The following is a 57671-nucleotide window of genomic DNA, read 5'->3' as shown; positions in this document are numbered from 1 at the left end:
AACATGGCCGGCGTCAGCCACTTCGCCGAAGTCTTCTATGACGACGTGCGCATCCCGCTTACGCAGGTCGTGGGCGGCCTCCACGATGGCTGGACCACCGCGATGACGACGCTGGGCTTCGAACGGCGCACCGCGGCGATGGCGCTGCAACTGGAACTGTCGGTAAGGATCGAAGACCTGATCGCCCGCGCCGCCCCTGCCCCGGGATCGGCCATGGCCGACCGGCTGGCGGATCTGCGGGCCGAAGCCGCGGCGATCCGCGCCATGTCCTACCGCACCGCGCTCCGCGAGCCTGCCACGCCCTTCGACGGCTCGGTCGTGCGGCTGGCCTTCGCGGAACTGGCGCAGCGTATCCACCGCGCTGCGATGGATGTCCTTGGCCCGGACGCGTTGACCGACGGCCAATGGGTGCACGAGTATCTGGAAAGCTATTCCGAAACCATCGCCGGCGGCACCGCCGAGATCCAGCGCAACATCATCGCCGAGCGGATGCTGGGCCTGCCAAGGGAGCCGCGCGCATGAGCTTCGACCTGACGCCAACGGACGACCTGCGCCAGATCCTGGACGCCGCGCAAACCATGCTGGACACGCACTACCCCGTCGCGCGCCTGCGCACGGACGGCCAGACCGATCCGATGGAACCCCTGGCCGAATTCGGTACCTTCCTTCTTGCCCTCCCCGAAGATGCGGGCGGCGCGGGTTTTTCCGTGGTCGAGGAAGCGCTCCTCCATGTCTCCTTCGGGCGGCACCTCGTCTCGCCCTCGGCGCTTGCCATGGCCATCGCCGCGCGGATCGCGCTGGACGCCGGGCGCGATGACCTCGCCGCCGGGATCGGCGGGGGACAGATCACCGTCTGCACCGCCATCGCCGCCCCGGACGGCCCGCTGCTATGTGAACCGGCCGGCACCACCTATGCGCTGGTCGTGGCGGATGACGGCCTGACCCTGCGCCCGCTGGACGGCGCAACACAGGCGCCCGTCACCTCCATGGGCCACGGGCGATCCATGACACGGCTGACCGCCCTGCCCGATCCGTCGACCGATCTTAGGGCCAAGGTGGAAACCGCGCGCCTCCACACCCTGCTCTGCGCCGCCCAGCTTCTGGGCATCGCCACCGGCGCCCGCGATCTGGCGGTCGATTACGCCATGACGCGCGAACAGTTCGGGCGGCCCATCGGCAGTTTCCAGGCGATCAAGCACCATTGCGCCGACATGGCCATCGGGGTGGAGATGCTGTCGGCCCAGCTCGACATGGCCGCCATCGCCGCCCGCGACGGCGCGGATGACGCCGCCTTCCAGATCGCAGCCCTCGCCTGCCTTGCCCCGCGCATCGCGCTGGAAAACGCCCGGACCGGCATCCAGATCCACGGCGGTATCGGCTTTTCCGCCGAAGCGGACGCGCAGCTGTACCTGAAACAGGCGCATGTCCTGCGCCATTGCCTGTTGGCCGGCGATCTGCTCTCCCTCCCCGCGCCCATGGCGCCTTTCGAAAGGCAACCGGCATGACCGACCAGCGCGTGGCCCTGATCACCGGCGCCTCCAGCGGCATCGGCCTCGTCACCGCCCGGACCTTCCTACAGAACGGCGTGGCCGTCGTGGGCATCGGGCGTGACCCGGCAAAGCTCGACAAGGCCGCGGAGGAACTGGCCGGGCTCCCCGCCCCCTTCGCCCCGCTGGCGGTAGACATCACGGCCGACGACGCGCCCGCGAAAGCCGTGGCCCACGCGATGGACAGGTTCGGTAGGCTCGATCACCTCGTCAACAACGCGGGCATCGGCAGCCCCTCCCCCGTCCACGAAACCGACGACGCGACGCTGGACATGTTCCTCGACATCATGCTCCGCGCCCCGTTCCGGCTGGCGCGCGAGGCGCTGACGGCCTTTGGCGACGAGGCGACGATCGTCAACATCTCGTCGACTTATGCCATCCTCGGCGGCCTGCGCGGCGGCGCCTATTCCGCGGCAAAGGCGGGGCTGAACGGCCTGACCCTGCACATGGCGGCGCAATACGGCGCGGCGGGCATCCGGTCCAACGCCGTGGCGCCGGGCGTAATCCCCACGCCCATGACCGAACACCGGCTGGAGGTCGAAGCCTTCCGCCGCATGAACCACGACATGACCCCCGCCGCCCGCTGGGGCCGGCCCGAGGACGTGGCCCAGGCAATCTGGTTCCTGTCCTCGCCCGCGTCGGGCTGGATCAACGGCCAGATCCTCGCGGTAGACGGCGGCTGGACCGCGACCAAGTACCTGTCGGAAGAGGCCCTGACCGCCCCGCGCGAGCCTGTGACACCGGACTGGACCCATTCCGGCCGACCGCCCCGCAAAGGGCCGACGCCGTGACCCTGACAGGCGGGCAAGGTCCGGTCTGGTGGCGGCGCTTATCATTACCGTCAGTCTGCCAACCGCCGCTTGTGTCGGCATCATTTTATGTCCGATAATGTACCGCTCAACGGGTTCGGGGCTTGGGAGCGCTTCAATACTCTTGGCAAACCTACCTCCAGAACAACTGCGGAACCCGAAGCCTCACCTTGAACCATGGTGCGTATGGCCCGCGGTGCGCGGAGGTCGAGCGATGCGGTCACCTGGCCGCCCCCCCTAAAAAGGTTCTTGGACGTGGGGTGCCAGAACATCGGTGTGCGCCGTCATTGATGGTCACGATGAACGAACCTGTTGCAATGCCCTTGGCCGCCATTCGCTCGGGAGAGGTTTTTCGGCTGCACGTGGGCTACCGTCGCCTTGTTTTGCTTCCCGTTCAGGACGATGCGCGCGAATTGGCCGAAATTCGTTTCAGAGTACGGTCACTTCTGTTCTTGGCGCGAGCCGGTCAGGCCTCCTGTCTTGTTGGCGCGAACGACCCGGTCACGATCAGTTCTTGCCGTGGGCTCGTTCGCGAGACGTTCCGGGGCAGTTCACAGTTGTGAACTCAGCTATCTGTTCACAACTGTGAACCTCATGCCGCCCGGGCCTCCAAGGCGGCGATCATCTTCCGGCAGCTGAACTGCTGCGCTGCCGCCTTCCGGCTGAGGGACCGCAAATAGCCGCCGGGTGACTGGATCCGGTCGAACCGTTCCAGCATCGCGGCGACGACCGCGGCCGCCTGCCCTGCCCCCATGTCGCGGACCGCTTCGTTCCATACGCCGACCGTGATACCCATCATCGGCGCGACGGTTCCGGCTGCGCGAACAAGGTCCGGCCAGGATCTGATCGGCCCGTCATGGAAGGTCTGTACTTCCTTGCACTGGCTTAGCACCGCCCGCAGATCGGGACTGCCGTCGGACGTCGGGCACTCTGGCCCGGGCACGTTAACATCTTCTTTGCACTGCGTACGGTCGCGTCCTGGAACCACGCGCAAGGACGTGGATCCACAGGGTTCAGATTCCTTAAAGTCCTTATTTGAACTCTGTATGTGCTGCTCATTTTCAGCGGGTCCGGTGCTCAATTCTTCTGTTTCGGCGCCTGGGTTTTCCACAAGATCCAGCGCCTGTTTCACCTCGGTCAGGGCTTCGGACAGGCGGTCGCGCAGGGCTGCTGTTTCGTCGGCCGAGAGCTTCCGGCGCTGGGCGCGGGCCGTGAGGGCGGCCATGTCGGAATAGGCGTCCCACGGGGCCGCAGAGGGCGCGAGGGACCGGCCTTCGACGGCGAGCGCTTCAAGGTCGCGGCGCATCAGGCTGGCCTCTTCCCGCAGGCGCTTCAGGCGGGCGGCGTCGGCGCGGGCCTGTTCGGCGGCGTCCCGGAACTCCACCGCACGGCGGGCGAGCGGCGAGAGATCGAAACCGTAGGCGATCTTTTCGTCGCCGTAGCGGCGGGCATAGCGTTTGCCGTTGGGGCTGTCGCGGCGAACCACGATGCCGGCATCGACCAGCCGGGCCACGTGGCGCCGCATGGTGGAATTGGGCATGCCGTTCAGGCGATCGCAGATCGACCGGTTCGACGGGTGGACGACAAGCGACGCGCCGCCCAGATCCGCACCGGGATGGAACGAGATCAGGGCCTGCAGCACGCCAAGATCACGGTCGGACAGGCCATAGGCCTGGCGTGCGGTCGCGAGGTCGCGCAGGACCTGCCATTTGTCGACGGCCGGCACGTCACCCGCGGGAACGGGTTTCGTCCGGACAGCCGCCATCGGTCGCCGAAACGGCGTTACGGGGGTGTATCCTGTCATAACTGTCACGAAGACAAAATTTAGCTGTCCCGCGAATCACTTTGGACTTGCGGAGCGGGTTTCATTTCCCTAGCTTGAGAGTGCGAAAAACAAGTCAGGGTCTCGTGAAGCACCGTCTTTGCGGGACCTTTTCTTTTGTCTGCTCGTGCCTCCTTTTCTTGCCTGTTTACGTTTACGTTGCCTCAGTCTTCGCCGCGCGTCTTCCAGCGCGCGTGAAGATCCGCGATCAGATCCTGCGCTTCGGCCTCGATCCAATCGGCGAATTCGCCATTTTCAATGTTTATCGTCAGCGCCTTGGCCGTCCTCTTGACGGTTCCGGCACGCTTGCCCTCGACGGCCAGAACCGTGGGTGCGGGCCGGGCGGGGGCCGGCCTGGCCTGCGGTTTCGGGGCAGGGGTGGCGGCGTCCATCACCGCCTCGAACGCCTGCAGGGAGGGATCATAGCCTTCCTCCGGCGCTTCGATCAGGACCGCCACATCGGCCTTGGAATGCACGTCGTGGGCGATTTCGATCAGTTTCTCACGGTCTGCGCCGCGTTCCTCGACGGCCTTTGCCAGCGCTTCCCACCGCGGACGACCGATGCCCGGCGCGGGGCCGATGGCGCGGGCCAGATCCGCCCCCACGGCGCCCGCGATGGCGATGGCCATGGAGACGGAGGATTTGGTGACGGTCAGCACCTCGGCCACCTGCGTCTGGTTGCCGAAGCCCGTTTCCACCAGTTCCTGCGCAAACAGCGCCTTTTCGATGAAGGTCAGATCGCGCCGGGCCATGTTTTCGGAAATCTGGGTGCGCACCGCGGCGCTGTCGTCCAGCGTGGCGACCAATGCGCGGACCTTCGTCACCTTGTCGGAGCCGCGGATCGCCTCCAGCCGCCGGCGCCCGTAGACGAGCAGGTAGCGGTCGGCATGGTCAGGATTGCGGCGGACAAGGATTGGCACGGCCTGGCCGTTCGCCTCGATCGCGTCGCGCAGGTCGAGCACGTCGGCGGGATCAAGACGGTCGGCAATCCGGGTGTCGTCGATCACGTCGGGGTCAAGCTCCCACACGTGGTGGCTGTCGACGGCGTCACGGGCGGACCGCAGGGCGCGGTTCGTGGACATCATCGACCCGGCCGTGGGCGGACCGCCCGAGGCGGCCAGCGTGTCGAGCATGGACATGCGGCGTTTCTTGCTGTCGCTCATGTGCGCCCCCAGGTTTTCTGGATCAAGGCCGCGATCTCGTCATTGACCGCGTTCAGGCTTTCGATGGCACGATCATAGGTCGTGCGGGTGAAGGCAGATCGTTCGACTTCGTACAATGTCTGCTTCGTCAGCCCGGCGTCGGAAATCGCGGTGGATTTCAGCATCGGCGCGTTCAGAACCTTGTCGCCGTACATCGTGCGCAGGAAGGCGACGATGCGGTTCTGCGGCGCGTCCGTGGGCTCGTACCGGGTGAGCAGGTAGCGCATCCAGTCATGGCTCATGTCGGCGCCGCTTTCGGCGATCACGTCCATCAGGTCGGCCGTCATCCGCAGGAACTGCGACATTGACATGAGGTCGAGCATTTCGGGGTGGATCGTTACCAGCACGCCGGTTGCGGCGGAGAGCGCCGACATCGTCAGGAAGCCCAGCTGCGGCGGGCAGTCGATGACCACCACGTCGTACTGATCGTCGACCTGGTTCAGCGCGTCCTTGACCCGGTAGAAGAACAGCCCGGCATTGCCCTGCGCCAGCACGCGGGGGGTTTCGTGTTCGAATTCCATCAGTTCGAGGTTGCCGGGAATCAGGTCGAGCCCGGGAATATAGGTCTTCTGGATCACGTCGGCGATGGGGCAGGGATCTTCGTACCGAATCGCATCGTAGAGCGTGCCGCCATCGGGCAGGTCGACTTCGGGCTGCACACCGTAGAGCGCGGTGAGCGAGGCCTGCGGGTCGAGGTCGATGGCCAGAACGCGGTAGCCATGCAGCGCCAGGTGCTGGGCGAGATGGGCGGAGGTGGTCGTCTTGCCGGAGCCGCCCTTGAAGTTCATCACACCGATGATCTGGAGCCTGTCGCCGTCGCGCCGGCCGGGCAGGTAATCGCCGGATTTGCGGGCCGTCTGTTCAAGAAGGTGCCGCAAGTCGTTGATATCCTGCACGGAATAGAGGCGACGGTTCCCCGGCGACAATTCGGGCGACGGGCCCTTGCCATCGAGGTGCAGCTTGCGCAGGTAGCTGTCGTTCACGCCCAGAAGGCGCGCGGCCTCGCCCGAGGAAAACCGGCGCATGGCCTTGGACGCGTCGGGGGGAAAGAGGGATTCCCGCTGCGCGTGCAACTGGTTCGCCAGCCATTCGGAATGTTGACGGATGACCGTATTCAGGTCTTCCTGCTCGGAGGAGTTCATCGCTTCTGCCCTTGCGCCGTGTTCACGGTTCTTCGCGTTTATCCGCTATTTTCCGTGACTATTGCCGCGACACTGATCTTGCGCAAGTATTTTCTATGTTTCGCAACGGTATAAGCTTCGGGGGCAGAGAGCGTGTCACACGGCACAGGGTCATTTTTTGCGGCGTGTCCGGTCCGCAGGGCAGGGGGCATGGTGGCACAGGCCAGCGCCTGACATCGGTTGAGCGCATCCTGTCGCGTCCGGTTGACCGGTCGCGGCTACCTGGTTGCCGTGATGGGCTGATCGCGGAGATACAAATTTTATCGGACAGGTCCGGGGTCTGCAAGGCCCGGCGGTTCGGGGGCCATCAACGCCCGAAACCGCCGGCACCCCGTCAGGGTGTTGGGGCGCCAGCCGCAACGACACGGGTGTGCCGCCAAAGGGCCAGCATGCTCAGCGCGGAATAGGCGGCGGTTCCGGTGGCCATGCCGATCCATATGCCCACCGCCCCCATGTCGAAGACCAGCGTCGCGATCGCGACCAACGGCGCCGCGATCAGCCAGTTTCCGATCAGCGAGTAGACCATCACCGGGCGCGTGACCTTGATGCCGCGCAGGAGACCCGCGGCGCAGGCGCCCGCGGGGCCGGAGAGTTCGGCCATCGCAAGGGCGCAGATCACCAGCGTGGCGACCTGAACGGCAGCGGGGGCCGAGGCTTGCAGCATGGCCTGCGCCAGGGGTGCCGCTACGGCGAGAAGCGTCAGGCAAAGGCACATTCCGGCAGCCCAGCCGAGGACCATCGCGCTGCCGATCACCTCGCGACTGTAACCGGGCGCCAGGCCCACGCGCGCAAGCCGGGTCATGGAGGCCTGTTGCAGCCCGAAATAGAAGGCGTAGCCGATCCCTGCCAGGCGGATCGCAAGGGAATGCGCCGCGGCATCCGTCACCGAAAGCGAGGCGGCATAAAGCGTGGCGCCAAGATAGATCCCGACTTCGGCCAGCGTCGCGATGCCGATGGGCACGCCGATGCGGAAGATCTCTGCCACATCGGCCGGGCTTGCGCGGCCCAGCCCGCTGTCGCCCGCGCGTCTTGCCTCGACCCCGAGCGCGGCAAGCGTCAGGGTCCCGACGAGAAGGGAGGACACGCCCGCCCCCGTCACGCCAAGCCCGGGCAGCCCCATGGCGCCATGCATCAGGGCGTGGTTGAACAGCGCGTTCAGCGGTACGGCGCACAGGGTAATCCGCAGCATCACGCCCGGACGCTCGATGGCCGTCAGCCGGGTGCGCAGGACGCCGACCGCCAGCATCGGGATCGCCGTCAGGGCCATCGCCCGTGTGTAGCCGGCCCCGGCGTCCACGAGGCGCGGATCGATGCCCAAGAGGTGCAGGACCGAAGGGGCATGCCACAGCAGGGCGCAGATCGGCAGGGCCAGCAGGGTACAGGTGACCGCCCCCGCCGTGCGAAGCCGGGCCAGGCGCGCGGTATCGCCGGCTGCGTGGGCCGCCGAATAGAGCGGCGCAAGCCCGCCGATGCAACCGATGGCAAGGTAGAAGAAGATCGAATAGAAATCGCTCCCCACCGCCACGGCCGCCAGGGCTTCGACCCCGAAGGCGGCCGACATCAGGGTATCGGTCACGCTCATCGCCATGTTCACCAGCGCCAGGCAGGTCAGCGGCGCGGCAAGGCGCACGAGCGCCCGGGTTTCGGCGCGGCTGGCGTGGTGCCCCACGCGTTTGAAACGGCCCCGTCGGGGCCGTGGGATGTCGATCGATGTCATGGGTCTTGTCCTTGGAGGCCCCGCCTGACCGTGTCAGGGGGGCGCATGGGCGGTGCCGTCAGCCTTTCACCGGCTGGGGCATCCTGTTGGGCGGGGCGGATGGGCCGGCGGGATGCCGGCTATGGTGCAGGTCGGCGGCGATGGCCCTGCCGATGCGGTTGGCCGCCGTGCGGGCGGCGTCGAAGTAGCCGGTGAACTGGGGCTTGTAGCCCGCGAACCAGAGCCCGGGATGGGCCGGGTCCGGCTCTCCCGCCGGGAAGTGCGGATTGCCCCGGTTGTCCAGAACGCCAAGCGGACCGACCAGTGGTTCAAGCCCCGTCCGGTATCCCGTCGCGCAGATCACCACGTCGGCGGCAAAGTCTGGTGGTCCTTCGAAATTGACACGATCACGGCCGAACCGGCTGATCACCGGAACGATTCTGAAACGACCGCTTTTTAAGGCCGCGACGAAGCCGTCGTCGATGGCGAAGGCGGTGCCGTCCTGCGCAAGGCGGGTGCCGCCGCCCATAGGGTGCGAGGGCAGGCCGTGGCGCGCCAGATCGCCGAAGAACAGCCGCTGGGTCAGCGCGAAGGCGCGGTCGACCACGGGCAGGGGCATGGCCTGAAACAGGCGCGCGGCGCGATGAAGCGGGAAGCCGAACACGCGGTTGGGGACAATCGCGGGGCCGTGGCGGACCGAGATCATGACCTCTGCCGGGTGATGCCGCGCAAGGTGGTTCAGCACGTCGGAGCCCGAATTTCCCGCGCCCACCACCAGCACCCGCTTGCCATCGAAACGGGATACGTCCCCCAGATCGGCGGCGTGCAGCAGCTGGCCTTCAAACGCGTCCTTGCCCGGCCAGTCAGGTATATGCGGAACGCTGTCGCGCCCGGTGGCAATGACGACATGCGCGGCGTTGAACGTGCCGGCCGTGGTATCGACCTGCCAGCCACCGGCATCGCGGGCCATGGCCATGACCTTCGTACCGAAGCGGATGTCGGCCCCGATATGGTCGGCGTAGCGCGACAGGTAGTCGACGACGCTGTCACGCCGCAGGTAGCTGCCATCTTCGCGCGGCGGGGTCAGACCCGGCAGCCTGGCGAAATGGCGGTGGATGTTCAGCCGCAGCGCAGGATGCCGCGCGCGCCAGGGCCCGGCCACGCGGTCCTGCGCCTCCAGTATGGTGACGGGGATGCCGTGACGCTGAAGGGCTTCGGCGGCGGCAAGGCCCGACAGGCCCGCGCCGATGATGAGAACGTTTTCAGGGGTGGGTTGCATGGTTCTGTCTTTCTTCGGGTTGGAAGGGGGGGATCAGTCTGCCCGCTGACCGCCGGACGCGGTCCGAAGGCGGCGGAACGGGCGCGGGAACAGCATCGGCACGTCGCGCTGGTAGGCCGCGTAGGCCGCGCCGAACTCGCGCAGCAGCGCGCGTTCCTCGAACCGCAGGCCGATGGCGATATAAAGCGCCATGGACGCGACGAAGATCAGGTGGCCCAGCGTCATCACCGGGGTGGCGATCATCATGATCAGCAGGCCCAGTTGCAGCGGGTGGCGCACGATCTGGTACAGCATCGGCGTGCGGAACGCGGCGGACGGCACAGGGGCGCCGCGCAGGTTGTTCCAGGCCTGGGACAGGCCCACGAATTCGAAATGCCCCAGCAGGAATGTGGCGGTCAGGACGGTCAGGGCGCCAAGAATGAACGCGCCGTGGATCGGCCAGACGGCCGGGCCGTCGACCTGCCAGATGACCGTCGGGATCGGCTGCCATTGCCAGATGATCAGGCCCAGCAGCAGCGAGGATTGCAGCACGTAGGTTGCGCGTTCCGACGCGGGCGGGATGATCTTCGTCCAGACACGCTTGAAGCCCGGGCGCGCCATGACGCTGTGCACGACGCCGAACAGCGCGATGAGGGACAGGTTGATGGCCACCGCCTCGGGCAGCGGACGCGTTGCCAGTCCGCGCATGTCGCCGAGGTTCAGAAGGAAGGCGGCGAGCCACACGAAGACCGCGCCGAACAGGGCGTAGCTGGCCAGGGCATAGACAAGGATAAGACGTTTCATGGGTGGGCTTTCGGGGTCACGGGATGGGAAAGGGGGCGCGGGACCGCGCAGAAGATCGCGCCCCGCGCGGGGGGGGCCGCACCGCGAAAACCTGCACGTGGGCGGCGGTGGAAAGTGCCCCTGGGATCCGTTGATTGAGGGGGGGAAGGGCGCGACGCGGTCAGTAATCCGCGTCGGTTCCGAACCATTCCCTGTCGCGCCAGACGCCGATGTCGTTCAGGTCCCGGCTGGACAGGTGGGAAAGGCCGCTGAAGGTGGCGCGGTGCATCTTCCGGCGCCGCGCACGGTGCCTGTTGCGGCGGAACGCCTCTCGCAGGCGGTGAATGTAAGTACCCGGTCTCATTTTCTGTTTTCCGTTTTCGGTGGTGTGGTCCGGGGCGCGCGCAAGGCGCGCCGCCGGTTCAGGCCGCGTCCAGCGACCGGCAGATTTCTTCGAGATGACGGTGATCCGTGCCGCAGCATCCGCCGACGACAGAGAGGTTCGGCAGGTGCGCAGACAGCCCGCGGTAGAGCCCGCCCAGTTCGGCCGGATCGCCGTCGTCCAGTTCCTCGGCCACGTCGAGTTCGGCGTGCGACAGCCGCGAGGCATTGGCGCGCACGCCGCCGATGCGCCGGGTCCAGTCGCCGCCGTCCCGAAGAACCGTGCGGAAGTGATCGGGGTGCGCACAGTTGATCATGAAGTAGGCCGCGGCCCCGCCCGTCGCGTCGTCGACCGACCGGATCGCGTCCTTCAGGGGTTCGCCTGACGGCAGGCGCCCGTCGGTTTCCAGCGTGAAGGACACGACCCCGGGGATCGCCGCATCGCGGGCGGCCAGGGCAATGCCCGTGCCTTCGGAGGCGGAGGTGATCGTCAGCCCCGACACCATGTCGGCGCCCAGTTCGGCGAACCAGTCGACCTGCTCGGCGTAGTAGGCGTGCGCCTGCGCCGCGCTCAGATGGCTTTCGGGAGCGTATCCGTCGCCATGCGGGCCAAGGACTCCGTTGATCACGAAGGGCGAGGCGGGGGTTTCGAACCGGTCGCGCAGGCCAAGCTGCATCGCGATCGCCTCGCGGTGGATCTCCTTCAGGTCGGCGGCGGTGAGGCCCAGTTCGGCCCCCCACTTGGAGCTTGCCCGCCATGTCGGCGTGTCCATGATGAAGCCACGCCCGGTCTGAAGGGCGATCTGTGCCAGCCGGTGCATGTAGCGTTCGATGGCCGCGGCGCCGGCTTCGGTCTCCAGCGCGGTGAAGGCGGCGAAGAGCGGCAGATCGATGCCTTCGTGGAACACCAGGATGGTTTCCAGCCCGGCTTCGGTCAGCATCTTGTGGCCGTTCAACTGGGGAAGTGCGTTTCGGTATTTCATGTCTCTGATCCATTTTCCTGGCCCGGCAACACGCGCCGTGGCTGCTGAAAGGGGGATAGAGCGCCGGCAGATGCCAGGCTTGAGCCGGATCTGAGAAATTCCTGAGACTGTCTGAGCAAATGTCGGAAACAGGCTGTATGATGGTCAATGATGCCGTAGCAGGGGGCTATGGAGATGAAAGTTCAGTTTCGGGATTGCGTGCTGGAGAGCGACCTGGCCCGGGTCGAGCGGGGCGGTCATGTGCGTTCGCTGACCCCGCAGACCTTGCGTATCCTCGATCACCTGATCCGGAACCGCCATCGGGTTGTCGGCAAGGACGAGCTGATCGCCAAGGTCTGGGGGGATCGCATCATCTCGGACGCCAGCCTGTCGACGGCGATCAAGGAAGTCCGTCAGGCCATAGGCGACAACGGGCGGACCCAGCACACGATCAAGACGATGCACGGCCACGGTTTCCGGTTCGTGGCCGACGTGAACGCCGATGCGGAACCGCAGGAGGCGCGGTCGGGCATCATCCGGGACAGCCGGCCGTCCATCGCCGTTTTGCCCTTCCGGGTCCTGGGTGCCACGCCCGAAGACGGGTTCATCGCCGACGGTCTGACGGAACAGACCATCGTCAACCTGTCGCGCTTTCGCGACCTGTTCGTGTTTTCCCGCCGGACGACGACGCAGATGGCCGAAGACGGCGCGCGCCCGGGCGAACTGCGGCTCGATCCCGGTGTCGACTACCTTGTCGAAGGCAGCGTGCGCCGGGCGTCGCCGCGCCTGCGGGTCACCGTGCAGGTCAGTGCCACGGCCAGCGGGGAGCTTCTGCTGACGGAACAGTTCGACCGCGACGACAGCATCGACGGCCTGATCGACATCCAGGACGAACTGGCGCGGCTGATCGCGGGACGCGTGGCCAGCCGTTACGGGGCGGTCGCGGATCACATCGGGCGCGTGCCGCGCGCCGGCGGCACGCATAGCTGGGACACCTACCGGCTGCTGACGCAGTTTCACGATTACTATGTCGGCTACGATCCCGAGATCCACGCCACGCTGCGGGATGCATTCCCCCGGGCGCTGGAAAAGGATCCGCAATCGTCGCAGGGCTGGTCGGCCTACGCGATGATCCTGCTGGAAGAATACCGCTATTACATGAACGCCCGGCCCGACGTCGACGCTCTGGCGCTTGCCCACGACGCCGCGCGACAGGCCGTGCGGGCCGATCCGCAGGATGCCTTCGCGCAGACGGCGCTGGCGCTGTGCAGGTTTTATCGCAAGGATCTGCCGGGGTTCCGGGACGCCGCCGAGCGGGCGCTGGACCTCAACGACGGACACGCCGACGTGCTGGCCGAGATCGGCCATTGCTTTGCCTTCATCGGTGAGGAGGAGCGCGCCATCGCCCTTCTCGACCGCGCCATCGCGGTCAGCCCGGTGCATCCCGGCTGGTATCATTTCGCGCATTGCTGGCGGCTGGCCAATGCCGGCCGGTTCGAAGACGCGCTTGTCGAGATCAACCGTTTCCCGATGCCGGGTTTCTTCTGGTATCACGCCCACGCGGCGTGGTTCGAGGTGGAGCTGGGACACATGTCGGCGGCACGCGAAGAGGCTGCGGCGATGCTGGCGCTTTACCCGACGTTCGAAGAGCGCGCGCATGCCGAGCTGAGCGTCGATTGTTACGATACCCTGCGCGACCGCGCGCTGGCCGCGTGGCGCAAGGCGGGGCTGACGATCCGTCCCGCGGAACAGGGCGCGGCGGCAATGCCTGCGGCAGGGAAATGAGGCCCGACAGGGCTATCCCCGCCGCCAACCCGCGACCTGCGATCAGGACAGCACCCGCCGCGCCGCGAGGGGCGAAACCGGCAAGGTAGATCCCCGCACGTGGCCCGGCGTCCCGGGCCTTGCCGCGGCCAGGTCCTTCCGGGTGACGTCATTGACAGCCCCTGTCGGCGGTTGAGCCGACAGATCCGGTTATTGCCGGACGGCTTGCCCCTTCGGCGTCGCAGCGCCTTGCCCTGGCTCCTGGACAGCGCGGATTGTCCCCCCTGAGATCTTCGGGTGTCACGCCGCGGCCGCGACCCCCGGATCGCCGTCGGGACGATCCGCCCAGGATCCGTTTTCGTAGCGGCGGGTGATCGTCCCGGCGTCGTCCAACGCCACGAGCGTCAGCCAGCCGTTGTCGAAGAGCGCCCTGACCTGTGGCTGTCGCGCGAGAACGCCGGAGATCATCTCCTCCGGGGCCTCGACCGCGACGACCAGCCGGCTTGGCACATGGCGCAGCGCGTCGCCGTCGTGCACGGATTGCCACGGCAACCCGGGGCGGAGCGCGCCGCCGTTGCCCTCAAGCACGCCGATCCCGCCAATGACGTTGTGAAGCAGCTTGTTGCCCGCCCCGAACGTGTCGGGCGCGACCGCCGATCCGTGATATTGGAGCGCGATCCAGCTTGCCACGACGACCGGGGCGCTCAGGATCAGTTCGAGCGTCGCGGCGTCCGGGTCCTGCCGCCAGTCGTAGTCGTGCAGGAAGACCCGACCGTCCAGATCGCGGCCCAACGTCCGTTCGCGGGGCGCGGCGATGAAGCCGCTGCATCCGGCGAGCCCCCATTCCGGCCGAAGTTCCGACCAGTCGCTGCCCCGCCGCGCCAATGTCGCTTCCGATCCCCGGGGCAGTGTTCCGGCGCGTTCTGTCCGGGTCAGCGTTGCCGCCAGCGAAAACGCCGCGCGCAGACGGTCGATCTTTGCCCGATGGCTGGCTGGCGCCCGATCTTCGAATATCCGGACCTCATCCGAGACGGTGTCGTGCAGGCCGGCGACGAAATGCGTTCCGGCGGGGATCGCGATGCCCCTGGCGCCAAGCCCGGTCCGCACCTCTTCGTCGTTCAGAAGCCCGGCCAGAAGGCGCGCGTTGACGTCGCCCGCGAACCCGCCGCAGGCCCCGCATTGCAGCGCGCTGGCATGGGGCGCGTTGGTGACCGTCGCCCCGTGACCGCAGACCAGCACGAGCGGGGCAAAGCCCCGGGTCAGGGACATGGCGCGAAGCACGCTTTCCGCGGCCGTGATCCTGTCGGCCAGCGGCAGGTCGAATTCGGGGCCCGTATCGGCCTGCGACGGTCCTTTCAGGCCAAGGCCGTCGCGCACGAGCTTGCCCACGTAGAGAGGGCCCGCCGCCTCGACAAAGGCGAAGGCCGAAACGGCCGCCCGCTTGAACCGACCCCAGGCGCGGATCGTGCGAAGCCTGACCCGTTCAGCGGTGTCGACATCGGCATCGTCTGCCGCCCGCGTCCGGATCGCGGGGGACAACAGGATCGGCGCCCGCGCCTCGACGATGTCCGAGGCGCGGGGGCGGTGCCGGACCGGCAGCCCGAAGAAGCCGGCGAAGCCGGTCGTCCGGATCCCCGCATCGGCGGTCTCGATCGCGCGACGCAGACGTTCGGACCGCACGTCGATACAGAACGCCGCCTGGATCGCGGGATTGTCTGCCGCGTGGGTCTTGGTGCCGCCCGAGAGCGTTTCGGCAAGACACCGTTCGGCGCTGCGGTCGACAGCCTCCTGAAGGGCGGCATCGAACCGCAGTTCGCGGTCGGGTTCGACGGGGCGGGCGTAATCGGCCTTTGCCCTTTCCCAATCCTCCTTGCGCGCGGCCCCGCCTTGTTCGAGCAGGGCGACCTCCCACGCGAGGCGGACGGCCATCAGTTCGAACAGCGTGTCGTCCCGCCCCCTGTCGCGTTCGGCGACCCAGGACAGATGGCGCGCATATTGCGCCCAGCCCGACAGGGTCGTGAGCAAGCGGTGGAAGAAAAGCGGCGCCGCCCCGGGCGTGAGATCCAGCGCATGGCAGGCGTGGACGAAGGCGGACCGTGCGTCTGTCGGCATCGCCACGACACGCGCGGCAAAGCCGGACATGCCCGCGATATCCGGGGTCAGGTCGCGGCTGGCATAGGCCCGCCACGATGCCCAGGCTCCGGCGGCGGGCGCCGGCCAGAAGGCTTGCCCGCGGTCGAACTGCACAGCCGCCCAGTGACCGATCCGGTCCTCGATGAAGCCGGGCCAGTCGATGCCATCGTCCTGCTGCGCCAGATCCGCAATCGTGGGAAGCGGGGCGGGCAGATCGGCAGGCTTGGTCGCGGCGCGGACCAGGGCGTGCGGATCGAGGCCATGCGCCGCCGCCGCCGCGGCGACATCTTCGGGCGTCACATCGCCCGCCGCCATCTTCGCGGCCACGGTGCCGCGCGGCAGGAACATCCGGCCGCCGCCAACCCTGGCCATCCGGGCGGCCGCGACGGTGCGGTCTTGGCCCGACTGGCCCAGCCACGGATTGACCGCGACGGTCGCTTCGAGAGGGAAGGCCGGAGGGATCTGCCGCATGGCATCTTCCGCGGCTGCGAAAAGTTCGAGTGCCTGTCCGTGCCAGGAGGCATGCATGTTCATTGGATCGCTCCGGTCCTGGGGGTCCACCGGCCCGAGAGCCGATCATGGACCGCGTTGATGTAGAGGCCGTTCATCAGGTGCACGCGCAGTCCCGCCGCCGCCGGATGTCCGGCCCAGAGCGGGAAGGTCGTCTGCGCCACCGCGGCGACGGCAAAGCTTGCGAGGGCAAGGACGATGGTCGTCCAGATCAGTCCGTCGGGCGGCGGCGGGGGCGGCAGGGTGCCCGCCGAGACCCATGTCGCGGCGTGCTGCAAGGTGAAATAGGCGACGGTTGCACCGACCGAGAGCGCGACCGTGCGCCAGGCCAGCGCGCGCGGCGCGAGATCGGCAAGGCCCTGCGCGATCAGGTAGACCACCCCGAAGATCAGGATCGCGCCGAGTGCGATGGCCTGCGGCGATTTCGACGCAAGCCCGAAGGCCAGCCCGACAATGACGTAGAGCGCAAGCGCGAGGCCGAAGGACCGCGCAACGGCGGGCAGGCTTGGCACCGCGACCGGCCCCGGCCGACGGATCGACCTGACCTCGCGCACGGCATCGCCTGAAGCAAGGAACGCGTGCGCCTTGTAAAGCGAGTGCGCCACGATATGCAGCAATGCCAGCGGGAACAGCGCCAGCCCGCATTGCAGCACCATGAAGCCCATCTGCGCGCAGGTGGACCAGGCCAGCGCCGTCTTGACTGCCGGTTGCGTCAGCGCGATCGCCGCGCCAACAAGCGCGCTGAACCCGCCGATAAGGGCCAGCGCGGCCAGGACGCCGGGCGTCGCAATCAGGACATCTGCGAAGCGGATCAGAAGGAAACCGCCCGCGTTCACCACCCCGGCGTGCAGCAGGGCAGATACCGGTGTCGGCGCCTCCATCACCTCGGTCAGCCAGCCATGCACGGGCACCAGCGCGGACTTGAAGATTGCGGCGACCGCGAGAAGCAGCGCGGCCAGCCAGAGAGGGCCGACATGGTCACCGGCCCGGGCCGCAGCGTCGATGGTGGCGATGTCGGAGGTGCCGAAGCCCGCGATCAGCAGGCCGGCGGCGGCGATAAGCGCCGCGCTGGAGACAATCCCGCTCAGCGCCTTCTTCCGGGCGGCGCGCCGCGCGCGGGGCCTGTCGGGATAGAACAGCAGCAGGCGATGCAGGGTCACGCCGGTCGCCACCCAGCCGACGGCAAGCTGCACGACATTTCCCGCGCCGACCAGCAGCAAAACGCAGGCAATCGTCGCGGCCATCCAGACCATGAAGGCGGGTTGCCGCGCCTCGCCGTCGAGCGCCACGCGCGAAAACCGCAGGACCACCCAGCCGACGAAAGCCACCGTCAGTGTCATCGCGACGCTCACGATGTCGATACGCGCGGATAATCCGACAGGAGCCACGCCCAGAAGCGGGCTCGTCGATGGCCCGGAAAGAACGAGCTCCACGGTCGCGAGCGCCCCGACACCTAGCGCGGCGAGCGCCGAGAGCTCTGGCAGGCGGAAGAACCAATGCGCACGGGCGGGCGGGCGAAGATGCATCGCCACGGCCGATGCGGCCATGGCAAGCGGGGCGAACAGGAGCAGAAAACTCATTGAATATCTCCGGACTTGGTTGCCGGACGGTGTAGATCCCCGTGGACTTTAAGAAAAATACATTGTTTGGAACGTTTCGTTCTATTTAAGTGAACGCCATGAGACTCAACTATCGTCACTTGCGCTATTTTCAGGAGGTGGCCCTTGAAGGGAACCTGACCCGCGCCGCGGCGCGGCTGAACCTGTCGCAATCCGCGCTGTCCACGCAGATCCGCAATCTGGAAGAGCAACTGGGGCACGTTCTGTTCGACCGCACGGGACGGGCAATGACCCTGACCGAAGCGGGCCAGATCGCACTTGATCATGCACAGCGCATCTTCGATGTCGGCGACGATCTTGTCGCCACGCTGACCGCGGGCGGTTCGGCAAAGACCCCTTTGCGGGTCGGCGCGCTGTCCACCTTGTCCCGCAACTTCCAGCTTCGCTTCCTGCGTCCGGCCTTCGCGGACGGTGTGGAACTGGTCCTGTCGTCCGGCAACAGCCAGACCTTGCTGCGCGCGCTCGAGACGCTGGCGCTTGACGTGGTGCTGCTGACAGATCCGCCGCCACGGGAGTCCTTTCCCGACCTTGTCGCCCACCGTATTGCCGAGCAGCAGGTGGGCTTGCACGGACGACCGCACCGGCTTGCGCATGACACGCTCACCGATCTCCTGCGGTCACAGCCGGTGATCCTGCCGACCGAAAGCTCGATCCTGACGGGGTTCAACAGCCTCGTCGCGCGATTGGGGGTGACGCCAAGGATTGCCGCCACGGTCGACGACATGGCCATGATCCGCCTGCTGGCCAGAGAAGATTTCGGTTTGGCGGTCACGCCGGCGGTCGTTCTTGCGGACGAGCTGGCACAGGGCGTGTTGGCAACCGCGCCATTCCAGCTTGACGTCGTCGAGAGTTTCTACGCGGTCACCGCCCCCCGGACATTTCCGCATCCGCTGCTCAGGCGACTTTCGGAACGGCTGGCCGACGGGAATGAACTGTGACGGGTTCCGTCGCGAACCTCTGCGTGGGTCAGAGGGCGATCATTCGTGCTGTCTGCGCGGCAAGTCCCGCGCAGATCGTGAACGGGCATCCCACGCGAGGCTGCCCGTATCTGCATGTGCGCCGGTTGGTTCCCGCCCAGACCTGCGCACCTTTGAAAGAAATCGTCGTTCGGACCGCATCGACAGGTTGCGATGGGCGATAGACCATACCGGCAGAGTTCGAGACAGGCCCCGCCGCGCCTGTCTCAGCCGGAGGTTTCTGCGATGACCGGGTTCACCAGCGTTCCCACGCCGGTGATCTCGACCTCGACGTTCATGCCGGGTTCAAGGAACAGCTGCGGCTTGCGATAGCGGCCGACGCCGCCGGGCGTGCCGGTGGCGATCACGTCGCCCGGCACCAGCGTCAGGACGGTCGAGGCATAGGCGATAAGCTCGGGGATGCCGATGGCCAGATCGCTGATCGGCGTGTGCTGTTCGACATTGCCGTTGACCCGCGTCGTCAGGGACTGTTCGCGGATATCGCCGACCTCGTCCGATGTCACGATCCACGGGCCCATGGAGCCCGACCGCTCGAAGCTCTTGCCCGGCCAGAACTGGGTGGTGTGGTTCTGGTAATCCCGGATCGAGCCTTCGTTGAAGCAGGAGTAGCCCGCGATGTGATCCCACGCGTCTTCCGCCGCGATGTGACGCCCGGCCTTGCCGATCACCAGCGCCAGTTCGCCTTCGTAGTCGAATTCGCGGCTGGCCTCGGGCCGTTCGATGGGCACGTTGTGGCCCACCAGCGACCGGGGATAGCGGGTGAAGATCGACGGGTATTCGGGATGCGGACGGCCCGATTCAAGGATGTGGGGCAGGTAGTTCAGCCCGATGCACAGGATCTTTTCCGGCTCGGGGATCGGGGGGAGGAGCGTGACATCCGCCATTGCGATGGCCTCGCCCGTGCCGTCCAACCGGTCCGTGGCGCCCGCCGTCAGCACGCTGCGCAGGGTGGGAAATTCGGCGCCAAGGGCCGCGCCCGCGTCGAACACCTGATCATCGGTCGCGGTGCCATAGGACGCGGTGCCGTCGGGTTTCGTGAAGGATACCAATCGCATGTCTGCTTCTCCGTTTTGTCGTCTTGTGCGCGCCCGGGCGCGTCAGCTGTCCAGTGTCGCCATGAAATCGGCAAGGTTCGCCAGGGCGAAGTCGAGCACGTCGTCGTTCTTGAACACGCCGTCGGTCACGGTGGCATTGGATTGCGGTACCACCACTTCCTTGCAGGCAAAGGTCTGCGCGAGCATCCCGTTCAGGATGTACTTCAGATGCGCCTGCGCCCGCACGCCGCCCATGACCCCGCCCGAAACCGTGATCACGAAACAGGGCTTGTCCAGAAACACCGAGGCATAGGCCGGGCGCGAGGCCCAGTCGATGGCGTTCTTCAGGACGCCCGGCACGCTGTAATTGTATTCCGGCGTGACGAAGACGACACCGTCGGCCTGTTCGACCTCACCGATGAATGCGGCGACCGTGGGATCGTCCTGCACATCGGCGTTGTAGTGGGGCAGGGCGCCGGGATCGGCGATGATACAGTCGGCCCGGGTGCCGATGCGGTCGATCAGCGCGCGGATCACGGCGCGCGAGGAGGACGCGGCGCGCAGGCTGCCGGAGACAAAAAGTAGACGGGGCATGGGGATCTCCTGGATCTGTCAGAGGCGGGCGAGCCACGTCGCGATGGACGGGAACAGCGCAAGGATCACGAGGCTGGCCAGCATCGCAAGGACGAAGGGGAACGCACCGCGGAAGATATCGCCGACCTTCAGGTCGGGATCGGTCATGGCGGATTTGATCGTGTAGACCGACAGGCCGAACGGTGGGGTCAGCAGGCCCATTTCGACGGCGACGACCGTGAGGACACCGAACCAGATCAGATCGAACCCCGCGGCTTCGGCCACCGGCAGCGCGATGGGCAGAAGGATCAGCATGATCGAGATCGAGTCGATCAGGCAGCCGAGCAGGATCACCAGCCCAAGAAACAGGATCAGGAACCCGGCGGGACCGATGGGGCCGGACAGGAAAAATTCTGCCAGCTCCCGGGGCACGCCCGACAGCGCCAGCATCCGGCTGAAGAAGGTCGCGGCCATGATCAGGAACAGGACCGACACGGTGATCTGCCCGGTTTCGACCAAGAGCTTCCACAGCGCGCTGCCCGTCAGGGACTTGCGCAGAAGGGCGATCACCAGCGCACCGGCGGCCCCTGCGGCGCCGGCCTCGGTCGGGTTGAAGAACCCGCCATAGAGCCCGCCCAGAACCAGCGTCATCAAAACCAAGATCGGCACGGCCTTGCGGATCAGCGTGCCTGCGCTCAGCGTTTCATACTCCGCCGTGTCGGATGTGTCGGTGAAGACGAAGTCTGGCCGCGTTCGGGCCAGCAGGAAGATGGTGAGCATGAACATCGCCGACAGCAGCAACCCCGGCCCGATTCCGGCCAGGAACATGCGGCCCACCGATTCCTCGGCCAGTACCGCATAGACGATCATCAGGAGCGACGGCGGGATCATCATGCCCAGGACCGATGACCCGGCGACGACGCCGGTGGCGAACTTCCTTGTGTAGCCGTGGCGCGTCATCTCGGGCACCGCCACGCGCGCGAAGACGGTGGCCGAGGCGATGGAGATGCCGGTGATCGACGCGAAGACGGCATTGGCGAAGACGGTGGCGACGCCAAGGCCTGCGGTCACGCGCCTGAGCAATCGTTCGAACACCTCGAACGTGTCCCGCCCGACATTCGAGACGGTCACCAGAAGCCCCATCAGCACGAAGAGGGGCACGACGGCGAACAGGTATTCTTCGAGCGCGTCATTGGCGACGGCGGCGATCATGCGGGTGGCGACCAGATCGTTGCGGATGAAGGCCACGCCCACGAAGGAGACGCCCAGCATCGACACGCCGATGGGCATGCCCACGAAGATCAGGACAAGCAGCCCGCCAATGGCCAGAAAGCCGATTTCCATGGGGCTCATGCCGGTCTCCCCCGGGCGGCTGAGCGGAAGGCGGCGATCGTGCGGAAGAGCGCCTCCAGCGCGGCGGCGGCCACGCCGATCAGGATCATCACCCGGAAGGGCCAGACGACCAGCGTTGCGATGCCGGTCACGCCGATATATTCGCCCGCGTCGTAATCCTTGCCGATGATGCGCAGCGACGACCAAGCGATCAGGCCCAGAAGGGCCGCGGCCGTCAGATCGAAGAGGCCGGTCAGGACCGCCCCGGCGCGGGGATGGCGTTCGCAGAAGCCGGGCAGCCAGATTTCCGTCCGGGCCAGCCGGTTCGCCCGGATGGTGGCGGCAAGCTGGAGGTAGACAATCATCACCAGCGTCAGCGCCCCCAGTTCAGAGATCAGCGGCAGCGAGGCGCCCATCGTGTTCCGCGCCACGATATCGGCGCAGATGATCAGCATGAGAACCGCGATCAGCACGGTTCCCAGCGCGGCCAGCCCTTCCACGATCCACGACCAGGCGCGCACCAGGGGATGGCGCGAACGCCCCGTGTCGGGGGCGTTCGGTTCAGAGTTCAGGGTCACGTCAGGATGCTCCGGTCAGAGCTCGTTGTCCCAGTCGCGGATCGGCGTTTCGCCCCGATCCCTAAGGCCGTTCATGTACTGGCCCATGAATTCCTTCGCAGGCACGCCGCGCGCTTCCAGTTCCGCGGCCCAGTCGGCGGCCAGTGCGGGCAGGGCGTTCACCCACTTGGCGCGTTCCTCGGGCGGCATCGGGATGATCTTGACGGGCGTGTTTTGATCCGCCCCCAGTTCGACCATCTTGTTCAGCGCGAATTCATGACGTTCGACAAGGTCCTGGCCGTGGGCTTTGGTGTAATCCTTGCCCGCCTGGATCATGGCTTCCTGCACCTCGTCGGGCAGGCTGTCCCACGTGTCGCGGTTGATCGCGACAGCGCCCGAGAACGCGGCGCCCGCATCGAAGCGGTGGATATAGGGCGCGACCTCGTACAGCTTGATCGGCAGGGCCCCAAGCGCCAGCGTCAGCACCCCGTCGGACACCCCGGTCTGCACGTCGGTGTAGAAGGTCGGCAGCGCGCCGTCGACGGCATTGGCACCCGTCCCGCGCAGCCAGTTGCCCAGCACGCCGGGGGCAGACAGTTTCAGCCCGTCGATATCGTCGATGCTGTCGATCTCTTCTTTCAGGTAGATGTCGTAAAGATCCGTCGCCGTCAGCCCCAGCACCTTCAGGTTGTGGCTTTCCCATTCGTCAAGAAACGCCTCGTTGGTTTCGAGCAGGTCCTGCATCGTCTCCAGCAGGGCCGGGGGGTTGGCGGTGGCGAAGGGCGCGTTCGACGACGCCTGGCTGAGCGGCAGTTTCGCCGCTTCGAGGAACGAGAACACCCAGCCGATATCGGTGATGCCTTCCTCGACCGAGGTCAGCGTCGCGTTGGCCTTGTAAAGCTGGCCGCCGAAGGCTTCGTTCCATTCGATCTCGTAATTGCCGGTTTCGGCCAGGATCTCGTCCGTGCGGGCCATGAAAACCGTCTCGATCATGCCGACCCATGGCACCACGGTCGGGTGGCTGGATGCCACCGTCAGGTTTATCGTTTCCTGGGCCGTGACGGCCCCCGGCGCGATCAGTGTCGCGGTTGCAAGCATGCCAAGCAGCTTTTTCCCAAGCAGCGGTTTCATTGTGGTTCCTCCCTAGGTTTCTTTTTTCAGCCGACCGTTGCGCGCTGCGCCGAAAAATCGACACGGATGGTGATCGACCCTTCGTTGATCAGCCACGGACGCACCGTGAAGCTGCGCGCACCGGCCTTGTGCATCGGATCGCTTTCGGCGATGGCCACAGCCTCGTCCCGCGAGCCCGCGCGGACGATCACCATGCCTTCCCCTTCCCAGCTTTGTTCGTCGTCGGTCCACAGGGGGCCTGCGGCGAACATGATGCCCCGTTCTTCCAGTCCCACCTGGAATTTCAGATGTTCTTCGATATTGGCGAAGACCGGGCCCAGACCGTTCACGGGCCGGGTGAAGATCGCATAGAGCTGCTTTTGCAGCATGCCCTGGCTTGCTTCCAGAACACCGGCGGCGGGCACCGATGTCGGGTTGTCTTCGTCGCTCATGGCCGATCCTCCCAAATCAGCGCAGGGCCTTATCCGGCCTGTCTGCTCTTCAGTTCCTCGCGGATCGCCGCGCCGTGTTCGTCGAGGTACGGCGGCGGCGCGATATCCCGGTCGGGCGCCCCGTCAAAGGAATAGGGCGCGCGCACGGTGGTGTAGGTGCCAAGGCCCTCGTGCGGCATCGACACTTTCAGCCCCAGATGCTGCGCCTGCGGATCCTCCAGCGCTTCGTCCGCATCGTAGGCGGGCGCATGCGGGACCTCGTGTTCCAGCATCAGCGCGCACCAGTCGTCGCGCGTTTTGGTGCGGAAGATCGGGGTGAAGATGTCGATCAGGTCGTCCTGATGGTCGATTCGGTCCAGCCGTTCGGCAAAGCGGGGATCCTTGGCCAGTTCGGTCTGGCCGGTGGCTTCCAGAAACCCCGTCCAGAACTTCGTGGGCGACGACATGTGGATTGCTATCCATTTCCCGTCGCTGCATTCGAACGTGTAGCTTTGGGACACGACCGGGCGCGACAGCGGGCCCATGACCTCGCCTTCCGAATAGAAGTGGGTGAAGCTGTCGAGGTTGAAATGGCTCATCGCCTCCAGCATCGAGATGTCGATGCGGCGGCCTTTGCCCGATGTCGCGCGTTCCAGAAGGGCCGCGAGGCAGGCAAGGGCCGCGTACTGGCCGGTGACGGCATCGGCGATGGCCGGGCCGATCACGCGCGGATTGTCGGGCGGGGTCAGAAGCCGCAGGTACCCGCTGGCGGCCTGCGCGACGGTGTCATAGGCGGGGCGGTCGCGGGACGGGCCGGACTGGCCAAAGCCCGAGATCGCGCAATAGACGATGTTCGGCGCTACCTTGCGCAGATCGTCTTCGCCCACGCCCAGCTTTTCGGCGACGCCGGGGCGGAAGTTCTGGATGAAGACATCGGCGTCCTTGATCAGGTCCATGAACACCGCCAGATCGTCGGGATCCTTGGTGTTCAGCGCGATGGAGCGCTTGTTGCGGTTGTAGGTCTGGAAATGCGGGCTGTAGAGCCCGCCCTTGAACGCGCGGAACGGATCGCCGGTTTCGGGGCGTTCCACCTTGATCACCTCGGCACCCAGATCGGCCAGGTGCATGCCTGCGGCGGGGCCGGTGATGTAGGTGCCCAGCTCGACGACGCGGATGTCTTTCAGGATCTTGACCATGGTCACTCTGCCGCCTTGTCGCGGGCCGGGACCGTCTTGCCATCATACGCGATGGCCTGGTCCGCCTTGTTCGACATGATGAACCCGATCGACCGCTGCGCTTCCTCGAACAGGTGCGCCGACAGGCCGGCGGCGCGGGCGATCAATGGCACGGCCTTGATCGCGTCGGTGGGCCAGCCGGCATCCATGATCGTGGCCGGGATCGCGCCCGAGACGTTGATCGGCAGCGGCCGCCCGATGATTTCGGTCGCGTGCTTGTCCACCAGCCGCAGCGCGCCGACATACGTGCCCGTCACGCCCAGATCGTCGGAAATCTGAAGCAGCCGGTCGGCGCGGGGATCGCCGCTGCTGTGCTGGGGATGACCCATGCCCGCCACCTTGCGGCGGTGTTCCTTGTGGTCCTTCAGGCTGGCGATCACGACCTCTTCCAGGTCGGTGCCATCGGCTTCGGCCTTGTCCACCAGCGCGGCCAGGTACTGCCCGGCGGCTTCGGAACTGCCGGCAACGACGCTGCCCATGCCCAGAAGCCCCGCCGCCATCGCGCCCTGCCAGGCCTCGGGTCCGGCGGCCAGCGTCATGCGCGCGGCCTGCACCGATGGCACCAGCCCGTGTTCTGCGATGGCCACGAGGCAGGCATCCATCATCTGGCGCTGCTCGGGCGTCGGCTTTTCCCCAAGCACCAGCAGCCACAGGTAATCGGTGAAGTTGATGTGGCCGATCAGGTCGTCGCACAGATCGTGACCGCGGACCGTGATGGAGGTTGCATCGGACGTGGCGATCGCGGTGAATGCCTGATCCTGTTTGCCAATTCGCATGGGTATCTCCTGACAGTTTTCGGATACCGAAAAGATTTTCTCTTGTCGAAATTATCGACCGGGCCTAAGGTTGCCGTCAAGGGAAAATGCCGCGGCTACGGGAGGGCGCGGTTCGCAGGGGAGGACAGAGATGCGCGATATCAACCAGTTCACGGTCACCAAGGCGGTGAAAGAATCTTTCAAGACCCAGCCGGGCAGCCGGTTCGAACAGCTTCTTCAGGGGCTGATCGACCACCTTCACGATTACACCCGCGAACATAATATCACTCACGAAGAGTGGATGGGCGTGCTGAACTTCCTTTATGATTGCGGCCAGATCTCGACCCCGGAACGCCACGAATTCATCCTGCTGTCGGACGTGCTGGGCTTTTCCGCGCTGGTCGACATGATCAACACCAAGGGCGGCGCGACCGAAGGATCGAACCTTGGGCCGTTCTACCTCGACAACTCTCCGCGCAAGGCACTGGGGTCGGACCTGGCCGACAACCGCGACGGGGTGACGGTGCTGGTGCATGGCAAGGTCACGGATTCGCTCCACAACCCGCTGCGCGGCGCCATCGTCGACACGTGGCAGGCGGATGCGGCGGGCACCTATCCGATCCAGGAGCAGGAGAAGGGCCAGGACAAGTACGACCTGCGCGGCGTCTTCGAGACCGATGCCGAAGGGCGGTACTATTACACAACCGTGCTGCCCAAGCCCTACACCGTTCCCTATGACGGCCCCGTGGGCGACCTTCTGCGCGCCGGCAACCGCCATGCGTGGCGGGCGGCACATCTGCATTACATGGTGCGGGCGCCGGGCATGACCTCGATCACCACGGAAGTGTTCTTCGAGAATACCGAATACATCGACAACGATGCCGTCTTCGGCGTGCGCCGGTCGCTGATCGCGAAGATCCAGCCGATGAAGGATATCTCGGCCCTTGGGTTCGAGCTGGAGAAAGAGCCGGACGCGATGTTCGAATTCGACTTCGTCCTGGCCCCCGAAGGTTAAGCCATGTCCGACCGCGACAGACCCCCGGAATTCGTCGAAGGGCTGGCCAAGGGGCTGGCGATCCTCGAATCCTTCGATGCGGATCATCCCGAGATGACGCTTTCGGAACTGGCGCGGCGCGTCGGCCTGTCCCCGGCGGCGGCGCGGCGGTCGCTGATCACGCTGTCGACGCTGGGATATGTCGGGCAAAAGGACAAACGCTTTCACCTGCGGCCCAAGATCATGACGCTGGGCACGTCGTTCTATTCCTCGGCCCGGATCGACGAACTGATGCAGCCCGACCTGCGCCAGCTTGTCGGCCGGTTCGGCGATGCGTCATCGGTGGGTACGCTGGACGGCGGCGACGTGATCTATGTCGCGCACCATTCCGTGCAGCGCGCGCGGCGGGCCACGGCGGTTATCGGCGCACGTTACCCGGCCTATGCCACGTCGATGGGCCGGGTGCTGCTGGCATCGCTGCCCGATGACGCGCTGGAAACCTACCTGGCGGGCGTCACGATGGAGCCGCTGACCGCGCAGACCTGCACCGATCCCTGCCAGCTGAGGGAGGACCTGCAGCGCGTCCGGCAGGACGGCTATGCCACGACGGTCGACCAGCTGGATTACGGGATCACGGCGCTGGCGGTGCCGATCCGCGATCCATCGGGTGCCACGATCGCGGCCGTCAACAGCTCGGGCTACACCGGGATGCTCACGGTCGAGACATTGATTGCCGAGCGTCTGCCGGCCCTGCGGGAAACCGCCTCGCATATCGCGCACCAGATTGCGCGCTATCCCGTCCTGCAGACCGTGCTGGGCGACTGAAAAACTTGCGAAACGGCAAGAAATCTCTGGGAGGAGACCATCATGTGTCAGCTTTGTGGACCGGCGACCCCGGCCAACATGTGCCGCGCGAACAATCCCGTCGTGCGCAATCCCGCGGACGCGCCCACCGGTAAACCTGCGACAAGCCCGGAAACACTGCCGCTGTCGGCGGGCCAGCCGGGGCGGCGGGTTCTGATCAAGGGCGGTGCCGTCCTGTCGATGGATCCGGCGGTGGGCAATTACGTGAAGGGCGACGTGCTGATCGAAGGCCACAAGATCGTCCAGATCGCGGCCCAAATCGACCCGGGCGATGCCGCCGTGATCGACGCCGCGGGCAAGATCGTGATGCCGGGCTTCATCGACACGCACCACCACCAGTTCGAAACCGGCCTCCGGTCCTCCCTGTCGAACGCGATCCTTGTCCCTGACGGTCAGCCCGAGAACGTCGTGAACTATTACGAGACGATGTTGCAGAACTATTCCCAGCATTACCGTCCCGAGGATGTGTACATCAACGAACTCTACGGCGGTCTGGCGCAGCTGGATGCCGGCGTGACGACGGTGATGGACGTGAGCCAGATCCACCATTCGCCCGAACATTCCGACGCCGTGGTCAAGGGCCTGCAGGACGCCGGGCGCCGCGCCGTCTTCGGATATTTCGAAGGCTGGTGGGAGGGCAACCAGTACCCCGGCGATGCGGTGCGGCTGCGGTCGGATCACTTCTCCTCCGACGATCAACTTGTCACGATGGTCATGGGCGGAGAGATCTACATTCCCGGCTACGAGGACGCCTGGAAGGTGGGCCGGGAGCTGGATCTGCAGATCGCGCTTCATGTCGTGGGCACCTTCGGCATGGCGCCGACCTTCGACGAACTGGCCAAGTCGGGCGCATTCGGGCCCGACAACATCTTCATCCACATGACCGGCATGTCCGATTTCGCGTGGCAGACCGCCGCCGATGCGGGGGCGCACGTGTCGCTGTCGGTCCCCATCGAAATGCACATGCGCCACGGCCAGCCGCCGATCCAGCGGGCCATCGACCTTGGCATGGGGATGTCGCTGTCGTCCGACGTGGAATGCACCATGTCGGCGGATTTCTTCACCCAGATGCGCGGTCTGATCACGCTTCAGCGGATGAACGTGAACGACGCGGCCCTTGGCGGGGAGGCCGAGGTTCCGGCCCTGATGCGCTGCATGGATGCGATCCGGCATGCCACCATCGAAGGCGCAAGGGGCCTCAGGCTGGATCACAAGACAGGATCGCTGACGCCGGGAAAGGAGGCCGACATCGTCCTTCTGGATGCCGAGGCGATCAATGTCGCGCCGCTGAACAACGTGCCGGGCGCGGTGGTGACGCTGATGGACCGGTCGAACGTTGATACCGTGATGGTCGCCGGGCAGATCCGGAAATGGCAGGGCCAGCTTCTGGGCCATGACATGGCCAAGCTGGGCGCCGAACTGGCCGCCAGCCGCGATTACATCTTCGAAAAGGCGGGCATCGAACAGGACCTGTTCGCGTGACCCCTGGTCGGGCCCGTGGCTGGTCCGACCGGCAACAGAACGAGAGGTTTCACCATGCTGTTTCCCACGTCCCTTGTCGGAAGCTACTGCCAGCCCGACTGGCTGATCGACCGCGAGAAGCTGAAAGGCCAGTTCCCGCCCCGCACCCGCGCGAAGGAGCTGTGGCGCATCCCTGAAGACCATCTGAGGGAAGCGCAGGACGATGCCACGCGCATCGCCATCCGCGATCAGGAGGAAGCGGGGCTCGACATCATCACCGATGGCGAGATCCGGCGCGAGAGCTATTCCAACCGGCTGGCCACAGCACTTGGCGGGCTGGATCTGGACAATTACGGTACGGTCATGACCCGGTCGGGCCAGCCGGTGCCGGTGCCGCGGATCGTGGGGCCGATCACCCGGGAACGCCCCGTGGAGGTCGAGGACCTGAAGTTCCTGCGCGCCCATACCGACCGTCAGATCAAGATCACGCTGCCCGGACCCTTCACGATGAGCCAGCAGGCCGTCGACGAATATTACGGCGACCCGGCCAAGGCCGCGATGGGCTATGCCGAAGCGGTGCGCGAGGAGATTGCGGACCTATTCGCCGCCGGGGCCGACGTGGTGCAGCTGGACGAACCGTGGATGCAGGCCCGCCCGGAACCGGCCGAGGAATATGGGCTGGCGGCCCTGAACGCCGCGCTGGACGGGGCGGCGGGGACAACCGCGGTTCACATCTGCTTCGGCTATGCGGCGCTGACCAAGAAACGCCCGGATGGCTATTCCTTCCTGCCGCAGATGAAGGATTGCCTGTGCGACCAGATCTCCATCGAAACGGCGCAAAGCAATCTCGACACCTCGGTCCTTGAAGAAATCCGTGGCAAGACGGTCATTCTTGGCGTGCTGGACCTGTCGGATCAGACCGCCGAAACGCCCGAGGCGATTGCCGCCCGCATTCGCCGGGCGCTGCCCTACGTGGACGCCGACAAGATCGTCGTGGCGCCGGATTGCGGTCTGAAATACCTGCCGCGTGACGTGGCCTTCGGCAAGATGCAATCCATGGCGCAGGGGGCGGCGATCGTCCGGGCCGAGCTGTCGTGACCCTTCGCCTCATGAGCAGGTCCGCCTTGCCACAGCCGCCGCGTTTGGGGTGAAGCGACAGGGAGCCTTTCAGACGGGTCAGGTGTGCCCCCTGGCCGAGATCCCCGAGCGCGAGGTGGGGGCCGTCCAGACCTGACATTCATGTCCGGCGGCTTTGGCAGTCTGTTCCTGCGTGGCGTCACCAAAACAAACGTGACGATCATTCGGCCAGTTGAACAGCACAGCCGTTCCGCAGGCTGAAGGCGTTGGCCCGGGCGTGGCGGCAAGATTTCGGAGATATGCGGTGGTTCCGGACGGAGGTGGACGGACAGAAACCGCCTGGCAGCGTGGGCAGTCCTGCTGGCTTGCCCTTGCGCCGGATTTGTCCCGGACCTTGCCAATCCGGGCATCATGCCGCCGCGCGCGGGTTAAAGCTTCAGGCCGTCCAGAAAGATATCCAGCAGCTTCAGGACCTTCTCGCGCCAGTCAGGGCCCGGCTCGCGCGCGTAGCACAGCGCATACATCGTCTGGAGAAGGTCTTCCGACGTGACGCCGTCGCGGATCTGGCCGGCCTCTGCGGCACGCTCCAGCAGCCGGTCTACGGCCGCCTTGATACGTTGCATGTCGCCGGAATAGGCTTCTTTAGATTCCGGGGTCATCACAACCGACAGGGCGCCCAGCATCCCGCGCTTGGTTTCCACCAGCGCCACGTTGGCGTGCAACCAACTGCGCAGGGCCGCCACCGGATCGGCGGCGGTTTCCTGTCCTTCGGCAAGAACCACGATGTCTTCCAGATCGCGGCTGAACACCGCGTGAAACAGCGCCTCGCGCGTCGGGAAATGGCGATAGAGCGTGCCGATCCCAACGCCCGCCTCGCGCGCGACGGCCTCCAGGCTGGCATTCGGGCCACCGGTTTTCAACACGTCCCGCGCCGCCGAGATCAGCAATTCGCGGTTCCTGACAGCGTCGGCACGCGGCTTGCGCTTCTGCGATTCCACCCGAAGTCCACCTTTTGCTTGCAAAACGGAGGCACCCTCCGTATATATCACACATGAGGGCGCCGACGGCCCCTTTTCGGAAGACCATACCGACATATCAGCCCGGGCGCGAGGCCGGGCTTTTCAGCACAAAATCATATGAAGGGGGGACGCATGTCACTCTCCATTCACCTGTCCATCAACGGGACCGAACGTGACGTGGCGCTCGATGATCCGCGCGTGACGCTTCTGGACCTGTTGCGCGAACGCCTGGCGATGCCGGGCACCAAGAAGGGCTGCGATCGTGGCCAGTGCGGGGCCTGCACGGTTCTTGTGGACGGCCGCCGGATCAATTCCTGCCTGACGCTGGCGGCGACGCTGGACGGCGCGCAGGTCACCACCATCGAAGGGCTGGCCCAGGGGGGCGACCTGCATCCCGTGCAGGCGGCCTTTGTCGAACATGACGGGTTCCAGTGCGGCTATTGCACGCCGGGCCAGATCATGTCGGCCGTGGGCCTGATCGCCGAAGGAAGTGCCGGGGATGATCCCGAACGCATCCGCGAGGGGATGAGCGGCAATCTTTGCCGTTGCGCCGCCTATCACGGCATCACGCAGGCCGTGCAGGACGCCACCCGCCGCATGAACGCGGCTGCCAGGGAGGACGCGGCATGAAGATGTTCGATTTTGCCCAGCCCGCGACCCTGGACGAGGCCATCGGCGCATGGGAGCCGGGTGCAGCCTGGCTGGGCGGCGGCACGAACCTTGTCGACCTGATGAAAACCGGCGCGGTGCAGCCCGCCAAGCTGATCGACATCAGCCGTCTGCCGGGGCTTGCCGGGATTGACGAGCTGGACGACGGCGCCACCCGCATCGGCGCACTGGTCCGAAACGCGGATCTGGCGGGTGATCCCGCGTTCGCCGGCCGCTACCCCATGGTGGCCGAGGCTTTGCTTTCCGGTGCTTCGGGCCAGTTGCGCAATGCGGCGACGGTGGCAGGGAACCTGATGCAATACCCGCGCGACGCCTATTTCCCGGGCCCGGAACCGGATCCCATGGCGGATGCCAGCAGCCTGTCCGTGCTGGGCGCGGGCGGCGAGCCCGTCACCGTTCACCCGTCGGATTTCTGCGTTCCGCTGGTGGCGCTGGACGCCGTGGTCGAGATCCTTGGCCCCGACGGCCCCCGCGAAATCGCGCTGGCCGACCTGTATCAACCGGGCGAACCCCGCACCACGCTGATACCCGGAGAGCTTGTCACTGCCCTGCGCCTTCCGGCTGCGGCCGCCGAATTCCGGGCCAACTGCCGCTATCTGAAGGTGCGCGACCGGACGTCCTTTGCCTTCGCCATGGCCTCGGCCGCGGCAAGCCTGCGGATGGACGGCCCGCATATCGCCGAAGCCCGCCTGTCGCTTGGCGCCGTGGCCCCGAAACCCTGGCGCGTGGCCGAGGCGGAAGCGCTGCTGAAAGGCCAGGCCCCGGGCGCCGATCTTTTTGCCCGCGCAGCCGATGCGGCAATGGCCGGCGCGCAACCTGTCGGTGGAAACGGGTGGAAGATCGAACTGGCCCGTCGCACGGCGGCCCGCGCGCTTGCCATGGCCGCCGCGGGAACGCCGGCTGACATGCCCGCACTTCCTGCCTCTCCTTTCGGAAACCAGACCGGAGACCTTGCCCATGTCTGAACCCATGTCTGAACCCATGTCTGATGTTCTAGATCGTTCGATCCGCTTCGGTTCCAATGCCGGGCAGCCGCTGACCCGCCGCGACGGGATCGCGAAGGTGACCGGCACGGCGACCTTCGCGGCCGACAACCTGCCGGACGGACTGCTGCACGCCGTCTACCTGCCCGCCACCATCGCGCGGGGCCGGGTGACAAAGCTGGACGTCGACGCGGCCCGCGCCCATCCCGGCGTGGTTGCGGTCTACACGCCGGAAAACCGCCCGCCTTTGCAGGGTGATCCGGACGACAAGCCCACCATGTTTTCCTTCCGGATTGAGGTCCTGCAGGACGATACCGTCCGCTATGCCGGCCAGCCCATCGCGCTGGTGCTGGGCGAAACGCTGGAAGCCGCGACCGAAGGTGCGCGGCTGTTGAACCCGGACTACGACATGCAGACCCCCCGCACCGGGCTGGACGATGGCGATCCCTTCGACGTCGAACCGGGCGGGTTCGGGCGGCCCGCGGGCACGACCCATGGCGACATCGACGCGGGCCACGCGGCGGCGGCGAAAGCCATCGACGTGACCTACCGGACCGCCTCGCAATACCACAACGCGATGGAGACCCACGCCATCGTGGCGCAATGGGACGGCGATCAGCTGCTGCTCGACGTGCCCACGCAGGCGCTGAACATGACCTGCGCGGCCTATGCCTATTTCTTCGGGATCCCGGTGGAAAACGTGACCGTCCGCAGCCCCTATCTGGGCGGCGGCTTCGGGTCGAAGGCGATACCTGTCGGGCCCAGCGTGCTGGCGATCCTTGCGGCCCGCGCGTCTGGTCGGCCGGTGAAGCTGATGCTGACACGGCAACAGATGTTCGGCCCCGTCGCCCACCGTGGCGCCACGCGCCAGCGGCTGCGGCTGGGGATCGGCGACGATGCCGCGCTGACCGTTCTGGACCATGACAGCCTGTCCGAAACCTCGACCTTCGACGATTTCCATGAACCTGCGGCCAATGCCTCGCAGGGGCTTTATGCTGCCGGGGCCATCCGGTCGTCGCATCGGGGCGTGCGGCTGGATATCGGCACGCCGGGGCCGATGCGCGCGCCGGGCGAGGCATCGGGCGCGGCCGCGCTGGAATGCGCGATGGACGAAATGGCCGAGGCCGCAGGTATGGACCCGCTGGAGTTCCGCCTGAAGAACTATGCCGAGACAGAGCCGGGCACCGGCAAGCCCTATTCCTCGAAAGCCCTGCGCGACTGCTACCTGCAAGGGGCCGAGCGCTTCGGGTGGGCCGGTCGCCCCATGGCCCCGCGCCAGATGCAGGACGAAGACGGCCTGCTGACCGGCTGGGGCATGGGCACCGCGCTTTTCCCTGCGCCGATGTTCGCGGCCGAGGCGCGCGCGACGCTGCGGGCCGATGGCTCGGCTTTGGTGGAAACTTCGGCGGCGGATATGGGGCAGGGGTCGTGGACCTCGCTCGCCCAGATCGCGGCCGACAGTCTTGGCCTGTCGATGGACCAGCTCGAATTCCATGCCGGGCATTCCTCCCTGCCGGACGGGGGCGTTGCCGGTGGGTCCGGCCACACCGCCACCGCAGGCGGCGCGCTGCACGCGGCGGGCCGCGATACGATCCGCCAGCTGGGAGAGCTCGCGGCGGGCGATCCTGCCTCGCCCCTATATGGTGCGGGGAATGCCAGCCTTGTGGCGCAGCACGGGCGGCTTTTCGTTGAAGGCGATCCGGGGCGGGGCGAAAGTTTCACCGACATCCTGTCCCGCGCCGGGGTGCCTGAGCTGATCGGCAGCGGCAAGGCCGCCCGCCCGCCCGAGGCCGGTCAACGGCACGCGATGTATTCACACGGCGCCGTCTTCGCCGAGGTGAAGGTGGATCCCGAGCTGTGCCAGATGCGTGTCAGCCGTCTGGTCGGCGCTTTCGCGGCGGGGCGGATCATCAACCCGAAACTGGCTGAAAGCCAGCTGATGGGCGGCATGATCTGGGGCATCGGCTTTGCGCTGCACGAGGAAGCAAAGCACGATCCCCGCACGGGCCGCATCCTGAACGCGGATTTCGCGGGCTACCATGTGCCGGTGAATGCCGATGTCTGCGGGCTGGAGGTGGTGACGGTGCACGAGGACGATCCCTTCGTGAACCCGCTGGGCATCAAGGGCGTGGGCGAGATCGGGATCGTGGGCACGGTGGGAGCCATCGGCAACGCGATCCGGCACGCCACCGGCCACCGCATCCGCCGTTTCCCGATCCGGATCGAGGACCTGCTGACCGCCTGACAGACGCACCGGCCCCCTGCCATGGGGCCGGTGCGCGGACCTGCCTTTGGCGTGCGCCCCCCTACCGCCAGCGTTTGCCGGCTGCGGTCCTGGGCGTGGTGAACACGAGGGTCAGCCCGATGCCGAGCAGGATATGGCAGATCGGAACCGGGCAGACCGCGTTGCCGGTTCCGAGGCTGGCCATGAACCACCGACCGGCGCGCAGAACCCCTGAACCTGTTTCGCGCCCGCCAAGTCATAAGGGGCGCGGCCTAAACGGCCGTGCCTCTTCCAGCTGTCGCGCGGTGCGCAACACCAACGCATCGTCCGCCAGTGGACCGACGAGCTGCGCCGCGACCGGCAAGCCTTCGGGCGTCTGGTGGACAGGCAGAACGATCGCAGGCATCCCGCTGGCGTTGAAGGGGGCAAGGAACGGGCTGAAGGCGAAGAGCTTGTCCAGAAACACATCGAGATCGGTCGATGTCATCGGCAGCGATTTGTGCGGCAGTGCCGGGGTGGCCGTGGCGGGCGTGATCAGCAGATCGAACCGATCGAAATAGGCCGCCAGCCTGCGCACCTCCCGATTGATCACCGCGGTGCGCTGGAAATGATCCGACAGCGCCACGGTACGCGCATAGCGGAGCGCGGTGCGGGTCATCGGCTCGAGCCCGGACAGGTCGGCGCCGTCAAGATCGCCCGCGCCCGGGAACAGTCCGGCGAGCGAGGCGAGCAGAACGCGGATCATCGCATGGGTCAGGGCGTGAACGTCGAAGTCGGGCATCGCCTCTTCGACCTCGTGGCCAAGGTCCGCCAGCAGTAGACCTGTCAGTGCGGCAGCTTCGGCGCAGACCGCATCGACGGGCGCGCCATCGAACTGCGTTGTCACCAGCCCGATCCGCAACTTTTCGGGCGGGCGGGCGATCAGCGTCTCGTAAGCTTCCGTGGGTCTGGGGGTAAAGTAGGGCGCGCCGACATCCGGGCCGGCCGTCACGTCGAGGAGCGCGGCACTGTCCCGCACGCTGACCGTCACCGCATGTTCGTGGCTGATCCCGTGGTTCGGGTCGCCCCGGTGCGGCCCGAAGGGGTTCAGCGCGCGGCTTGGCTTCAACCCGACCAAACCGTTGTATGCAGCCGGAATGCGGATCGACCCGGCGCTGTCGGTTGCGTGGGCTGCAGGCATCATGCCGGATGCCACCGCAGCCCCGGCGCCGCCGCTCGATCCGCCTGCCCCGACATTCGTATTCCACGGGTTGCGTGTCGTGCCCCACGCGGCACTGTCGGTTTCCAGCGACAAACCGAACTCTGCCGAGGCACTGCGCCCAAGGATGCCGAAACCGGCGGCGCGCAGCCGTCCGACGAGGGTCGAGTCGAAGTCGAAGACTGTGCCGCGGAACCGCTTGGACCCGTTTGACAGCGGCAGGCCCTTTACCGGCGCGTGCAGATCCTTGATCAGGTAGGGCACGCCCGAGAACCGGGGCCCTTGGCCCGGGGCCTCACAGGCGTTCAGCGCCTCTTCGAACCGGGTCACGACGACGGCATTCACGCGCGGGTTCTGCGCCTCGATCTCGCGGATCGCGGTTTCCAGAAGCTCGCGCGGGGTCACTTCGCCCTCTGCGACCAGCGCGGCCAGGGCCACCATGTCCCTGCCGATCCATTCCTCGCGTGTCAGCATGTGTTCAGCCCCCCGGTGCCGTGACGCCGCCCCCGGTCACGATGTTCAGCACGGTCGCGTCACGGCCGGCCAGCGGCGACGAGCGCCTCGGCGAGCGCCCGAGGCGCGGAATACATCACCTCGTGTCCGCCGGGCATCTGGATCAGCCGACAGGGCGCCACCGCCTGGTACATCCGCGGAAAAAAGCCCCACTCGCCGATCGGAAAGACGATGTCCTCGGTCGGGTTGATGTAGCTTGCCGGGATCTGAAGGGTCTGGAAAACCGAGAGATCGACAGGTTCCGTCAGCGGGGCGAAGGGCTCCGGGCGCAACGCGTCGAAGGCGGCCTTGGCCGTGGCCTCATCGGCATCGCCCATGAACCCGTCGCGCCAGACGGGCCACGGCGGAAAGACGGTGTTGTCGGGCGATTGGGCGGCCATCTGTTCGAAAAGCGCGCGGTGATCGGGCGGCGCCGCGGCCACGGTCGGCGCGCCGCTTTCGGCCAGCAGCGGCGAGATGTAGACCATTCGCGCGATCCGGTCTTCGAGTTGTTCGGCCGCCTTGCGGATGAATGAACCGCCCGCGCTGTGGCCCACCAGCACGAAACGCTCCAGACCTGCCGCTTCGATGTCTTTTACAAGGCCGTCGACGATGCCTTGGAACGTGACCGACGACGGCCCCGCGCCCACACCTGTCTGCAGCGTTGGTGCAAGGGTCGTGTGGCCCGCCGCGTGCAGGCAGGCCTCCACATGCCGCCAACAGGCGCCGTCATGCCATGAGCCGTGCACAAGAACAAAACAGAGTGTATCGTTTGTAACCATTGGTTGCATCCCCGATCCGGTTGATCCGTCGGTTGAAAGATGCCGCGGATGGCGGATCGCGTCTTAGGCACGTGTCACGGTGTTTTAGCCCGGTATCACTTTCGGTTAAGGCCGCGAGACCGGGCGTCTGGACCCTCGGAAACGCCGCGGCGAGACGCGGTAGCGTTTCTTGAAGGCGGCCGAAAAGCTCGAGGCATGGCTGAAGCCCACCTCGGCGGCGATCTGATCGATGCTGAGATCGGCGTCCCGAAGCAGGGTCATCGCCGTCTCCAGCCGCGTGCGACTGATGAACTCCCGCATCGTGCAGCCATGCAGCTGACGAAATCCGTAGGCAAGTTTGGTGCGGTTCATCGCGAAGCGGCGCGAAAGCTCGGCGACCGGGGGCGTTCGGGAAAGATTGGCTTCGAGACACTGCCGGACCTCCGTCAGCCGCACCAGATCGCGCGCGCTCAAGGCGATGCACCCCCCCGAAATGCTCCGTTCGGACGCGGCCAGCGCACTGACCAGCAGTTCTTCGGCTTTTGCGCGGGCGTAGAGCAGGCGCAAAGGGCCCTCATGCGTCATGGCGAGCAGATCGGCCGCGGCACGGATACAGGCCGCGCTCATTTCGTGGCGACGGAAAAAGAACCCGCTTGTGTCCGCAGGCAGGCCCGCTTCGGCATCGCCGGTGGCGTCGAGGCCGCAGATCCGTTCCAGATAGGCCCGCTTGATCGAGATCGTCGTGCAGACGGAGCGCGCGCCACCCTGGATGACGTGCCCGCAGAGGACACCGGCAGGTTGATGGAAATAGCGCAGCTCCTGCCCGATCAGGTCAAAGCGCCCGGCATGTCCGAAATCGAAAACGGCATGGGCGTCGAAACAGAAATTGAAACGGATCCAGTCCTCGCCAGCATAGTTGAGCGTGCCGGAGGTTTCCCAGAAACAGTCGCTGAGGATCATGGTGAACGACGGGTCGAACTCGAAAAACTCGATGGTGCCCGTGCCTGCCGGCGGCGCGAGACGCAGCCGCACGGATCCCGGCCCGGCGTGTTCAACCGTGCTCGCCGCACCAAGCGCCGCGCGCAGGTCCTCGCCGTTGCGCGTCAGGCTGCAAGGCCGGGGCGAAAGCAGGGCGGTGGTCAAGCGGTGTCCTCTTTCTCGTCGGTGCAGCCCATGCGGACCGCGTGTACGCGACTCTGCCGCATCCGGTGCAACGATGGTGTACCGTCCGGCGCGGGTTGTCGATGATGTTGCGCCCGGGCGTTGACGCGATACGTCTTGGGCGATGGGGCGTGGGGTCTGAAGCGCGGCTTCGGTCCGGTTCCCGGCGTCCGGAGTGGTCCAAGGCCTGCCTCTCCGCGTAATGACATCAGGCGCGGCACCGCGCCCGTGACCGAGGAGTTTCGAGTGTCAGCCAATCCAGGGAGCGGAGACCGCTTGCCCGCCTATGCTCTCTTCGCCGGGGTGCTGGCGGCGGCTGGCCTGCCGATCTACCTGCACGCGCCGAAGTTCTTCTTCGACCAGTACGGCGTCAGTCTCGGCGCGCTCGGGTCGGTTCTCTTCGGGCTGCGCTTGTTCGACGTGATCCAGGACCCGGTTCTCGGGTGGCTGTCCGGTGTGCTGGAGCGGAAGCGGAGGGTCGCCGTGGCACTGGTGGGCACGGTCATGGCCGCGGCGATGGTCTGCCTTTTCGCCATCGCCCCGCCGTTCGCGCCGCTGGCGTGGTTTGCCCTGACCCTCGGACTGCTGTTCACCGCGTTCAGTTTCCTGACGATCACCTTCTACGCGCAGGGTGTCGAAAAGGCCGGCCGCGCGCCCGGCATGGGACATGTGCGGCTGGCGTCCTGGCGGGAGACCGGCGCGCTGATCGGCGTCTGCCTTGCGGCGGTGGCGCCGACGCTGCTGGCTGTTTTCTCGCCCCGTCCATTCACCATTTTCGCGGTTTTCTTCGCCGTCGCAGCCATCGCAGCCGTCGTGGCGATGCGTTCCGAATGGCGGGCGACCGGGGCGGACACGCGACCGGCCTTCCGGGCGATTCTCGCAGATCCCGGGTCGCGGCGGTTGCTCTGGATCGCCTTCGCCAATGCAGCGCCGGTCGCCGTCACCTCGACCCTGTTCCTGTTCTTCGTCGAATACCGGCTGGAGGCGCCCGGCCTGGAAGGACCGTTGCTGCTTCTCTTCTTCGTCGCCGCGGCCATCAGCGCGCCGCTCTGGGGGCGGGCGGCCACACGCTACGGGCTGCGCCGCGCAATGCTGTCGGGCATGGTCCTTGCCATTGTCACCTTCACCGGCGCCGCCTTCCTCGGGGCCGGGGACGTGGTGCCCTTTGCGCTGGTTTGCCTTGCGTCCGGCGCGGCGCTCGGCGCCGACATGACGCTCCTGCCGGCGGCCTTCTCGACACATGTGGCCGCGGGCTCCGGCAATCCGGGGCAGGCCTTCGGGTTGTGGAACTTCGTGTCGAAATTCACGCTGGCCTTCGCGGCGGTGACGGTTCTCCCGGCGCTCGACATGGCCGGCCTGTCTTCCGACCGTCAGGCCGGCGAGGGCGCGCTGATCACCTTGACCCTGCTCTATGCCGTGCTGCCCTGCGCGTTGAAGCTGATAGCGCTCTGGCTGCTGGTGTCCTCGACGGAGTTGGCGGCGCTCGATGCGCCTGCCGTCACAGCCCGCGGTTGAACGCTCGACGCGCGCGGGCTCGGTTGGGAGGGGCGGGACGTGCGCGTGAAGCCATCGGACCGGCGCAGCCTTGCGCCATGAGCCGGTTCCTGCTGCCCGATTTCCTTCGCGATCCCCCGACTGATCCAGCATCCGACCTGCGCCGTATACAACGCATACCCCGACGAGGGGTTCACAAAAAGGGAGATGATACAATGCTGAGAAGGACTTTCCTCGCAACCGCGGTCGCGGTGAGTGCACTTGCATCTGCGCCGGCACACGCAGCCGACAAGGACATCGTCGACACCGCCGTCGATGCCGGTAGCTTCACCACTCTCGTTGCCGCCGTTCAGGCTGCCGGGCTCGTCGAGACCCTGAAGGGCGAAGGCCCGTTCACCGTCTTCGCGCCCACCGACGCGGCCTTCGCGAAGCTGCCCGACGGCACCGTGGACGATCTGCTGAAGCCGGAGAACAAGGACAAGCTGGTCGGGATTCTCACCTACCACGTCGTTCCGGGCGCCGTGATGTCGTCCGACCTGAGCGACGGGATGATGGCGAAGACCGTGGAAGGCTCCGAGGTCACCGTGAAGACGGACCCCGAGGTGATGGTGGACGGGGCGAAGGTGACGCAAGCCGACATCGAAGCCTCTAACGGCGTCATCCATGTCATCGACACCGTGATCATGCCGAGCATGTAAGTTCACGGCTAAGATCACGGCGCGGCTGCCCTGACCATCGGGTGGCCGCGCCAATTCCTGTTCAATGCCGGACGATCCACCGCCGGTGCCGGAAGACGCGTCAAGTCAGGAACATACCATGCACGTCACCCGACGCCTTTTCCTCGCCGGAGCGGTCACGCTCGGCCTCGCCGCGTGTTCCTCCACCCCGGTTTCTCCTGTTGGCCCGACCGAGCCTGTCACTCTTGTGTCGGCGTTCGAGGGAAAGCGAACCGGCAAGGGGCTGTTCCGTATCTGGCTTACCGGTTCAGAAAGACGCTTCACCGCACGGCTTAACGGCCGCGTCACAGGTCCCCCGGGACAGAGAACGCTTACAGTTGTCGAGGACTTCGCCTTTGACGATGGTCAGCAGGATCGACTGACCTGGGTTTTCCGTGAAACGGGCCCGGGTCGATGGTCCGGCAAGCGGGAGGACACGGTAGGTAAGGCCACCGTGATCGAGAAAGACGGCACGATCCGCTTGACCTACACGGCTGATTTCAAATCACTCGATGCCGTCACGCGGCTGGGGTTCTCGGACCTTATCTATCAGCAGCCTGATGGGACGCTGGTGAACGATGGAATTGTCACTCGCAAGGGCGTCCCCGTAGCAGCTGTCCGCTTCGTGATCCGATAACAGTCCGCCTTTGAAGGCGGGCCAACCGCCGATCATGGTGCCGGTCTGTCGGGGACGATGCTACGCAGAACGACGATCTCGCTTCCCCTGCGGTCGGTGCGCACTGGATCAAAGCGATCTTGCGGTCCTCTGGGGTTATTCTGGAAACCGGTCATTCTGCGCAACTGACTGGAGAGGCCGCTATTGGGCCGAAAGCGACAGGCAGCTTGGTTTGCCGAGACACCGCCGGGCCGCCGCAGTTCCCGTTTGGTCCCTTTGGGGCTCAGAATTGTTTTCACACATTACGCAGCAAGCTGCAGTGCATGGGCTTCCTATGTGATGCCACAATGGCAGGTGTTTCCATTGAAACCAGACATCATTTATTGCCGATCGGTGATCCCGCTGGTCAGACCTCTACTCGCTTCAGGAAAAAACCTACGAGAAACGGAGTTCATCGTCCAGTTTGTTGTCTATCCACACCCGCCGAGTCCCTGAGCGCAGGTCAGATCAACTACGGCCCAGAGCGCATGTAACTTTAGGCGCAGCCGCGAGGCTGGTCGAGTACCCGATATTTCGGCCCCGGCAAGCAAGCAGGCAAAATGATCTGGACGCGGCCAAGCGGTTTCTGAAAGATGCGCGGTCTCTCTTGGGCACTTCGCCCTGAAGCGTTGATTGATCTCGACGACGCCGGGTTCGTTTCGCGATTTGAGGGCCTCTTCCGGCGGATGGACTAAGCATAACAGTGGAAACGTCCCAGACATGGCTCTTGTCGGCAGCGTCCGCCGGGAATGTGCCGGTTTCAGCAAACATACCCGTATGACCGAGCTTTGCCATCGCGTGCCAGGCGTTCCGGAACCAGGCAGTCAAGAAACATCGTTTCTGTCTCCGGGAAGTGGCGCTCTGGATGCGTCGGACTTGTACCAAGGTCCGACCGTCAGATTTGCATCCGCATTTTGTCACGACAGTGTAACATCAGCCATCTAACCGGTCGCAAAATCCGGTACTTTTGGGGGATCACCATGACGATTGGAAGTTACGTACTGGACCGACGCCTGGTTCTGAAGGGTGGCGCTGCGACGATTGCGGGAATCGTGGCGGGACCCGCGGTTCGTGCCCAAGGTCGCCCGGATGCCGTCGTCTTTACGATCGCTGATCTGCATGCGCCGTATGCCCGTTTGCCCGCGCTGCTGGATGCGATCCGCAAGCAAAAGGCCGAGGTTGGTGTTCCGACCGCCCTGCTTGTTAACGGTGACATCTTCGAGCGTGGCAACGTGGTCTGCCAGCGGTCCGGTGGAGCGGCGGATTGGGCGTTCCTGTCCGCCGTTGCCAAGGAAATGCCTGTTGTCGTGAACCTCGGCAATCACGAGACGGCGATCCTGGACGACATGTCGACCTTCGTAGCACGGGCTGACCAGGCGGGAATACAGGTCGTCTCGAACCTCGTAGACCGCCGGACCGGGCGCTTCTTTGCGCCGGTCTCGGAACGGCTCGGGCTTGGCGGCATGGATATTTCGCTTCTCGGCCTTGCGGCCACCAATCCGTTTGTCTACCGCCCGAATGTTCGTGAGACCCTGACCTTCCTCGACACCACGCAGTTCGTGGCCGATGCGTTCGAGGACACCGCAGCAGGTGCCGATCTCAACGTGATCATGAGCCACGCGGGCGTGTCACCGGACAAGACCTTCATCGATGCTTTGCCGGCCGGTACGGTGATGCAGGGCGCGCATGACCACCTGAACATCGACATGAACCACAACGAGGTTCGCTATTTCCATGGCGGGAGCTGGGGATCGCATATCGGGATGCTGTCCCTGACACATGCGGGCGACACAGTGCAGACGGCCTACCAGACGGTCGATATCGCGCCGGGTGGTGGCGATGCAGAACTGGCGGATGTGATCGAAGGCCAGAAGGCCGAACATCTGACAGATGAGGACCGCGCCATTGTTGCGGTTATCCCCGAGCCGCTGGATATGCACCAGTCCATTCTTGTCGCGACCGACGCAATGCGCCTGGCAACAGAAGCAGATGTCGCCCTGATCGGGCATACCACGTTCGGCGCGCCCCTGGCGGCCGGTCCGCTGACCAATTACGACTTCGACGCCTTCGTGCGTTTTGGCGGCGGCTTGAAAGTGGCCGAGGTGTCCGGTGAGACCCTGCGGCAGATGCTTTCGCGCGCAAATCAGTTCGCCGCGAAAACCCTGGACGGCCGGACCGGCGATTATGTCCATGTGCGTGACGTGGATATCGATGGATCGCGCACCTATCGTCTTGCGGTGAATGCCTGGACGGCAACCAATCAGACCGCGTATCTGGGCACGACTGATTTGCCGTTCGAGGATGTCGAGGGCCTTGAGCTTAAGGCTGTCATCGCCGATCATCTCGCGTCGGTTTTCCAATAGAGATCGTTCCAACTGCGCGCCTCGTATCCGGCGCGCCTGAGGTCCGCAGTGCAGACGACATCGACGGCAGGCGTCGGGAAGAGCACGGGCCCGTTTCGGACATCCGCAAGTTCGGTGACAATGCCGTACGTTTGCGGTTGGGCTGAAGCCCTTTCCAAAGCGGCACGCGCAGGTTTCTGTACGTGTCCGTCGGTTGTCTATGTGGGCGCGGCTGGAACCTCCTCGCTCAGGAAATCCTCGCCGCCCAGGTCCCAGCGGTTCTGCTCTGACCAGATCTGGCGCAGGATCTCTCCCTGACCGGTGAAAGACGCGCCCGTCGTCTCGCAGGCATAGATGCGGTCGGTGCGAAAATGACGAAGGCCGCCGCGAAGTTCGCACCATGCCGCCAGCAGGACAGCGTTGATGTGATAGACGACGGCGATGGGCCGGATGGTGCGCGTCGTCCGCTGGCCTGACGCATCCTGGTAATCGATCCGCAGTACCCGTTCTTCCCGCACAGCCGCGCGCAGCATCGCTTTCGAAACGCAGCCCAGTTCCGGGTCATCATCCGGGGCACCCCAGGGCGACACCTGAAGCCAGTCCGCCGGCGCATGAAGCGCATCGATCTTGGCCGAAATGCGGTCTGCTGCCCGACGCAGCGCCCGGTCGCCCGACCTGCTGAGCATGCAGAGCCCGACGCGAAGCGCCTCCACCTCCTCTTCATCGAAGTTGAGCGGCGGCAGGTCATAGCCCCGACGCATGACATAACCGATCCCGGGCGCGCCCTCGATCGGTGTGCGCATGGCCTGAAGCGCGGCGATATCGCGATAGACGGTGCGGACCGATACCTCGAGGCGCGCCGCCAGGTCGTCTGCCCGAACCGGGCCATCGGCAGCGCGAAAGATCTGGATCAATTCGAAAAGGCGGTTCGATTTCGTCATGGGAAGCATTCGATCAGGTGGAGGCTCCTGACACCATATGCGTATCCCCTGACAACGTCATGTCAGGAGCGATCGGCGATGGTTCCCCAGCCGAAATCAGGAGAGCCGTCGATGAGCCACTATGACCACGCAACCCTTCTCGCCCTGCGCCTGGGTCCCTGGACCAGCACTGAAAGGCAAGCGCAGTCGACCACCGACAAGGAGATCGAAGCCGCTTTCCTTGCGCAGCGGCAATCGGCTGTCGCCTCGAAACCCGCGAAGAAAGGCGCCGCCCCGGTCGCCGCGCTTCGAAATCTTCTCCGCGATGGGTTTGCCGGAAGGTCTTCCTGATTTGCTCTTTGCCAGTTGCGGCGCGCCTTTCCCCGACCGGTCTTGTATGACACCGCCCGCGCAGCGCACGGCCAGTTTGCCGATGGCGGACCGGGTCGACAACCCGAACCCGATCCCGCAAAGATGGCCAAGCCTTCCGGTGCAGATCCGTCTACAGCGTCTCCACCACGCCGCCATCTACCCGCAGGCTGGCGCCGGTCGTGGCCGAGGCCTGGGGCGAGTAGGCGTAGACGATCATGTGGGCGACTTCCTTCACGTTCGCGGCGCGGCGGATGAGGGAACTCGGCCGCGCTTCCACGACGAATTCGGCGGCGACGTCTTCGATGTCCCTCCCGGTCTGGGTCACGCGATCGGCGAGCATGTCGCGCAGGCCGTCGCTGAGCGTCGGGCCGGGCAGCACCGAATTGACCGTGACGCCCGTACCTGCGAGACGCTTGGCCAACCCGCGCGCAAGGGCCACGTCGGCCGCCTTCCTGACACCGTAGTGGATCATGTCGGCGGGAATGTTGAACGACGATTCCGAACCTAGCATGACGATCCGGCCCCAGCCGCGCCGGACCATGGCGGGTGCCAGCGCGCGGCTCAGGCGCATGGCGCTCATCACGTTGACCTGCCAGTGCCGGTCCCATTCCAAGTCAGACGCATGTCGTCGCCCGGCGCGGCAAGCAGACGGTCGAAGTCTACGAGGCCATCGTGGAAGTCTGCCCCACGTATCCAGTAATTCAGGTCACGGCGCAGGGCGTCCTTTTCGGCGGTCCAGTAGGGTTCTTCCAAGGGCGTATCCGGGAGCGCGCCTGCGAAGGGCGGCAGGGTGCCACGGATCAGGCGCATGCCCTGCGCCCGAGTGCGCGCCGCCACCTGGAGCAGCCCGGCCTGAAGGCGGTCGAGGCTCATCGGGCCTTCACGTAGGTGGCATCCAGCCAGAGAAAGGGCCAGTCACCCTCCAGCGGCCGGTTCAGGAACGCCTGCACCCGCTCGTAGATTTCCTCGCACAGCCGCACCTTCGAGGTGCCCGTCAGCCCCATGGCCCGCACCAAGTCATCGACGGCGCGGGTCGAGACCCCGTGGATGTAGGCTTCCTGTATCACAGCCATCAGCGCCTTCTCAGCCGTCTTGCGCGGCTCCAGGAAGGTCGGGAAATAATTGCCCTTGCGCAGCTTCGGGATGTTCAGGCCGATGGTCCCCGCCCGGGTATCCCATTGCCGCGGCCGGTAGCCGTTCCGCTGGTTCTCCCGGTCGGAATTACGCTCGCCATGGCCCGCACCGCAAACGGCGGCCACCTCGATATCCATCAGCCGCTGCGCGGCAATCTGGATCAGCTCTCGCAGAAAATCCGCGTCATCGCTCTTGGCGATCACGCCCGGAAGGTCAATCATGGTCTCGGTCATCGTGCTCTCCTTCGTTGTCGTCGGTCTTCGAACAACCTCAGACTACGAAGAAGCGCGGTGGCCGCCAGCCCGGCCGCGCGCTGCGCTACGCCAAGGGCTTCGCGCGCGACCTCCTACACCACCCGACGGGACACTACCTGAAGATAGGCAGGATTTGCCGCCCCCGGCCTCAGTCAGTGCCGTAAGCCGCCTCCATCGCTGTCCGGGCAATGTCGCCCCGGGTCATGTCCCGATCACGCGTCCGGATGTGCAGGATGGCCGTGGACTCGACCTCTTCAGGCCGCAGGACGGCCGGGTCGGGTCGATGCGAACCGTGCCGAAGTGACCGATCCGAGGCATTGAATTTCGTGAAGTTTCCTCCCCGAAGATCCGCATTCGTTACGCCGGTTTCGCGCGGCCATCTTGAAAGTGTTCTCAATTTGTTCTATATTGAGGGCAGGCAACACATGGTGTCTTCAGATGGAAAAAACAGCCGAATTTCTTCCCGCCACGCAAAAGCAGATCGCCTATGCCCGGTCTCTGGCGCTTCGTAATCAGACGCTCCTGCCCGAAGAAATCCAGCACGACCGCCGCGCGCTCAGCAGCTGGATCGAAGCGCAGGCCAAGTTGAAGCCAATGTACTCCGGCGACACTGCGGGCGACGGGCGACCGACCTCGAAACAGGTCGCCTTCGCCGAAAGGCTCGCCCGTATCAAACGGCGCTCGATCCCCGGAGAGTGCTTTCGCGACAAGGGGCTGATGTCGCGCTGGATCGACGGGAACAGGTAGCTGCGTGGAACCTGTGGCAGCGTTTCGCAAGGCCGCTGGCAATCCCACTGGTACTGTAACCGCGGCGCCACATCGGCGTGGAAATCGATCCGGGCCGATTACGAGATCGTAGCAAGTTTCGAAAGAACACCGACAGATCTGGGTCCTTACATGGTCAGGTTGGTGCCAGGCAGATGTCGACCCGTGATGCGTTTTCGCCGCCGTCGCTCAAAGGCAAATCCAGCAACATGGCCGGCCGTTCCGGCCCCCTCCTCGCCGCTTCGGGCCTTATCCTCGTGGGCTGGGCAGGCGTGGCCGCGGGAGAGATCGTGGCTCCGCCATCGCAGGGTGGGGTGAACACTCCGGACGGTGACATGCCGCGTGTCACGTCAACCGTCAGCGGCGGTGGCATTGTCCCCGTCATCCTCGAGACCGATAACGACTGGTCGATCATTGGGCAGATCACCGGGGCGCTTTCCCTGGACGGGCTGCCGACGGTCGATCCGTCGAATGGCGTGGTTCAGTACCTGTCGACAGGCTCGACCCCGCAGGCAACGGAGACCGCTTTCGATGCCGGTGACATCACGGTCACGATGGGAACGCCGACCGGTTCGGCAGGCACGGACAGCCTGTCGGCCACCGGCATCACGGGGGGCGGCCCGGTGCCCGGTGCGTTGTGGGTCGGCTCGGTCGGAACCGACGGCTATCTGGCGCCCGGTCAGGACAACTGGCAGAACAACGATATCGACAACTTCACGCAGGGTGCCGTGGACGGCAGCGACGCGGGGGCGATCATCGTCACCATCGACGGATCGGCCGCGCTTTCGGCAACGGGGCAGGGCGCGAGCAAGGGTGGCGCGCTCGGCACGCCGGCGCTGTCGGGTGTAACGGTTACGTCCATCGGTGGCCACGCCACCAGCGCGACGGATGCCGATGAAAACGCGTTTGTCGGGAATGGCGGCGATGCGGGCGATATCAACCTGACGACAGAAGCCGGCAGCACGATCATCGTCGATGCCGGCGGTGACGGCGGTGCGACCGGGATCTATGCCTATGCGCAGGGCGGCGCGCTGGGTCAGGCGCAGAACTATTACACCGGCACGCCCGGGACGGCCGGAACGGTTGCGGTGACACATGGTGGCAGCATCACAGTGTCCGATCCGGACGGGTTCGGCATCTACGCGGCTGCGGTCGGTGGCGACGGGTTCGAGAACGAGGCCACCGTGCTTCCGACAGGGAACGGATATCCGGCCGATGGGGGTGCGGTTTCCGTAACGCTCGGGTCCGATGCGTCCATCACGATGGGGCAAGGCGGCGTTGGCATATTTGGCTTCAGCCGCGCAGGCAGCTGGGAGCCGTTCGGCAGCACCTTCCAACCCAGCGGCGGGACCGTGGCGATCACGCTGGACGATGGCGCGTCGATCCGGACGGGCACCGGGAAAGGTGCCGATTTCGCCATGGGCGCGCTTGCGATCAGCGCCGGCAATGCGCTTGTCGAAAAGCGCGGCGATAACGGGGAAGGCAGTGGAAACGCAGGCTCGATCACGATCGACAACGCGGGCGACATTGCCACGGGGGGCACGTTGTCCTTCGGGCTTGCGGCGCTGGCGGTCGGCGGCACGCCCTTTGTCACCAGCGTCAACAGCGGTTCGAACGTCATCGGCAACAGTGGCGAGATTGCGTCGGCCGATGGCGGTTCGATCAACGTGGGCCACAGCGGCACGATCACCACGCCGGGCGACCATGCGGCCGGGATCCTCGCGCTCAGTTCGGGCGGTGGCGGTGTGGTCAAGAACGATGCCGCGGGCGTCGTCAATTCCGACGGTACCGGGTTTTCCGCCGGGACGCTCCTGGGCGCGAACACGAACTCTGACGCTGCGGCGACCAGCGGGGGCAGCGTCGAAATCGACGTCTCGGGCACAATCGCGACCGGCGGGACTGCGGGCTCTGGCATCGGGGCCTTCGGTATCCTGGCGCAATCCATCGGCGGCAGCGGCGGCATGGCGGGGGGCAGCGAAAGCCTGACCGCCATCGGCGATGCCGGCGGTGGAGGCGGCGCCGGTGGCAAGGTCACCGTCAGTCTGGATGATGGCACGCGCATCGGCACCTTGGGCAAGAACGCCCACGGGCTTCTGGCGCAATCCATTGGCGGGGGTGGCGGCAGCGGAGTTTCGTCCTCTGGCGGGTTCGTGGCGGTCGGCGGTGCGGGCGGCGCGGGGGGCGATGGCGGGACGGCCACGCTGAACACGGCGGGTTCGGTGCAGATCACGACCGCGGCCAACTATTCCCACGGCGCCGTCGTGCAGTCGATCGGCGGCGGCGGCGGCAATGGCGGCTATGCCGACAGCGCCGGCGCCTTCGTCGATGTCGCGATTGGCGGGGCAGGTGGCGCGGGTGGCTCGGGCGGCGTCGCGGGTGGCTACAACAACGCGGGCAGCCGTGTGACCACCGTCGGCAACCACGCCTACGGCATGACCGTTCAGTCCATCGGCGGGGGGGGCGGTGTCGGTGGTGCGGCGATGTCTTACGCGGCCGGGGCCCTGTTTTCGGCCTCCTTCGCGGTGGGCGGCAAGGGTGGCGTCGGCGGTGACGGTGGTGTTGTGACAGGCATCAACCACGGTACCATTTCCACCGGCTTGAACCCTGCAACGCTGGCCAGTGGCGTGACATTCGTGGCGGGGACGGGGACCGTCTATGGCACGCTGTCCAACGGGGCGACGTTCGTGGGCGACTTCACGAGCGGCGGGATCGAAGACGGTGTCGTTGCGGGCGATCTGGGTACGCTCACGATCCGGGACGGTGACCAGACCCGGACCATCCAGAATGCATCTATGGACGATGGGGTGCTGACCGGCGCCGGGTTCAGCGGGACTGTCATGTCGGGTGGTATCTTGCAGGCGGTGGCCTCGGATCCCGGCACCGCGCTGGTGAGCGGTGTTCTGTCCGACGGGCTGTTCACCGCGGCGACGGGCGCGCCGAACCCCAACGGGGCGGATGCGGCGGGCATGGTCGTCCAGTCCATCGGCGGCGGCGGTGGCGCCGGCGGGTCGGCCACGGGCAAGGCGCTGGCGCTGCCTCTGGCAGGCGGCGGAGAATATGAACTGAAGCAGTTCGCCTTCGCGGGGTCGCTGGGCGCGAACGGCGGGGCGGCCGGTGATGGCGGCGGCGTTACCGCCGGCAACTACAATGCCATCCTGACCTGGGGCGACGCGGCGCGGGGCGTTGTTGCGCAATCCATCGGTGGCGGCGGCGGTATCGGCGGCGACGCGACCGCAACAAGCACCACGATCCAGGATTCCGGCACCGATTTTCAGGCGAGCTTTGCGCTGGGTGGATATGGCGGGGCCAGCGGGAACGGCGGTACGGTCACGGCCTTCAACGGCGCGGAAGACGGCAGTGAGATCGGGTCCGTCATCACCCACGGCCAGTTCGCGACCGGCATTCTTGCCCAGTCGATCGGCGGTGGCGGCGGCGCGGGCGGAACCGGCACTGCCACCAACAACACGCCCGACGTGCCCTATGCCACGGGCAATTCCTATGCTGGTGACCTGGGTCTGGGAGGCTTTGGCGGCGCGGGCGGTAATGGCGGCACCGTCACCGTCTACAACTACGCGGGCAGCAGTAGTGCGACCACCGGCTCAGACGCGACGGCCATACGGGCGCAGTCCATCGGTGGCGGTGGCGGTGAGGGCGTGGGGGGCAGCGGCGGTGTAAGCGCAACCGTCAGCAACACGCCTCTGTCGATGAAGGTCAACGTGGGGGCCGTGAACGGCGATGCGGGTGATGGCGATGCGGTGACGGTCGACAATTACGGGTTCATCTCGACCATGGGCGGCGGATCGCACGGCATCCACGCCCAGTCGGTCGGCGGTGGTGGCGGGGCAGCGGGCAGTCTCGATTCAAGATCATCGGCATTCCTGAAATCCGTTGCAGGAGACGTGAAAAGCTGGCTGTCGGACGACGGGTCCTACAGAGCATTGATCAGCCTCGGCGGGTCTGCCGGGGACGGTGGCGACGGCGATATGGTGACCGTGCTGAACGACGCCACGGCAGGCATCGCCACCAACGGGGAACGCGCCCTGGGCATCCTGGCGCAATCCATCGGCGGTGGCGGCGGCACGGCCGGGGCGTCGAGCGGCCTGTCGCGGTCCGCGGTCACATCGACAACGACGCAGGATGGCGCCCGCGTCTTCACGACGACCCTCGATATCGGGTCGGGCAGTGGCAGCACTGGGCAGGGCGGCACGGTCGATGTCACGAACAACGGGCAGATCGTGACGACGGGCTCTGGAGCTACGGCGCTCGTGGCGCAGTCGGTCAGCAACGGCGGATACGGTGCGGCGGCGAGTGTCGACGGCGACCTGACGCTTGCGATGGGTCTCAGCGTTAACACCGATGTGATTTCGTCCGCGCTCGACGGTGGCGATGTCGGCGTGATCCATTCCGCGGACGCCTCGATCACGACTGCGGGGCGCGACGCGGCGGCGATCATCGCCCAGTCGGTTGGCGGCGGTGGGGGCATCGCGTCGGCTGGCAGCGACGCGTTCCAGACTGTCGGCGGAGGTCAGGCAGGGTCCGCCTTTCACAAGATCACTCTTGGCGGGACCTACAGCGACAGCGCGCCGCCGAATGTCGGCGGCACGGTTTCAGTCACCGCATCCGGTGACATCGCGACCACTGCCGACTGGTCTCATGGTGTTGTTGCCCAGTCTGTCGGTGGCGGCGGTGGCAGTGCCGCCGTCCACACAACCGACAGCGTTGCGGCATCACTCGACGTCGTTGTCGGCGCAACGGGTGGCACCGGCAATGGCGGCGATGTGACTGTCGCGCTCGGCTCCACCGGGGGCCCCGCCAGCATCACGACGGGCACCCAGACGACGACGGGCGGTACGACCACCCGGACAGGCTACGCGGCCTACGGCATCCTTGCCCAATCCATCGGCGGCGGCGGCGGTCTTGTGATGGAGGACACCGCCGCAGGCACGCAGGCATTCGGCACCATCATGTTGGGTGGCAACGGCATCGGCAACGGAACCAAGGTGTCTGTCACCGGCGACGCTTCGGTGACGACCCATGGTGACACCGCCCATGGCGTCGTCTTGCAGTCTATCGGGATGGGCGGGGGCATCGCCGGTCAGGGCAGCAGCCTGACGCCGGACAGTCCGGCGGCGACCGGCGCGGTGCTTGCGTCCCTGAACCCGCTTGCGGCGGCGCCCGCCTATGGCAATGGCGGGAATGTCACGCTCGACTCCGCGCTCACGATCTCGACGTCGGGCGCCAGTGCTTACGGCGTCCTCGCCCAATCCATCGGTGGGGGCGGGGGGCTGGCCTTTTCGCAGAACGCGGCCAACATTGCCACGATCGGCAATGCGTTCGGGACCGGCACCAAATCGAACGGCGGCAACCTGCGGCTGACGCTGCAGGACGGCACCGCCATCGCAACCACAGGCGCGGCGGCCCACGCCATCGTGGCGCAATCCATCGGCGGGGGTGGCGGGATCCTTGGCTATCACAACGGGTCCGGCTTTTCCTTCCCGACCGAGATCACCAACACCCAGGTCGGCGACGGCAACAGCGTCAACATCACCACCAATGGCACCATCACGACGTCGGGGGACGGCGCGCATGGCATCCTTGCCCAGTCCATCGGCGGCGGCGGCGGATTGTTTGCCCAGGACGGGACGGCCTATGCCGGGTCCGTCGGGGGGGGCACCAGCCGGGGCGGTGGCATCACCATCAACCAGAGCGGCACGCTGGCCGCCACCGGCGCCGACGCGAGCGGTATCTTCGCCCAGTCGACCAGGGGCTCCGACGGGCCTGCGAGCATGAACATCGACATTGCCGGCGCCGTAAGCGGCGGTTCGGGTACCGGCTATGGCGTCTGGATGGACGGTGGCAGCTTCAATACGCTCACCATCGACGCCACGGGATCGCTGAGCGCGCTTTCGGGCAACGCGATCTATGTCACCGGCGGAAGCTCGACCACCGTTGCGAATGCCGGAACGCTGTTCGGGAACGCCTTGATCTCGGGCGGCACCCTGACCAACACCGGCATCTACGATGTCGGCAATGGCGCGACGGTCGATGGCTTCTACCGGCAGAGCGACACCGGAACCCTGCGCTTCAGCTTCACCTCCGACCCGTCGGCGAAACTGATCGTGGCCGGGAGCGCGGTCCTGCAAGGCAGCGCCGATCCGGTTGTCGGTGATTGGCTTCTGCCAGTCGGTAACGTGCTGATTCAGGGCGAACCGGTGGAGCTTGACGGCCCGGTCACAACGCCCTCCGGGCCGCTCTATTCGTGGACCATCGGCCAGCCCGGCCCGACATCGGTCACCATCACGCCGGTTGCCGATTTCACCGGTGCCGCCAGCGGATTGGACGGCAACGAACAACAGGCCGCCGGGTATCTGCAGGACGAATGGACAGCGCAGAACGCTGCGATGGCCTCTTACTTCGCCGATCTCTACAACACGGTCGCCACGCAAGGGCAGTACCAGACCGTACTGGACGACATGTCACCCGAGGCGACACAGGCGCTGGCCACCAACCTGGCCAATGTCTCCGACTCCATCCTTGGCGCGGCGATGAGCTGCCCCGCCTTCGAGGGCACTACGACGCTTCTGACCGAGGGAAGCTGCATCTGGGCGCAGAGCGGCGGCGACATCACCCGCCGTTTCGATGCCGACAGCCGCGTGTCGCGCGTCGTCACCAGCTTCGGCGGACAGAAGGAACTGGACAACGGCTGGGCCTTGGGGGGCACTTTCGGCTTTGCCGCCCTGAACGCGAAGGGGAACACCTATTCGGGCAGCGGGACGGACTATTACGGCAGCGTGGCACTGAAACGGGTTGTCGGGCCGTGGACCTTCGCGGGCGCACTGGCCGGTGGCGTCGGCGACTATTCGATCAACCGCGTGGTTCAGACCGACGGGTCATCCCTGACGGCCGAACCGGACGCATACCTTGTCGGCGCCCGGGCAAGGGTGGCCTACGACTTCGCCTACAAGAACAGCTACATCCGCCCGACGATGGATCTGGATCTGACGTATCTCAACACGGCAACCTATCGCGAAAGCGGCACATCTGCCTTCGCGCTGGCCGTCGATGAGAGCGACCAGGTGAATGCTGTCTTCGCGCCGTCGGTCGAGTTCGGCTTCCGCCGCAACATGGCCGACGATTTCATCCTGCGCGGCTATGTCAGCGGCGGCGCGGCATTCGCGGCCCGGGACGGTCGGTCTGTGTCGGCCGCGCTCATCGGCGCGACGTCCGACAATGCGTTCCGCGTGAACATCGACACGCCCAATGTCCTTGGCACCTTCACGGCCGGTCTCCAGCTTTACCAGGACAAGGGTTGGGACGTGCGCGGCGAATACAGGTTGCAGGCAGGCGGCGATTTCCTGAACCAGGGAGGGCTCTTGCGCCTGTCCTACCGGTTCTGACAGGGGCGTCCGGGCATTGTCGCGATGGTCTTGCACGGCGGTGCCACCTTAAGCCCTGCGTGCGGCGGGACCAATACGGCCGCGGCGCGGAACGCCGTGTGAGTCTTCGATCAATGTGCTGATGATCGACTGTATGCAGAGGATCTTTGGGGCCATTGTAGGTAAGGTTGGGTTTGTGGGCGTTTTTCTGATCCTCGCAGGACTCAATAAGTCTGATCCCCAAAGTTTCACACTCGAACTGGGGTTCGTGGACGCTTCGTTGAGTCGTGACAATCCCTGTTCGAGGGTGTTCGGATTTGTAGGTACCAGGGGTGGCGCCGGAAATCTGAACCGGGCATCACGCCGATGATTTGCTATCGGATGTAAGGGCTTGGCAGGTTGAAGAGCGAAATGAACTTCTCGCGGAGATCCTGTGCACCGGTGACGCGCACGCCCACGGTTTCGGGGGCTTCGTCGCCGTAGAAGACGGCCGCAAGGGGTGGTGCGGCAGGGGCTTCGAAGCGCAGGTCGGGGGCTTCATCCGCGCCGCGCGTCACCGGCATCGCGCCACCGGCAAGCCGGGCGGTGAACTGCGCCGTGCCGATTACGAAGACCGTCACCGCCTTCATGTCCTGCGCCGCCGCGGCATCGAACATCGTCCGCAGGGACAGCATGAACGAGATCGGCGACAGCGGCAGCGTGGGGTCGTGCAACGGAGAGGCGGCGGCCCAGCGGCCCAGCTCCTGCAGGATCGGTTCGGCCGCATAGCCCCAGTCCGTCAAGCCATACAATTGCGCCGGTGCCGGATCCGGCGCCGTGGAGCGGATGACGACGCCGTTGGCCTCGAGCCCCGAAAGCCGTTCGGTCAGCACCTTGGCGCTGATCCCCGGCAGGTTCGCACGGATGTCACTGAACCGGCGCGGCCCGAACATCAGTTCGCGCACGACCAGCATCGACCAGCGTTCGCCCAGGAGTTCCAGCCCGAACGCCGTGCCGCACGCGTCGCCGTACCAGCGCCCATGGGGGGATTCTGCCGATTTGGTTACTTTTTGTTTCTTCATGATTGCTTTTAGTAACTCTCTCTGCTTGGCTTGTCCACACTGACGACTCGGCAAGGGAGGAAACCAATGCCCCAGATGATCTTCATAAACCTGCCCGTGGCAGATCTCGACCGGTCGGTCGCGTTCTACGAGGCGATCGGATTTACCAGAAATCCGATGTTCAGCAACGAACAGGCGGCCAGCATGGTCCTGTCTGACACGATCTGCGTGATGCTGCTGACCCATGGATTCTGGGCGACATTCACCGACCGCCGCCGGGTCGACCCGGCGCGAGAGGCGCAGGTGCTGCTTTGCATCAGCCGCGAGGACAAGACGGCAGTGGATGCCATCACCCGGGCCGCGACGGCTGCGGGGGGCACCGCCGATCCCTGTCCGGTTCAGGACCACGGCTTCATGTACGGGCGCAGCTTTGCCGATCCCGACGGACATATCTGGGAACCCATGTGGATGAGCGCCGAAGCTGTCGAGAAGGGACCGGCCGAGATGTCCGATGCCGGTTGATCCGAACGCCGCCATCACCATCACCGCTTTCGACTGGGTGCCGGAGTTCGCCCGCGGGCAGGTCCGTGACCTGCGCGTCCGCTGGGCGCTCGAGGAAACCGGGCAGGACTATGCTGTCCGTTATCTCCCGCAGGGATGCCAGAAAAAGGCCGCACATCGCGCGCTTCAGCCGTTCGGGCAGGTGCCGACCTATGAGGATGGCGATGTGACCCTGTTCGAAAGCGGCGCCATCCTCTGGCATATTGCCGAACGCTTCCCTGGCCTCATGCCCGCACCGCCAGACGGGCAATGCCGGTCGCTCGAATGGCTCTTTGCCGCGCTGAACACCGTCGAGCCGCTGATCATGGACCGGGCGCAGATGACGATCTTCGAAGCGGCAGAGCCATGGTCCGCGCCGCGCCTGCCGGGCATCGACGAAAGGATCACCGAACGATTACAGGAGGTATCCGACCGTCTCGGCGCGGCCGAATGGTTGGCCGGTGGCTTTTCCGCCGGCGACCTGATGATGGTCAGCGTCCTGCGGATCATCGAAGGCGCAGGCCTGATCGAAGCCTTCCCGAACCTCGCCGATTACGTCACGCGGGCCAAGAGCCGCCCTGCCTTCCGGCAGGCGATGGCCGATCACATGGCCGGCTTCACGGGCCATCCGCCGTCCGGGCCCGACGAACGGACGGCAGAGCATCACCCCAAGCAAGGAGTACTCACATGACCTACGTCGCAGGCTTCCTCACCCCCGTGCCGAACGGGAACAAGCAGGCCTATATCGACAGCGCCCGCAAGGCCTGGCCGTTGTTCAGGGACTACGGCGCGCTGCAGATCGTCGAGACCTGGGGCGACCAGATCCCTGACGGGACGCACACCGATTTCAAGCGCGCCGTGGCGCTGGAGGACGGAGAGACGGTCTGCTTCTCCTGGATGATCTGGCCCGACAAGGAAACCCACGACAAATGCGGTGCCAGCATGCAGACCGATCCCCGCTGGCAGGACATGGACATGCCCTTCGACGGCAAGCGCATGATGTGGGGCGGTTTCACCCCCATCTACGAGGAGACGGCCACGAAGGATGCCGGACCGGGCACCTGAGAAGGAGACCGACGAGGAGACCGACAATGACCAAATCCAGGGCCGCCGTGTTCCTCTGGTTCGATACCGAGGCCGAGGCCGCGGCAAAGTTCTATGCCGACACGTTCCCCGACAGCCATGTCGAAAAGGTGATCCACATCCCCGACGGGGTCCCGAACGCCCCGGCCGGCAGCGTCCAGCTGGTCGAGATGACACTGCTGGGGCTGCCCTACGCACTGCTCAACGCCGGTCCCCATGTCCAACCCAACGACGCCTATTCGCTCCAGGTCTATACCGAGGACCAGGCCGAGACGGACCGGCTGTGGGCTGCCATCACGGGCAACGGCGGAGAGGAGATCATGTGCGGCTGGTGCAAGGACCGCTGGGGCTACCGATGGCAGATCACCCCGCGGATCCTGATGGACGCGCTGTCCCACCCGGACCC

Annotated in this window: 50 protein-coding genes and 1 pseudogene (2 of these 51 cut by a window edge); 23 read left to right on the top strand and 28 right to left on the bottom strand. The window is 65.9% G+C overall.

Features of this window, described 5'->3' with window-relative positions:
- The 3 genes in view from D4754_RS07945 to D4754_RS07935 are tightly spaced (each overlapping or abutting the next) and all read left to right on the top strand, a layout consistent with a single transcriptional unit that may run on beyond the window.
- On the top strand, positions 1–522 hold the final stretch of the coding sequence (locus D4754_RS07945; protein WP_121062701.1) for an acyl-CoA dehydrogenase family protein. Its footprint begins 609 nt before the window's first position; only the last 522 of its 1131 coding nucleotides appear in the window; the start codon falls outside the window, past its left edge; it ends in the stop codon at positions 520–522.
- Positions 519–1505: an acyl-CoA dehydrogenase family protein gene (locus D4754_RS07940; RefSeq protein WP_163025836.1), complete on the top strand. Its 987-nt coding sequence runs from the start codon at positions 519–521 to the stop codon at positions 1503–1505. Before D4754_RS07945 ends, D4754_RS07940 begins: the two co-directional genes overlap by 4 nt.
- Positions 1502–2338, top strand: coding sequence for an SDR family NAD(P)-dependent oxidoreductase (locus D4754_RS07935; protein WP_121062487.1), 837 nt, complete (start codon positions 1502–1504; stop codon positions 2336–2338). Before D4754_RS07940 ends, D4754_RS07935 begins: the two co-directional genes overlap by 4 nt.
- A gap of 610 nt (positions 2339–2948) precedes the next feature.
- Here the strand turns inward: D4754_RS07935 and repC are convergent.
- From repC to D4754_RS07900, 8 genes are all read right to left on the bottom strand, one after another.
- Positions 2949–4160 (bottom strand): plasmid replication protein RepC, encoded by a 1212-nt coding sequence (repC, locus tag D4754_RS07930; protein WP_121062486.1) that lies wholly within the window; start codon positions 4158–4160, stop codon positions 2949–2951.
- Between the two features lie 182 nt (positions 4161–4342).
- On the bottom strand, positions 4343–5341 hold the full coding sequence (gene repB / locus D4754_RS07925) for a plasmid partitioning protein RepB (protein ID WP_121062485.1): 999 nt from the start codon (positions 5339–5341) through the stop codon (positions 4343–4345).
- A complete protein-coding gene (gene repA, locus D4754_RS07920; RefSeq protein ID WP_121062484.1) occupies positions 5338–6522 on the bottom strand; it encodes a plasmid partitioning protein RepA in 1185 nt (394 codons plus the stop codon). Before repA ends, repB begins: the two co-directional genes overlap by 4 nt.
- 373 nt (positions 6523–6895) lie before the next feature.
- Positions 6896–8278 carry an MATE family efflux transporter gene (locus D4754_RS07915; RefSeq protein WP_121062483.1) on the bottom strand — a complete coding sequence of 461 codons (1383 nt, stop codon included), beginning with the start codon at positions 8276–8278 and terminating at the stop codon, positions 6896–6898.
- A gap of 58 nt (positions 8279–8336) precedes the next feature.
- Entirely contained in the window at positions 8337–9536 is a 1200-nt protein-coding gene (locus D4754_RS07910; RefSeq protein WP_121062482.1) for a flavin-containing monooxygenase, read from the bottom strand.
- 33 nt (positions 9537–9569) lie between these two features.
- Positions 9570–10319, bottom strand: a complete 750-nt coding sequence (locus D4754_RS07905) for a methyltransferase family protein (protein ID WP_121062481.1) — start codon at positions 10317–10319, stop codon at positions 9570–9572.
- Between the two features lie 160 nt (positions 10320–10479).
- Positions 10480–10662, bottom strand: coding sequence for a hypothetical protein (locus D4754_RS23920; protein WP_163025835.1), 183 nt, complete (start codon positions 10660–10662; stop codon positions 10480–10482).
- 58 nt (positions 10663–10720) lie between these two features.
- Entirely contained in the window at positions 10721–11662 is a 942-nt protein-coding gene (locus D4754_RS07900) for a homocysteine S-methyltransferase family protein (protein WP_121062480.1), read from the bottom strand.
- Positions 11663–11836: 174 nt separating this feature from the next.
- On the opposite strand from D4754_RS07900, the gene D4754_RS07895 reads away from it, so the two are divergent.
- A complete protein-coding gene (locus tag D4754_RS07895) occupies positions 11837–13426 on the top strand; it encodes a winged helix-turn-helix domain-containing tetratricopeptide repeat protein (RefSeq protein ID WP_163025834.1) in 1590 nt (529 codons plus the stop codon).
- A gap of 279 nt (positions 13427–13705) precedes the next feature.
- On the opposite strand, the gene D4754_RS07890 is transcribed toward D4754_RS07895, so the two are convergent.
- Entirely contained in the window at positions 13706–16072 is a 2367-nt protein-coding gene (locus tag D4754_RS07890; protein ID WP_121062478.1) for a YbcC family protein, read from the bottom strand.
- Positions 16069–17628: a proton-conducting transporter transmembrane domain-containing protein gene (locus D4754_RS07885; protein ID WP_121062477.1), complete on the bottom strand. Its 1560-nt coding sequence runs from the start codon at positions 17626–17628 to the stop codon at positions 16069–16071. Before D4754_RS07885 ends, D4754_RS07890 begins: the two co-directional genes overlap by 4 nt.
- 98 nt (positions 17629–17726) lie before the next feature.
- Here D4754_RS07885 and D4754_RS07880 point away from each other — a divergent pair, with 98 nt between their 5' ends.
- The gene (locus D4754_RS07880) at positions 17727–18605 is read left to right on the top strand and encodes a LysR family transcriptional regulator (RefSeq protein WP_121062476.1); all 879 of its coding nucleotides are present in this window, start codon (positions 17727–17729) and stop codon (positions 18603–18605) included.
- Positions 18606–18850: 245 nt separating this feature from the next.
- Here the strand turns inward: D4754_RS07880 and D4754_RS07875 are convergent, their stop codons facing one another.
- Genes D4754_RS07875 through D4754_RS07840 form a run of 8 tightly spaced genes read right to left on the bottom strand, consistent with a single transcriptional unit; the run spans position 18851 to position 25692 of the window.
- Positions 18851–19699 (bottom strand): fumarylacetoacetate hydrolase family protein, encoded by an 849-nt coding sequence (locus tag D4754_RS07875; RefSeq protein ID WP_121062475.1) that lies wholly within the window; start codon positions 19697–19699, stop codon positions 18851–18853.
- A gap of 42 nt (positions 19700–19741) precedes the next feature.
- Positions 19742–20272 (bottom strand): NADPH-dependent FMN reductase, encoded by a 531-nt coding sequence (locus D4754_RS07870; RefSeq protein WP_121062474.1) that lies wholly within the window; start codon positions 20270–20272, stop codon positions 19742–19744.
- 18 nt (positions 20273–20290) lie between these two features.
- The gene (locus D4754_RS07865) at positions 20291–21604 is read right to left on the bottom strand and encodes a TRAP transporter large permease (RefSeq protein WP_121062473.1); all 1314 of its coding nucleotides are present in this window, start codon (positions 21602–21604) and stop codon (positions 20291–20293) included.
- Complete coding sequence (locus D4754_RS07860) at positions 21601–22161, bottom strand: TRAP transporter small permease subunit (RefSeq protein ID WP_205589602.1); 561 nt, start codon at positions 22159–22161, stop codon at positions 21601–21603. The genes D4754_RS07865 and D4754_RS07860 overlap by 4 nt, the downstream gene beginning before the upstream one ends.
- Before the next feature lie 15 nt (positions 22162–22176).
- Positions 22177–23271 (bottom strand): C4-dicarboxylate TRAP transporter substrate-binding protein, encoded by a 1095-nt coding sequence (locus D4754_RS07855; protein ID WP_121062472.1) that lies wholly within the window; start codon positions 23269–23271, stop codon positions 22177–22179.
- 26 nt (positions 23272–23297) lie between these two features.
- Positions 23298–23702, bottom strand: coding sequence for a YciI family protein (locus D4754_RS07850; protein WP_121062471.1), 405 nt, complete (start codon positions 23700–23702; stop codon positions 23298–23300).
- Between the two features lie 29 nt (positions 23703–23731).
- Positions 23732–24877 (bottom strand): CaiB/BaiF CoA transferase family protein, encoded by a 1146-nt coding sequence (locus D4754_RS07845; RefSeq protein WP_121062470.1) that lies wholly within the window; start codon positions 24875–24877, stop codon positions 23732–23734.
- Positions 24878–24879: 2 nt separating this feature from the next.
- The gene (locus D4754_RS07840) at positions 24880–25692 is read right to left on the bottom strand and encodes a citryl-CoA lyase (protein WP_121062469.1); all 813 of its coding nucleotides are present in this window, start codon (positions 25690–25692) and stop codon (positions 24880–24882) included.
- A 130-nt stretch (positions 25693–25822) separates the two neighbouring features.
- Between D4754_RS07840 and D4754_RS07835 the strand changes: the two genes are divergently transcribed.
- From D4754_RS07835 to D4754_RS07820, 4 genes are read left to right on the top strand one after another with little or no spacing between them, the layout of a single operon-like run.
- Positions 25823–26686: a dioxygenase family protein gene (locus D4754_RS07835; protein WP_121062468.1), complete on the top strand. Its 864-nt coding sequence runs from the start codon at positions 25823–25825 to the stop codon at positions 26684–26686.
- A 3-nt stretch (positions 26687–26689) separates the two neighbouring features.
- Positions 26690–27490, top strand: coding sequence for an IclR family transcriptional regulator domain-containing protein (locus D4754_RS07830; RefSeq protein ID WP_121062467.1), 801 nt, complete (start codon positions 26690–26692; stop codon positions 27488–27490).
- A 42-nt stretch (positions 27491–27532) separates the two neighbouring features.
- Positions 27533–29011 carry an amidohydrolase family protein gene (locus D4754_RS07825; protein WP_205589601.1) on the top strand — a complete coding sequence of 493 codons (1479 nt, stop codon included), beginning with the start codon at positions 27533–27535 and terminating at the stop codon, positions 29009–29011.
- Positions 29012–29065: 54 nt separating this feature from the next.
- A complete protein-coding gene (locus D4754_RS07820; RefSeq protein ID WP_121062466.1) occupies positions 29066–30088 on the top strand; it encodes a uroporphyrinogen decarboxylase family protein in 1023 nt (340 codons plus the stop codon).
- A 407-nt stretch (positions 30089–30495) separates the two neighbouring features.
- Here D4754_RS07820 and D4754_RS07815 read toward each other — a convergent pair whose 3' ends face one another.
- Positions 30496–31065 carry a TetR/AcrR family transcriptional regulator gene (locus D4754_RS07815; RefSeq protein WP_240453798.1) on the bottom strand — a complete coding sequence of 190 codons (570 nt, stop codon included), beginning with the start codon at positions 31063–31065 and terminating at the stop codon, positions 30496–30498.
- A gap of 153 nt (positions 31066–31218) precedes the next feature.
- Here D4754_RS07815 and D4754_RS07810 point away from each other — a divergent pair, with 153 nt between their 5' ends.
- From D4754_RS07810 to D4754_RS07800, 3 genes are read left to right on the top strand one after another with little or no spacing between them, the layout of a single operon-like run.
- Complete coding sequence (locus tag D4754_RS07810; RefSeq protein ID WP_121062464.1) at positions 31219–31716, top strand: (2Fe-2S)-binding protein; 498 nt, start codon at positions 31219–31221, stop codon at positions 31714–31716.
- On the top strand, positions 31713–32720 hold the full coding sequence (locus tag D4754_RS07805; RefSeq protein WP_121062463.1) for an FAD binding domain-containing protein: 1008 nt from the start codon (positions 31713–31715) through the stop codon (positions 32718–32720). The genes D4754_RS07810 and D4754_RS07805 overlap by 4 nt, the downstream gene beginning before the upstream one ends.
- Positions 32721–32736: 16 nt before the next feature.
- Positions 32737–34983 carry a xanthine dehydrogenase family protein molybdopterin-binding subunit gene (locus D4754_RS07800; RefSeq protein WP_205589600.1) on the top strand — a complete coding sequence of 749 codons (2247 nt, stop codon included), beginning with the start codon at positions 32737–32739 and terminating at the stop codon, positions 34981–34983.
- Between the two features lie 61 nt (positions 34984–35044).
- On the opposite strand, the gene D4754_RS24555 is transcribed toward D4754_RS07800, so the two are convergent.
- The 4 genes from D4754_RS24555 to D4754_RS07785 form a co-directional block, all read right to left on the bottom strand.
- A complete protein-coding gene (locus D4754_RS24555) occupies positions 35045–35167 on the bottom strand; it encodes a hypothetical protein (protein WP_276208622.1) in 123 nt (40 codons plus the stop codon).
- Positions 35168–35218: 51 nt separating this feature from the next.
- Positions 35219–36634: an amidase gene (locus tag D4754_RS07795; protein ID WP_121062462.1), complete on the bottom strand. Its 1416-nt coding sequence runs from the start codon at positions 36632–36634 to the stop codon at positions 35219–35221.
- 59 nt (positions 36635–36693) lie between these two features.
- The gene (locus D4754_RS07790; RefSeq protein ID WP_163025833.1) at positions 36694–37434 is read right to left on the bottom strand and encodes an alpha/beta fold hydrolase; all 741 of its coding nucleotides are present in this window, start codon (positions 37432–37434) and stop codon (positions 36694–36696) included.
- 105 nt (positions 37435–37539) lie between these two features.
- Positions 37540–38556, bottom strand: coding sequence for a helix-turn-helix domain-containing protein (locus tag D4754_RS07785; protein WP_121062460.1), 1017 nt, complete (start codon positions 38554–38556; stop codon positions 37540–37542).
- A 294-nt stretch (positions 38557–38850) separates the two neighbouring features.
- On the opposite strand from D4754_RS07785, the gene D4754_RS07780 reads away from it, so the two are divergent.
- The 4 genes from D4754_RS07780 to D4754_RS07765 all read left to right on the top strand — a co-directional run bounded on the left by D4754_RS07780 (position 38851) and on the right by D4754_RS07765 (position 43802).
- Positions 38851–40089 carry an MFS transporter gene (locus tag D4754_RS07780; RefSeq protein WP_240453797.1) on the top strand — a complete coding sequence of 413 codons (1239 nt, stop codon included), beginning with the start codon at positions 38851–38853 and terminating at the stop codon, positions 40087–40089.
- 194 nt (positions 40090–40283) lie between these two features.
- Entirely contained in the window at positions 40284–40766 is a 483-nt protein-coding gene (locus tag D4754_RS07775) for a fasciclin domain-containing protein (protein ID WP_121062458.1), read from the top strand.
- 64 nt (positions 40767–40830) lie between these two features.
- Positions 40831–41421, top strand: a complete 591-nt coding sequence (locus D4754_RS07770) for a DUF3833 family protein (protein WP_121062457.1) — start codon at positions 40831–40833, stop codon at positions 41419–41421.
- Between the two features lie 1070 nt (positions 41422–42491).
- Positions 42492–43802 (top strand): 5'-nucleotidase C-terminal domain-containing protein, encoded by a 1311-nt coding sequence (locus tag D4754_RS07765; RefSeq protein ID WP_163025832.1) that lies wholly within the window; start codon positions 42492–42494, stop codon positions 43800–43802.
- A gap of 197 nt (positions 43803–43999) precedes the next feature.
- Here D4754_RS07765 and D4754_RS07760 read toward each other — a convergent pair whose 3' ends face one another.
- Complete coding sequence (locus tag D4754_RS07760) at positions 44000–44722, bottom strand: helix-turn-helix transcriptional regulator (protein ID WP_121062697.1); 723 nt, start codon at positions 44720–44722, stop codon at positions 44000–44002.
- Between the two features lie 111 nt (positions 44723–44833).
- Between D4754_RS07760 and D4754_RS07755 the strand changes: the two genes are divergently transcribed.
- Positions 44834–45052: a hypothetical protein gene (locus D4754_RS07755; RefSeq protein ID WP_121062455.1), complete on the top strand. Its 219-nt coding sequence runs from the start codon at positions 44834–44836 to the stop codon at positions 45050–45052.
- Between the two features lie 151 nt (positions 45053–45203).
- Here the strand turns inward: D4754_RS07755 and D4754_RS07750 are convergent, their stop codons facing one another.
- From D4754_RS07750 to D4754_RS07740, 3 genes and pseudogenes are all read right to left on the bottom strand, one after another.
- Positions 45204–45653 (bottom strand): SDR family NAD(P)-dependent oxidoreductase, encoded by a 450-nt coding sequence (locus tag D4754_RS07750; RefSeq protein WP_121062454.1) that lies wholly within the window; start codon positions 45651–45653, stop codon positions 45204–45206.
- The gene (locus D4754_RS07745; RefSeq protein WP_121062453.1) at positions 45653–45946 is read right to left on the bottom strand and encodes an SGNH/GDSL hydrolase family protein; all 294 of its coding nucleotides are present in this window, start codon (positions 45944–45946) and stop codon (positions 45653–45655) included. Before D4754_RS07745 ends, D4754_RS07750 begins: the two co-directional genes overlap by 1 nt.
- Positions 45946–46440: pseudogene (locus tag D4754_RS07740) on the bottom strand (transposase); the annotation flags it as partial. The pseudogene D4754_RS07740 and the gene D4754_RS07745, both read right to left, overlap by 1 nt.
- 459 nt (positions 46441–46899) lie before the next feature.
- On the opposite strand from D4754_RS07740, the gene D4754_RS07735 reads away from it, so the two are divergent.
- Positions 46900–47208 carry an exosome complex component gene (locus D4754_RS07735; RefSeq protein WP_121062451.1) on the top strand — a complete coding sequence of 103 codons (309 nt, stop codon included), beginning with the start codon at positions 46900–46902 and terminating at the stop codon, positions 47206–47208.
- A 173-nt stretch (positions 47209–47381) separates the two neighbouring features.
- On the top strand, positions 47382–54623 hold the full coding sequence (locus D4754_RS07730) for an autotransporter outer membrane beta-barrel domain-containing protein (RefSeq protein ID WP_121062450.1): 7242 nt from the start codon (positions 47382–47384) through the stop codon (positions 54621–54623).
- 353 nt (positions 54624–54976) lie between these two features.
- Here the strand turns inward: D4754_RS07730 and D4754_RS07725 are convergent, their stop codons facing one another.
- Positions 54977–55663: a winged helix-turn-helix transcriptional regulator gene (locus D4754_RS07725; RefSeq protein ID WP_121062449.1), complete on the bottom strand. Its 687-nt coding sequence runs from the start codon at positions 55661–55663 to the stop codon at positions 54977–54979.
- 66 nt (positions 55664–55729) lie between these two features.
- Between D4754_RS07725 and D4754_RS07720 the strand changes: the two genes are divergently transcribed.
- The 4 genes in view from D4754_RS07720 to D4754_RS07705 are tightly spaced (at most 26 nt apart) and all read left to right on the top strand, a layout consistent with a single transcriptional unit that may run on beyond the window.
- Complete coding sequence (locus D4754_RS07720) at positions 55730–56164, top strand: VOC family protein (protein WP_121062448.1); 435 nt, start codon at positions 55730–55732, stop codon at positions 56162–56164.
- Positions 56154–56873, top strand: coding sequence for a glutathione S-transferase family protein (locus tag D4754_RS07715; RefSeq protein WP_121062446.1), 720 nt, complete (start codon positions 56154–56156; stop codon positions 56871–56873). Before D4754_RS07720 ends, D4754_RS07715 begins: the two co-directional genes overlap by 11 nt.
- Positions 56870–57247, top strand: coding sequence for a DUF1428 domain-containing protein (locus D4754_RS07710; RefSeq protein ID WP_121062444.1), 378 nt, complete (start codon positions 56870–56872; stop codon positions 57245–57247). The genes D4754_RS07715 and D4754_RS07710 overlap by 4 nt, the downstream gene beginning before the upstream one ends.
- Before the next feature lie 26 nt (positions 57248–57273).
- Positions 57274–57671, top strand: the 5' portion of a protein-coding gene (locus D4754_RS07705; protein WP_121062442.1) for a VOC family protein. Its footprint extends 97 nt past the window's final position; 398 of the gene's 495 nt are visible here — the first part of the coding sequence; it begins with the start codon at positions 57274–57276; its stop codon lies off the right edge, out of view.

This window comes from Chachezhania antarctica, from assembly GCF_003646465.1.
In the GTDB taxonomy this organism is placed as follows: domain Bacteria; phylum Pseudomonadota; class Alphaproteobacteria; order Rhodobacterales; family Rhodobacteraceae; genus Chachezhania; species Chachezhania antarctica.
The sequence above is the reverse complement of the archived record's forward strand: the minus strand, read 5'-3'. Positions and strand labels throughout refer to the sequence as shown.

Bases quoted from the DNA above. Each gene is read 5' to 3' on its own strand.
- D4754_RS07940 (WP_163025836.1), top strand. From the start codon at position 519: ATGAGCTTCGACCTGACGCCAACGGACGACCTGCGCCAGATCCTGGAC.
- D4754_RS07935 (WP_121062487.1), top strand. From the start codon at position 1,502: ATGACCGACCAGCGCGTGGCCCTGATCACCGGCGCCTCCAGCGGCATC.
- repC (WP_121062486.1), bottom strand. From the start codon at position 4,160: ATGACAGGATACACCCCCGTAACGCCGTTTCGGCGACCGATGGCGGCT.
- repB (WP_121062485.1), bottom strand. From the start codon at position 5,341: ATGAGCGACAGCAAGAAACGCCGCATGTCCATGCTCGACACGCTGGCC.
- repA (WP_121062484.1), bottom strand. From the start codon at position 6,522: ATGAACTCCTCCGAGCAGGAAGACCTGAATACGGTCATCCGTCAACAT.
- D4754_RS07915 (WP_121062483.1), bottom strand. From the start codon at position 8,278: ATGACATCGATCGACATCCCACGGCCCCGACGGGGCCGTTTCAAACGC.
- D4754_RS07910 (WP_121062482.1), bottom strand. From the start codon at position 9,536: ATGCAACCCACCCCTGAAAACGTTCTCATCATCGGCGCGGGCCTGTCG.
- D4754_RS07905 (WP_121062481.1), bottom strand. From the start codon at position 10,319: ATGAAACGTCTTATCCTTGTCTATGCCCTGGCCAGCTACGCCCTGTTC.
- D4754_RS23920 (WP_163025835.1), bottom strand. From the start codon at position 10,662: ATGAGACCGGGTACTTACATTCACCGCCTGCGAGAGGCGTTCCGCCGC.
- D4754_RS07900 (WP_121062480.1), bottom strand. From the start codon at position 11,662: ATGAAATACCGAAACGCACTTCCCCAGTTGAACGGCCACAAGATGCTG.
- D4754_RS07895 (WP_163025834.1), top strand. From the start codon at position 11,837: ATGAAAGTTCAGTTTCGGGATTGCGTGCTGGAGAGCGACCTGGCCCGG.
- D4754_RS07890 (WP_121062478.1), bottom strand. From the start codon at position 16,072: ATGAACATGCATGCCTCCTGGCACGGACAGGCACTCGAACTTTTCGCA.
- D4754_RS07885 (WP_121062477.1), bottom strand. From the start codon at position 17,628: ATGAGTTTTCTGCTCCTGTTCGCCCCGCTTGCCATGGCCGCATCGGCC.
- D4754_RS07880 (WP_121062476.1), top strand. From the start codon at position 17,727: ATGAGACTCAACTATCGTCACTTGCGCTATTTTCAGGAGGTGGCCCTT.
- D4754_RS07875 (WP_121062475.1), bottom strand. From the start codon at position 19,699: ATGCGATTGGTATCCTTCACGAAACCCGACGGCACCGCGTCCTATGGC.
- D4754_RS07870 (WP_121062474.1), bottom strand. From the start codon at position 20,272: ATGCCCCGTCTACTTTTTGTCTCCGGCAGCCTGCGCGCCGCGTCCTCC.
- D4754_RS07865 (WP_121062473.1), bottom strand. From the start codon at position 21,604: ATGAGCCCCATGGAAATCGGCTTTCTGGCCATTGGCGGGCTGCTTGTC.
- D4754_RS07855 (WP_121062472.1), bottom strand. From the start codon at position 23,271: ATGAAACCGCTGCTTGGGAAAAAGCTGCTTGGCATGCTTGCAACCGCG.
- D4754_RS07850 (WP_121062471.1), bottom strand. From the start codon at position 23,702: ATGAGCGACGAAGACAACCCGACATCGGTGCCCGCCGCCGGTGTTCTG.
- D4754_RS07845 (WP_121062470.1), bottom strand. From the start codon at position 24,877: ATGGTCAAGATCCTGAAAGACATCCGCGTCGTCGAGCTGGGCACCTAC.
- D4754_RS07840 (WP_121062469.1), bottom strand. From the start codon at position 25,692: ATGCGAATTGGCAAACAGGATCAGGCATTCACCGCGATCGCCACGTCC.
- D4754_RS07835 (WP_121062468.1), top strand. From the start codon at position 25,823: ATGCGCGATATCAACCAGTTCACGGTCACCAAGGCGGTGAAAGAATCT.
- D4754_RS07830 (WP_121062467.1), top strand. From the start codon at position 26,690: ATGTCCGACCGCGACAGACCCCCGGAATTCGTCGAAGGGCTGGCCAAG.
- D4754_RS07825 (WP_205589601.1), top strand. From the start codon at position 27,533: ATGTGTCAGCTTTGTGGACCGGCGACCCCGGCCAACATGTGCCGCGCG.
- D4754_RS07820 (WP_121062466.1), top strand. From the start codon at position 29,066: ATGCTGTTTCCCACGTCCCTTGTCGGAAGCTACTGCCAGCCCGACTGG.
- D4754_RS07810 (WP_121062464.1), top strand. From the start codon at position 31,219: ATGTCACTCTCCATTCACCTGTCCATCAACGGGACCGAACGTGACGTG.
- D4754_RS07805 (WP_121062463.1), top strand. From the start codon at position 31,713: ATGAAGATGTTCGATTTTGCCCAGCCCGCGACCCTGGACGAGGCCATC.
- D4754_RS07800 (WP_205589600.1), top strand. From the start codon at position 32,737: ATGTCTGATGTTCTAGATCGTTCGATCCGCTTCGGTTCCAATGCCGGG.
- D4754_RS24555 (WP_276208622.1), bottom strand. From the start codon at position 35,167: ATGGCCAGCCTCGGAACCGGCAACGCGGTCTGCCCGGTTCCGATCTGC.
- D4754_RS07795 (WP_121062462.1), bottom strand. From the start codon at position 36,634: ATGCTGACACGCGAGGAATGGATCGGCAGGGACATGGTGGCCCTGGCC.
- D4754_RS07790 (WP_163025833.1), bottom strand. From the start codon at position 37,434: ATGGTTACAAACGATACACTCTGTTTTGTTCTTGTGCACGGCTCATGG.
- D4754_RS07775 (WP_121062458.1), top strand. From the start codon at position 40,284: ATGCTGAGAAGGACTTTCCTCGCAACCGCGGTCGCGGTGAGTGCACTT.
- D4754_RS07770 (WP_121062457.1), top strand. From the start codon at position 40,831: ATGCCGGACGATCCACCGCCGGTGCCGGAAGACGCGTCAAGTCAGGAA.
- D4754_RS07760 (WP_121062697.1), bottom strand. From the start codon at position 44,722: ATGACGAAATCGAACCGCCTTTTCGAATTGATCCAGATCTTTCGCGCT.
- D4754_RS07755 (WP_121062455.1), top strand. From the start codon at position 44,834: ATGAGCCACTATGACCACGCAACCCTTCTCGCCCTGCGCCTGGGTCCC.
- D4754_RS07750 (WP_121062454.1), bottom strand. From the start codon at position 45,653: ATGAGCGCCATGCGCCTGAGCCGCGCGCTGGCACCCGCCATGGTCCGG.
- D4754_RS07745 (WP_121062453.1), bottom strand. From the start codon at position 45,946: ATGAGCCTCGACCGCCTTCAGGCCGGGCTGCTCCAGGTGGCGGCGCGC.
- D4754_RS07735 (WP_121062451.1), top strand. From the start codon at position 46,900: ATGGAAAAAACAGCCGAATTTCTTCCCGCCACGCAAAAGCAGATCGCC.
- D4754_RS07730 (WP_121062450.1), top strand. From the start codon at position 47,382: ATGTCGACCCGTGATGCGTTTTCGCCGCCGTCGCTCAAAGGCAAATCC.
- D4754_RS07725 (WP_121062449.1), bottom strand. From the start codon at position 55,663: ATGAAGAAACAAAAAGTAACCAAATCGGCAGAATCCCCCCATGGGCGC.
- D4754_RS07720 (WP_121062448.1), top strand. From the start codon at position 55,730: ATGCCCCAGATGATCTTCATAAACCTGCCCGTGGCAGATCTCGACCGG.
- D4754_RS07715 (WP_121062446.1), top strand. From the start codon at position 56,154: ATGCCGGTTGATCCGAACGCCGCCATCACCATCACCGCTTTCGACTGG.
- D4754_RS07710 (WP_121062444.1), top strand. From the start codon at position 56,870: ATGACCTACGTCGCAGGCTTCCTCACCCCCGTGCCGAACGGGAACAAG.